The sequence below is a fragment of the Peptostreptococcus sp. MV1 genome (assembly GCF_000758885.1).
Classification (GTDB): Bacteria; Bacillota; Clostridia; order Peptostreptococcales; family Peptostreptococcaceae; genus Peptostreptococcus.
The window spans coordinates 1-49,203 of the sequence record NZ_JRNB01000048.1; the positions used below are offsets into that span (position 1 = coordinate 1).

Genomic DNA, 49,203 nt, shown 5'->3' on the forward strand with positions numbered 1-49,203 from the left:
GTTGTAATCTCTATTTTTTATTTCAAAAACTCCATACTTATTTTACACTATCATGGACTTTTCTTTAAATATATAGCTGAAAAATATTGTCTGCCCTTCTTGTGAAGTTATTTCTAACCATGGCTACATGGGACAAGAAATCTTCATCATCAAAATACTTGGCCCCCTGAGGGCACTTCCTAATGCAGGCCTGACACTTGATACAAATACCTGGCACGTCAGAGTAATTTTCCCTGCTGATACTGTCCATTGGACAGACCCTGTAACATATGCCACACTGGTCACACTTGGACTCATCAGTCTTTGGCTTGGCCTTTAAAAACTTGGCTGGAGTCATATCCTCTTTAAGAGGCTTGTAATAAGGCTCCGGCTCATAATCATCTGGCAGGGTAATCGGTTCTAGGTCATCTTCTTTCAATTTTTCACCCAAGTCAGCTACAAAAGACCTATACTCCTCAAAGTCAGCGGTATCTGGCCTAGCCCTACCTATATCATCAGAAAAGGCGTGCCTAGCTACTAGACATCCACCTGCCAAGACAGAAAAACCTGCCCCTTGACAGACTGACCTCAACTCATTAAGGGCATCTCCAGGACTCCTGTTGCCATATACCACCAGGGGAACAGCATAGCTACCTTGTCCCTTGAGACAGACAGCTAGATCTCCAACAATCTTGTTGGGTATCCTACTGGCATAGACTGGACTGACCACAAATACTAGATCACCCTTAGAAAACTCGTGTAGGGACTTTCTAGATGCCAAATTAGTCAAGTCCATTTCTTCAAGGTCTAGTCCCATCATTTCTGCAGCCGTAAATCCTATCTTTTGGGATATCTTCTTACATCCACCAGTAGGACTAAAGTACACTGCAAAAATTCTCTCGATTGGATTTTTCAATTTTATCCCTCCTAGTCAGTTACTAGTCTAGTAAGTGGCTTACCTGCTAGTAAATGATAGTGGATATGTGGAACTTCCTGACCACCATCCTTACCACAATTATTTATAATCCTATATCCATTTTCAGCAAAACCTTCCTGCTTGGCTATCTTCCTAATAGCCCTGTGCATATCTGCAATTATATCCATTTCATCCATAGGTATATCTTCTAGGCTAGCATAGTGCTTTTTTGGAACAACCAAAATATGCACTGGTGTAACTGGGTTCATGTCCTTAAATGCTGCCACCTTGTCATCTTCATAGACCATATTAGTTGGTATTTCACCATTTGCTAACTTACAAAAAATGCAATCCATTTCCTTACCTCCACATCTTACTAATAATTCAACCTTACTGCTGTTCCTGAGCAAGTCACCATCAGCATGCCATTATCAGCACCCAAAACCTCATAGTCCATCTTTACTCCTACTACTGCATCAGCCCCCATAGCCTGGGCCCTAGTTTCTAGTTCTCTCAGAGCATTTTCCCTAGCAGTCATCAACTCTTCTTCATAGCCCTGGCTTCTTCCACCAAAGATATTCCTTAGACCTGCACCAATATCCTTGAATATATTGATACCTGTGATTACCTCGCCGAAAACTATACCCAAGTATGCTTCAACATTTCTACCTTCTACACTTCCAGTCGTTGTAATTATCATACAAACACCCTCCTTAAATTAATTATACTCAATTAAATATATTGTAATCCATTAAATATATTACTCTCCTAGGCCAAGACTCCTATACAATAGTCATCACATACTTCAACTATCCTTACTGGCAATATCTTTCCTCTTATATCCCTATCTGCCTTCACTTTTATCCTGATATAGTTGTCAGTCAGGCCTTCATAGTAGCCCTCCTTGTCAACTTCCTCAAAAAGTACCTTGAGGTCGACATCCTTGAACTGGTCAGCAAAGTATTTGAAATTCTTTGTCGATAGGGCAAGCAATGAATCACTCCTCATCTGCTTCATCTGAGGGTCAACCTGACCATCCATGCTGGCTGCAGGCGTTCCCTTCCTAGGCGAATACTTAAAAACGTGCATATGCATCAGTTTTAAGTCTTTTAGGTAGGCAAGAGTCTGAGAAAATTCCTCATTTGTCTCACCTGGGAAACCTACTATTACATCTGTCGTCAAGGATACTCCTGGTATTTTTGCCCTTAACTTGTCAACTGTATTCTTATATTCTCCTGTAGTATACCTCCTATTCATCCTCTTTAGGGTAGCATCACAGCCACTCTGAAGTGATAGATGGTAGTGGGGAACTAACTTGTCTATCTTGCTAATCTGGTCTATAAAGTCTTCTGTAAATAGGACTGGCTCAACTGAACTCAACCTGATCCTCTCTATTCCTTCTATATCATTTACGTCTTTTATGATAGTCAATATGTCGATATCTTCAGTTAGGTCCCTACCATAAGAGGCTACATGTATACCGGTTAAAACTACCTCCTTGTAGCCATTGGCAGCCAGATTTTCTATTTCTTCTATGATGCCTTGCCTGTCCCTAGACCTGATCCTTCCCCTAGCATAGGGAATGATACAGTAGCTACAATACCTATCACAGCCGTCCTGTATCTTTATAAAGGCCCTTGTCTTGCCATTTGTCTGGCTAATTTCTATCTCTTCAAATTTCCTGACCTTCATTATGTCGTCAACTGTGCTGACCTTGGAATTAGAATCTATCTTTTCAACCTTGTCTACAATAGTCCTCCTGTCATTGGTCCCCATTACCAGGTTGACATCGTCTATATCCAGAATTTCTTCTGGTGAAACCTGTGAATAGCAACCTACAACAGCTATTATAGAGTCTGGATTTTTCTTTTTTACACGCCTAATATACTGTCTAGACTTCCTGTCAGACATATGGGTAACTGTACAGGTGTTGATTACATATACATCTGCAAAGTCCTCACTGCCTACATTTTCATAACCATTTTTCTCAAACATTTCAAGCATTGCTTCGGTCTCATACTGGTTGACCTTACAGCCTAATGTATAAAATGCCACTTTTTTCAAATTATATTCCTCCTATATCGCCCAGCTCATACAAGGTAATTGCTGTGGCCACAATGGATGCTGTCTCCGTCCTAAATATCCTAGGTCCCATGGTTACAGAAGCTATGCCAGCCTCCTTTACCTCTGCGTTTTCTTCCTCAGAAAAACCACCTTCAGGCCCTATAAAAATACCTAGGTTGACCACATCCTTGTCCCTTACTATATTCTTTACCTGGTTATCCTGCAAGGCTTCCTTGATACCCAGGCTCTTCTCTGCCTCATAGGGACAGATATTTATATCATTTTTTGCCATATCCTCAAGTGCCTCCTTAAAGGACATTAGGCCTCTTAGCTTGGGTAGTATCCCCCTCTTTGACTGTTTGGCAGCCTCATAAATTATCCTTTCCCAGCGGTCAAACTTCTTGTCAGCCTTAGCTTCCTTGATATTTACAACCGACCTCTTGGTATTTACTAGAATAATCTCGGCTACACCAGCCTCTGTCAGCTTTTGCAGTATTATCTCCATCTTGCTTGATTTTGGTAGGCCTTGGTAAAGCTTGACCCTGACCTTGGATTCCCTGTTTACATCCACTTCCTCCAAGATAGATAGGTCAATCCTAACCTTGTCCATTGACTCAATCTGACATATATACTCCTTATTATTGGAATCACATACCTCAATCTTGTCACCCTGGCCATACCTCAATACCTTGCTAATATGCTTGACATCATCGCCCCCTATATAGAGGCTCCTATTATTCAAGTCGATCTGACTTGGTTCAACAAAAAACCTATCCATAGTTTCTCCTACTTAGCAACTACACAGGCCCATTCGCCCTTCTTCTCAACATTGACTATTTCAAATCCATTTTCTTCAAGACTGGCAACGACCTCGTCTACCTTGGCCAAGATGATACCAGATGATATAAAGATACCGTCCTCTTTTAAGAAATCTTTGACGTCCTTGGCTAGAATCATAATTATATCGGCTATAATATTAGCTACAACTATATCAGCCTTCCTGTCCTTGTCCATATCATCTGCAAGGTTACCTTCCATGGCTACCATGGCATGACCTAGCCCATTTTTTTCTATATTTTCCTTGGCTACCTTGACAGCCACAGCATCTATATCTATACCTACTACGTCCTTGGCACCCAGCTTGGCAGCAGTGATACCAAGTATACCACTACCACAGCCTATATCAAATACAGTAGAATCTTTTCCCACATACTTTTCTAGGTTGGCTATACACATACTTGTAGTCTCGTGACTGCCTGTACCAAAGGCCATACCTGGGTCCATCCTGATAACTATATCATGGCCAAGGGCTTCATAATCCTCCCATTCTGGCTTGATAACTATATTCTTGCCTATCCTGCTAGGCTTGTAGTATTGCTTCCAATTGTTGGCCCAGTCCTCTTCCTTGACAGAGTCTGTATATACCTTGCCTTCACCTATATCTATACCGTAGTCAGTTAATTTTTTTACTTCCTCACTAATTGTCTTGATAAAACCTTCTACATCCTTTTCTTCGGAAATATAAGTCTTGATTCTGACAGAGTCATCTCCATCAGCCCTCTGAAATAGTTCTTCCTCGGCATAGTCCCAGTCGTATTCATGGGCCTTTTGAAAGAAAAAGTCCTTTGGATCATCTATCATGGCACCCTGGGCACCATGCTCGTATAATATATTTGTAATGGCCTCAACAGCCTCAGTTGTAGTCTTTACAGTTACTTCTATCCATGTATCACTCATCTTAAACCTCCTCATATCTTTACCTTTTTATTATATCATTTTTTTGTCTCAATTAAAAGGAAATCACCCTCTTCAAAATTTTTACAATAAAAAAGGAAAGGTTCAACATTTGTTTGCCTAAGCTTAAAATGTTAACCTTTCCTCTAGGGCCCCCAATTAAGTAACCCCTACTATTCAAATATTATTATGTCCAATTATAGAACTACTAATACTTCTACTTCTACTCTTGCTCCCTTTGGCAATTCAGCTACTGCTACGCAAGATCTAGCTGGCTTGTGGTCACCAAAGAAGTCTGCATATACTTCGTTTACTGGACCGAAATCAGCCATATCAACTATATATACTGTAGTCTTTACTACGTTTGTTACGTCAGCCCCTATTTCATCTAAAACAGCCTTTACGTTCTTTAGTGACTGAGCTGCCTGAGCCTTTATATCTCCTTCTACTAGTAGACCAGTCTCTGGCACTAGTGGCACCTGACCTGAGCAGTATACTACATTTCCTACCTTTATAGCCTGTGAATATGGTCCAACTGCTGCTGGAGCCTTATCTGTGAATATCACTTCTCCCATTTCTTTACCTCCACTTTCTTTTTAGCTTAACTTTTTTCTTTTTACCTTATTTTTAAACTTAAACCGCCTATAATTATACATTAATCATAGGTTTTTTTCAATATTTTTTATGCCTTGCTAGGATTATTAAAAATATATATTATCAAACTTTGCATAAACTCAGTCTTTATATAAACTCAGCCTTTTACAAATCCATCCTTATATAAATTCTACCTTTATTCCATTTTCTACAAAGGCAGACTTCATTGAATTTATCTGATCAAAGTCAACTGTTTCTATAGTTACTTCTACTGTCTGCTTCTTTATATATCTACCTGTAGCTAGCTTGTCCTGGTTGATTGTAAGGACATTACCACCATTCTTTGCTATGATTGTAACTAGTGTAGATAGGGCACCTGGCACGTCTGGCAATTCAGCAACTATACTGATTCTTCTACCCTGTCTCTTAAGTGCAACTGACATTATCCTGTAAAGTGTATTGATGTCTACATTACCACCTGATACTACGCATACTACTCTTTCACCTGCTGCTGGCTTGTACTTTTCAGATAGAAGGGCTGCTGTAGAAACTGCACCTGCACCTTCACTTACTAGCTTCTGATTTTCCATCATAAATAGGATAGCTTCAGCTATTTCTTCTTCTGTAACAGTGATTATATCATCTACATACTTAGATATTATATCGAATGTAAGGCTACCTGGAGTCTTAACTGCTATACCGTCAGCAATTGTGATGTCATTGAAGGCAGATGTTATCTTGCCATTTTCAAAAGACTTCTTCATTGAAGGTATATTACAAGTCTGCACACCTATTACCTTTATATTTGGATTTAATTCCTTTAGGGCAGTCGCTATACCAGCGATTATTCCACCACCACCGATTGGAACTAAAACTGTATCTACATTTCCATCTAACTGTTCAAATATTTCTAGACCTATTGTTCCCTGACCTGCTATTACATGCTTGTCATCAAAAGGATGTAGGAATGTTGCTCCAGTCTGAGCCTGTAATTCTACAGCTTTTGCATAGGCGTCATCATATACTGTTCCGTTTAAAACTACTTCCGCTCCGTAACTCTTAGTTGCAGCCACCTTTGATATTGGTGCATTGGCAGGCATGCATATAGTTGCCTTGATACCAGCATTTCTAGCACCTAGGGCTACACCCTGGGCATGGTTACCTGCACTTGATGCTATTACTCCACAAGCCTTTTCTTCATCAGTTAGGTGGGCTATCTTGTTGCAAGCACCCCTAATCTTGAATGATCCTGTCCTTTGTAAATTTTCACACTTATAGAAAACCTGTGCTCCTGTTTTTTCTGACAATCTTACATTTTCTAGTAGGTCAGTTCTCAAAACCACATCTTCAATTATACTTCTTGCTTCTTTTACATCTTCTAATGTTACTCTTTCCATCTTAATACTCCTTTTATTTTAGAGAGTTCTACAAACACCCTCCTTATTTTATAGTAACCAAAAAAAGTCCTACAGTTAGGATAATACTACTATAGGACTAAAATTTCAACACTTATTTTTAACTTTTTATATTTTTTTAACAAGCTTGCAAGTTATTTATTTTTTCTTGCTTATTGACCTAATAGTTGCCTGCTTTTTAGTGATTCTCTTGCTACTAGGTTCTCTCTTATCCTTTGGCTTTGCCTGCTCATGGCCAGGAAAAACAATTTTTGGATTTTCGTTATTTTTCTTATAAATAGTAAATTTGCTACCTATGGCCTGGACAAATTCAGCCCTTATGTCAGCACATATTGCATTAGCCGCTTCCTTGGCATCTATACCAGCATTGTCTAGTATTGTCACCTTTACTAGCTCTCTAGCCCTTAGCTGGTCTTCTAGCTGGTCCAAAAATTCATGTGTGATGCCCTCCTTACCAATCTGGTTGGTAGGTTTTATAGTATTGGCCAATGCCCTTAGATAGGCCCTCTTCTTGCCATTTAACATTTAGCTTCCTCCTTTTTAATATTAAGTCTAAAACCTAGTTATAGAATTCAAATTCTAATTCGTAAATCTTGACAGTATCTCCGTCTTCTATTCCTGCTTCTCTTAGCATATCAAAGACACCCTTACTTTCCATCTGAGCCTGGAAGAATTGTAGTGATTCCATATCATCAAAGTTTACTGAGTACATAATCCTTCTCAATTCCTTACCAGTAACTACGTAGATACCTTCTTCATCCACTTCAATCTTCAAGCCTTCTTCATCATCTGTATCAAGCTCTGGCCTATACATCTCTTCCTGACTAACTAGCTCTACTTCCTCTACTTCATTTAGGAGCTGGCTGACCCTATCGATTACCTGGTCTACACCATCCCTAGTTGCCGCTGACATCTTGAATACTTCATAGCCCTTGTCTTCCATGGCCTTTTTGAAGTTTTCATATATAGACTCATCAAATAAAAGGTCTGACTTATTTGCAACCACTAGCTGTGGTCTTGTAGCCAACTTTTCATTGTAAAGCCTCAATTCTTCATTTATCTTTTCAAAGTCATCGATAGGGTCTCTGCCCTCGATACCTGAAATATCTACAATATGAACTAAGACCTTAGTCCTCTCTACGTGCCTCAAGAAGTCATGACCAAGTCCAACTCCGTCTGCAGCGCCTTCAATGATACCTGGTATGTCTGCTATTACAAAGGACTCTCCATGACGTGTCTGTACTACACCTAGGTTTGGAGTAAGGGTCGTAAAGTGGTAGTTGGCTATCTTTGGCTTGGCTGATGTCACAACTGATAGGAAGGTAGACTTACCTACATTAGGGAAGCCCAACAATCCCACATCGGCTATCATCTTCAACTCTAGAGTAATCCATCTTTCCTGACCATCTGTACCCGATTTAGCGAAGGCTGGAGCCTGCCTTACCGCATTGGCAAAGTGCTGGTTACCCTTACCACCGTAGCCACCTCTAGCGACTACGGCCTGGTCTCCTGCCTTTTTAAGGTCAGCTATAATCAAGCCTGTCTTTTCGTCCCTGATGATAGTTCCTTCTGGTACGCTCAAAATTAGGTCTTCACCATTTTTTCCTGCTCGTCTCTTCTTGGATCCGTCTTCACCATGCTGGGCCGAATACTTCTTCTTATATTTAAAATCCATCAAGGTCCTTAGTCCAGTATCAGCTACCATGATAATGCTGGCACCTCTACCGCCATCACCACCATCTGGTCCACCAGCTGGTACGTATTTTTCCCTTCTAAAGGATACTGAACCGTTGCCGCCGTTACCTGCCTTGACAAATATTCTAGCCTTGTCTATAAACATTGTTACACCTCCTTCTTTTTCAAAAAATGGGCTATCGAAATTCGATAGCCCATCAACTGTATTATTCAGCGATTTCTACTGGATATATACTTACTTTCTTTCTCTTCTTGTCTAATCTTTCGAACTTAACTTTTCCATCAACAAGTGCGAATAGAGTATCATCTCCACCCTTTCCAACATTTGTTCCAGGATGAATCTTAGTTCCTCTCTGTCTAACTATGATAGAACCAGCAGTTACTGTCTGACCATCGAATCTCTTAACACCAAGTCTCTTAGAAATCGAATCTCTACCATTCTTAGAAGAACCAACTCCCTTCTTAGATGCAAGAAGCTGTAAATTCATTTTTAACATCTGGAGTCACCCCCTACTTTTCATATATTTTTATGTTTTTTGGATATTCTCTACTTATCTCTTCCAAGGTACGTTTTAGGTGGTTTAACAAGAGCTGGGATTTTTCCATATCATCATCCTTGACGACAGCTGATATAAAACCCTCCATGGCATCCTGGACCTCAAAACCTACACCTTGTAGCTCTTCAAGTGAATTGATAACCCCGACTGCATTAGACGTGGCAGACGCACAAACTATATCGTATCCAAATTCGCCATAATTTGCGTGACCCTTCAATTCAAAGCCCTTAATTTTAAATTCGTCATTATAATAAAATGTTACTTTAATCATGATGACTATGCGTTGATCTTTTCAACTACAATCTTAGTATATAGCTGACGATGACCGTTCTTTCTTCTGTAGTCTTTCTTTGGCTTGTACTTATAAACGATTATTTTCTTAGCCTTACCCTGTTCTACGACCTTAGCCTGAACAGATGCACCTTCAACTACAGGAGTACCTAACTTAAGTTCACCCTTGTTTACTGCTAATACTTCATCTAAAGTAACAACATCACCTTCGTTAGCCTCTAGCTTTTCCACGAATAGAACATCACCTTCAGAAACCTTATACTGCTTTCCTCCAGTCTTAACTATAGCGTACATGTATACACCTCCTTGTTCTCAAACTCGCCGGATCAGGTACCTACTCAAAAGTAGAATTTTTTGCCAAGCACTGCTAATGCGTGCAGCCACCTTTACCGTGCGGCAATTACTCATACAGTATACTAAATAAAATCTTTAATGTCAAGAAGTTTTTTCTATTTTTCTCTTTGGCAATTCTATCTGGGCCAATACTATGGCAATTACCATTACTAGACATCCCAGCATTTCCTTTGGAACCAATCTTTCACCCAAGATTAAAATTCCGGCAACAAGGGAGAATATGGCTTCCGTACTCATGATAAGTGACGCTATCGTCGGCGATATACTCTTCTGGCCAACAACCTGTAGGGTAAAGCCTACTCCACTTGATAGGATACCTGTGTAAAGTATGGCCACACCAGCTGCCTTGACTGCTTCTATAGTCACAGTTTCCTTAAATAGGACCACTATCAAGGACAAGATACCACAAGTTATAAACTGGGTCATATTCATCTTGATTGAGTCAACCTTAGGGGCAAATATATCTACCAACACTATCTGGAAACCAAATAATATGGCTGATATAAATACCAAAAAGTCACCCTTCTCTATTACAAAACCTTCCTTAATAGATATCAAGTATAGACCAACTGCAGCAATTAAAACACATATCCAGGTTTTTATAGAAGGTCTCCTGCCATAGAATACTCCCATTAAAGGCACTAGGACTATATACATAGTAGTTATAAATCCTGCCTTAGATGCACTTGTACTCACCATACCAACCTGTTGGAAACTCATTGCCAGGAATAGGGATACTCCAGCAAGTGTTCCTCCTACCAATAGGTTTTTTGTCACTAGCTTTGGCTTGAAGTTGGCTTCCTTGTAGTGTCTTGCATTCTTGTACCTAAAAAATAAACTAACCAATAAGAGGAAACTTGTACTCAACAAACATCTAAAGAAGTTGAAGGCAAAGGGTCCTATGTGCTCCATACCCGTCCTTTGGAATATGAAGGCCAAACCCCAAATGATAGCTGTTATGGTCAATAAAATTATCCCCTTAGTTTCTTTTCTCTTTTTTTCATTCATTTCTAACCTCTACTTTATAACTATATTCACTAGCTTAGAAGGTATAGCTATCACCTTGACTACATTCTTTCCTTCTATAAATTCTTTTATCTTTTCGTCATTTAGGGCTAGGTCCTTCATGGCGTCTTGGTCTATGCCTACTGGGGCATTAATCTTATTTCTAACCTTACCATTTACCTGTACGATTATCTCGACTTCATCCAACTGGATAGCTGATTCATCGTAGTCTGGCCACCCTATATCAAATATGCTGGCTTCCTTGCCTATCATAGCCCACAATTCTTCACCTAGATGTGGAGCAAATGGAGCAAGTATTACTACTACAACCTCTATAGCCTCCTTGATAACAGCATCATTTCTATCATCCAATTCCTTGTACTTGTAAAGGTCGTTTATTAGTTCCATTAGGGCTGCTATAGCAGTATTGAAACCAAACTTGTCACTTAGGTCTTCTGTAACCTTCTTCAAGGTGTTGTTAGTCTTGGCCCTCATATCCTTGTCAGCCTTAGTCAACTCACCAAATTCAGCATCTGTTTTTGTAATCTCTGCCAATTCATCAACCAACCTGTATACCCTGTTCAAGAACTTGAAGCAACCTTCAACCCCCTGTTCAGACCATTCTAGGTCTCTTTCTGGTGGGGCAGCAAATAGGATAAATAGTCTAGCTGTATCAGCACCATATTTTTCAATCAAGTCAACTGGTGATACAGTGTTGCCCTTGGACTTGGACATCTTTGCCCCATCCATCAATACCATACCCTGAGTTAATAGGTTCTTGAAAGGTTCATCATGGCTAGTCCAGCCTAGCTTCTTGAAGGCCTTAGTAAACCATCTCGCATACAATAGATGAAGGATAGCGTGCTCTACTCCACCTATGTACTGGTCAACTGGTAGCCAGTTATTTACCACATCAGTGTCGAATGGCATATCAGTATTCTGCTTGTCTGTATACCTCATATAGTACCATGAAGAGTCTACAAATGTGTCCATTGTATCTATCTCTCTTCTAGCTGGCTTGCCACACTTAGGGCAAGTGCACTGGCTAAAAGTCTTTGAGCTTGCTAGAGGAGACTCTCCCTTTCCAGTAAATTCTACGTCTGTAGGAAGTAGGACTGGTAGGTCCTTCTCATCTACTGGAACAATACCACAATCATCACAGTATACAACTGGAATAGGACATCCCCAGTACCTCTGTCTAGAGATTAGCCAGTCTCTTAGTCTATAGTTAGTCTTCTTGTTACCCCTACCCATAGCTTCTAGCTTTTCAACTATCTTATCAAAGGCTTCATTCTTGTCCATACCATCGAATTCGCCTGAGTTTATCATCTTGTCGTCTTCATCTATTACAGGTATTATCTCTAGTCCAAACTTCTTGGCAAAGTCATTATCCCTATCATCATGGGCAGCAACACCCATTACAGCACCTGTTCCGTAGTCAGCTAATACATAGTTGGCTATCCATATAGGCATCTTCTTGCCAGTAAGTGGGTTGATCACGTACTTACCTATAAACTTACCTTCCTTTTCTAGGTCAGCAGCTTCTCTCTCTATTTGAGTCATTGTGTGCATCTTGGCCAAGAATTCATCCAAAACTGGCTCGTATTCTGTACCAGCAACTAAGTCTCTGGCCAACTGGGCTTCTGGGGCAACTACCATAAATGTAGACCCAAATATTGTATCTGGCCTAGTTGTATAGACCATTATTTCCTGGTCACTTCCATCTATCTTGAATGTCACATTGGCACCATAGCTCTTACCTATCCAGTTTTTCTGCATCAACCTTACCTTTTCTGGCCATCCATCTAACTTGTCTAGGTCAGCCAAGAGCTCTTCTGAAAATTCAGTAGTCTTGAAGTACCACTGCTCTAACTCTTTCTTCTCAACAAGGCTACCGCATCTTTCACATTCTCCCTGAACTACCTGCTCATTGGCCAATACTGTCTCACATGAAGGACACCAGTTTACATATGACTTTTTCTTGTAGGCCAAACCAGCCTTCAAAAATTCTAAGAATATCTTCTGAGTCCATCTATAGTATTCAGGAGTCGAAGTCGCTACTTCCTTGTCCCAATCATAGCTAAGACCCAACATACTCAACTGTTCTTTCATTTCTTCTATGTTTGACATAGTCCATGGATGTGGATGGATATTATTCTTTATAGCTGCATTTTCAGCTGGTAGACCAAATGAGTCCCAACCCATTGGATGTAATACGTTATATCCTTCCATCTTCTTGAACCTCGCTACCACGTCACCTATCGAATAATTCCTAACGTGACCCATATGTATCTTGCCTGATGGATATGGAAACATCTCCAAGCAATAGTACTTCGGCTTTGACGTGTCTCTTGTATCCATCTTGTACTGGCCCTTTTCATCCCAGACCTTCTGCCATTTCTTTTCTATACTTTTAAAATCGTATACGCTCATACTTACCTCCTACACAAATATAAATTTTCTAATAATAAACAAGAAAAAAGCCCCTAAACTAAATGTTTAGGGACGATGATATTCTCGCGGTACCACCCTAATTTCCAAATAATATTTGGACTCTCGATGTCGTTAAACCAACTACGGTTATATAGCTTGACCGGCAAGTTCAAAGTTCACCATTACCAACTTCCACCCTACGTTGGTTCTCTGAGAATAGTTAGCCCCTACTACTCCGCCTATATTTATATATTAAATTTTGCTTTCTGACTAACAAATTTAACCAAAAAACTTATGACTTATATTAACATAAAGCCCTTGCCTTGTCAATATTTAAAAGATAAACAAGTAGTCTTTATATTAGAAAAGTCAAACTATCAAATATGTTCTTAAAGTTCTTATCCTCAGTATTGAATTATAAGGACTCAGGATCTACATAAGGAGCATCCTTCCACAACTTTTCTAGGTTGTAAAAGCCCCTGTTTTCTTCGTCGAATACGTGCACCATTACATCACCGTAATCTAGCAAGATCCAGCTCTGTGTATCTCTACCTTCCTTGCCCCTAGGCTCCATATCCAATTCTGTCATAGCATCTTCGACACTGTCAGCTATTGCCTTTACCTGTCTAGAAGATGATGCTGATGTTATTACAAAGTAATCACATAGACTTGACACCTTACCTATATTCAATATTGCTATATCCTGACCCAACTTGTCGTCTATAGCATCGTATATTGTTTTTACCATATTTTCTACTGTTATCATTATTTTCTCCTCTAATACCTTTCTCCTATTTACCCTTGACCTTGGCCAAGTAATAATTCCTAGCCTCTATAGTCCTTAAATGTAGCGGAGCCTTCTTTCTCATTACCGACATAATAGCATTTTCTAGTGCCATCAAGACCGCCCTATCCAAGTCACCACTTAAGGCCACCTCTCTTAGGTCATCAACACCAGGATAATCCCTACCTATTTCTATCACGTCTGCTACATATATGATTTCTTCTAACGTATTCATGGCTGGTTTTGCTGTAGTATGATACCTGATAGCACTTAGTATGTTTTCATCATCTATACCAAACTCATATTTAGCTATATATGATCCCAATATGCTGTGAGACAAGGCTGTACTCTTCTTTTCCATATCGTCTAATTTTATATTATACTTATCACAGTATGATCCTACATCTGCCAACTTTACATACTTGGCTGTATCGTGTAAAATCCCAGCAATTTCAGCTTTTTCTGAATCACAACCCATCAACTCTGCCAGCCTTACTGCTGCCCTGGCCACATTCAAAGAATGGGTCCATCTTTTTTCCGGTAGATAATCCTTTAACTTTTCTATCATATCTGATTTTTCCATCTACCTAATAACACCTCCATACAAATTGTGTACATATATATATTCCTCTACCCTGCTAGGTACCAGATACTTTATACTCTTACCATTTTTCAATAGGCTCCTGATATAGGTTGAAGATATCTCCAAAGAAGGAACGTATACCATATCTATATCGGCCCCATACATGTTCCTAAATGTTTCTACATTTTCCTGAGTTTCTAAAAGGTTTATACCTGGCCTAATAGCTGCTACAAACTTGGCTAGTTTAAAGTTTTCCTGGAAGTCCTTCCAAGACTCCATCTGGTTTATAGCATCTGAACCAGTTATAAAATACAATTCTTCATTTGGATAAGTCTCACTAATATGCCTTAGTGTATCTATTGTGTAGTCCCTTTCCTTGTCCGACAATATCTCGTAGTCAGAAACCAGAAAGTCATCATTCTTTAGGGTTGACAGGATAACCATGTCAAAACGCTTGAACTTATTCAAGACCCCCTTCTTATGAGGTGGGTCACCTGTAGGTATAAATATTACCTTGTCTAGATCATACTTGTCCCTAATAAACTCAGCTGTAGCTAGGTGTGCATTATGGATTGGGTTAAAGGTTCCTCCCATTATACCCACCTTGAGCTTGACTCCCTTACTTAACCTCATAGATTCTAATTTTTCTATATTTCTTTTTCTAGACAGTTTGAGTCTGTCCTGTAATTCCAACATTATTCTATTCCCTTCAAAATCATGATAATTCAATTTTATCACAGGCTGAATAATAAGTCTATTTGATTTTTACCTTCTGTCATTCATATACAGGCTGATAATGCTGTATATAGCGAGTAAAATGCTAACAATCAATATAATAATACTCTTCATTTTGACCTTCTCCAAAAAATATTGCCATCACTCATCCAATACTCGGCGTATGGCTGAATTTATAGTGTCATATCCAAAGCCCTTATATGATAGGTGCTGGTATAGCTTGGTCCTGACCACTCTTTTGTCGTCTGACTTTATCTTGGCCAGCCTTTTTTCTGCCAGGTATACGGCATTTTCTAACTCTTCATCACCGTCTATATTGGATATGGTTCTTTCAATCATATCCCTATCTATGCCCTTCATATATAGGTCTTGTTTTATCCTATTTTTTCCAAGTCTCTTGAATCTGAGAGAATTGTTTGCAATCCTTCCTGCAAACCTGTCATCATCTACAAAAGAATATTCCTTCAAAAAGTCCATGACCATATCTATTATCTCATGGTCAAATTCATCTTGCAGCTTTTCTTTAACCTTTTTTTCTGACTTTTCTACCCTGGAGATGTAGTTTAGGGCCTTATTCTTGGCCTTTTCATAATCATCAGCCTTTATTATTTGAGTCAATTTTTCTTGGTCAATTTCAGAATTCACACTGATATTATACTTGTAGACCATTTCTGCATACATTGACATCAGGTAGGTCCCATCAACATATAGGTTGACCCTATCCTTGTTCTTTTTTTGAAATTCAATTGATGTAACCCTAGCCAAAATACCACATCCTTCCGTATAGATTATACCATAAAAGTATATTTATATTTTATATTGATAGATTTTGTATTCAATTGTAACTTATTTTGCCTAATTTATGCTAAAATTGATATTAAGTTTATTAAATTTTTAGTCTCGATATTAAGTTTGTAATTATATTAAATTTATAACATAGAGATTGAATTGAAATATTTTATTAGGAGTAAAGATGATAAATACAATATTAGTCGGTCTCGGTGGTGGTCTCGGAGCCCTTGCTCGATATACTTCCGGCGCCTATATAGAGAAAAAAACTAAATCAAAAATCCCCCTTGGCACCCTTTTTGTAAATGTTTTGGGTTCATTTTTACTGGGCTATCTATCCGTCCATTTACATAATAGGGGGCTACTATTATTCCTAGGCACTGGTTTTTTAGGTGGCTTCACTACCTTTTCAACATTTATGTTGGAAAATCTGAACCTGGTATTGGATGGCAACAAATCTATCAGCTACATATATGTCGGACTTAGCCTAGTCTTATCAATTTGTGCCTGCTTTGTGGGGGTGCTAGTATGAAAAAATTAGATAAGAAAATCGACAGGGCAATTCCTTTTGTATTTGTAGGCGGTATCCTGGGTTCAATTTTACGATATGGAATATTTACTAGTCTTGATGTGATTAGGAATAATAGGGCAATTATGGAAGGAGAAAAAGGATACAGCAACTTGATCGACCTAATATACTACCTGCCCCTAGCTAGTATTTTTGTGAATCTAATCGGTTCCTTTATCCTAGCTTTTATTGCTCGCTGCCTGCTGGGCAGAATTAAACCCAATACCTACAAGCTACTTGCTACAGGCTTGATTGGCAGTTTTACTACCTTTTCGACCTTTAGTAGGGACTTCTGTCAACTAGCTTTAGATGGTCACACCATACTAGCCCTTATATACGCTTTTATTTCTATGGCAGGTGGCATCTCCATGGCCATGCTGGGAAATATATTAGGAAAGAAGGTGAATAAATGCTAAATCTTACAATGATAGGCACAGGAGGTAACGTCCCAACTCCCAATAGGTTTTGTTCCTCTGCCTTTATAAATTACAAGGGAAGAAAAATTTTGATAGACTGTGGTGAGGGATCTCAAATTTCTATGAAGAAAATAGGATGTGGATTCAAAGATATAGATTTGATATTAATTACCCACCTACATGGGGACCATATTAACGGTCTTTTGGGCCTACTAGCCACTATGGGTAATTCTGAAAAAAGGAGCCCCTTATATATAGTAGGACCTAGGGGGATCAAGAGGGCTATTTCAGCCATGATGGTCTTGTGGGAAGGCCTACCCTATAGGCTAGTAGTCATAGAAAAACCAGCTGGTAGCTTTTCTATAAATGCCCCCATCCTCAAGGAAGTAGAGATTTCAAGCCTTGACCTAGACCATTCAACTGAGTGCCTAGGCTATAGCCTTTACTTTAAAAGAAATCGTGAATTCGAACCAAAAAAGGCCCTGGAAAACCAGGTCCCAAAGCGTCTTTGGAGGCACCTACAAGCAGGCCAAACCTTCCATATAGATGATTTGACCTATATACCTGATATGGTCCTTGGCAAGCCTAGATCTGGCATAAAATTTTCATATATTACGGATACCAGACCTATAAACTCCATAATCCCCTTTATCCAGTCCAGCAACCTCTTCATATGTGAGGCAATGTACGGAGATGACCTGGATATAGGCAAGGCAGTCAAAAACAAGCACATGACCTTTAGAGAAGCTGCTAACCTAGCCTGCAAGGGCCAGGTAGACCAACTCCTTCTAACACATTTTTCACCATCACTGGACAGGCCTGATGATTATATTGAAAATGCAAGATCTATTTTCAAAAATACCAAACTAGCCTATGATGGCATCAACCTAAGTATTGGGTACCCTGAATAGGGTTACCCCATACTTGTCTTCTATCATTTCTAGAACATCTTTTTTCTTATCAAGCAAGAGCCTATACTTACTATCGTCCATATCTATTGTAAGCCTCGGCTTATCCTTCCCTGAGCTAATGGCATCGTGGAATATTGAGTGTATGACCCTTTCCTCTATCATATCCACCAACCTATTTGCCGAATAGTAGTCTCTAGACTCCGGATTGTAGTAGTAGGATTCAAAGGCGTCCTGACTCCTCCTCCTAGATATTTCTAAAAGACCTAATCTAGTAAAACCGTGAACCTTAGTGTTTTTACCATCCGCATCAAGGGCCTTGTTCATCCTAGAAATTAGGTCTTCCCTATCCTTGTCTGACTTCATATCTATAAAGTCGACTATAATTATTCCAGACAGGTCCCTCATCAGTATTTGCCTGCCTATTTCGTCTGCCAACCCCATATTGACATCAAGGACTGTGTTGGCATAATTGGCAGAACTAGTGTACCTTCCAGAATTTACATCTATTACCGTCATAGCCTCTGTCTTGTCTATAACGATATATGATCCGTTCTTCAACCAAACCTTGTTTGACAAATAGGCATTTAACTTGGCATTTATCCCATTGTTAGCGAAGGTAGCTGGATTTTTTTCCCTTATCAATCTTTCTAGGTAGGTCCTATCCAAAGACTTGACTAGGTCTCTCACATATAAATCACCTAAGGAGCTAAACTCTCCCTTGTCCATAGATTCCGGATAAACTATAGCTTCTAACTGGTCATCCAGGTTATTCTCAATAAGGCTTTCGATTTGACCCTTTGCCCTCTTAACAAGACTAGGCTTCAAGCTGGAATTAAATTCTTCAACGAGCTCTTCATACTGGTCCCTGAGGCTATCAAAATCCCTCTTCAAATCGTCTATACCTGCAAGCTTGGCCTCTGTCCTGACAATCAGCCCACAAGGTCCCTGACCCATTTCAAGAGATTTTATCTTATTTTTTAGGTCGGCTACTTCATCCTTGGTCAACTTGTTTGAATAGCTAATCCTGTCATTGGAAGGTATATAGACCATATACCGTCCCTGAAGGCTGACCTCTCTTGTCAGACTATCCCTCTTGTCACCCTTGCCAGACTTTGATACCTGGACCAATATTATATCTCCAACTGCTAGCTTTTGACCTTTTTTTATCTTCATATAGGCAGGTTTACCCTGGCCTATATCTACAAAGCAGGCCTCCATACCCTTTACTAGCTTGTGGACACGACCCCTGTAAATATTTCTCACTAGGTCTTGATTGAATTTTTCTTCTATAATCAATTTTGTCAACTTATTGTCTTCTAAAAGAGCTAGCTTTCTGGAGTTACAAAAGTCTTCTATGATTATCCTCTTCATAAAAATCCTCCTACCATCCTAAAATAGTCCTTCTCTCACCTCACCAGAACGATCCTTCTAAAGTGGACTGACCAAGACACCATCCTGCTTGAAATAGAGATCATTTCTCTTGATATCTACATCTAGGGGATCAATCCCTATTCCCAAAACTTCTAATAGCTTGGGTATAAATATATTGGTATTGAGGTTGTGCTTTGACCCCGTAGCCAAGATGGCTGATACCACAAGTCTATCCTCTGAATAATCCAGTAGAGACAAGGTTTTTATCAGCGGCTTGATGTCTATATCCACCAATTTTCCTTTTTTATTTTTCTTGGTCATCATGATGGATTCCATAGCCATAAGCTGGTCTAGTCTGTCAGACATATCCTGACTAGAAATCTTATCCACATTTTCAAGACTAAATTCATAGTCTCCATACTCTATTGATGAGGCCAGATTTCGCTCTCCACCCACTAATTCTACTAGCTTTACAAAGGCCATACCATCCGGAAGCTGGGCATTCACCCTTTCCTTGACTTCATCAGTTGACAGGTCTGCCTCTATTTCTATATCCACATATTCACCGTAGCTTTCCACACCTAGGGCAAGGGCATTACCATAAGTAATCTTTGGATGGGGATTGAATCCCTGAGAAAAAGATAATTCTATGCCGGCACGCCTAAAAACTCTCTGCAGGAGCCTCTGAACATCTAGGTGTGATATATATATCATATCCTTAGTTTTTATAAATTTAACCCTAATTTTCTTAGACATTAACACAAGCCCCTTCCTATATCGTTTGTATTTACTCCACAGCCCCTACAGCCATGTCTACAATCCTCAGTCACCTTGTCTTGCTTGGCCAGCTCATTCTCCCTAATCAAGAATTCCTTTGTTACACCAACATCTATGTGGTCCCAAGGGAAGATTTCATCATAAGACCTCTCCCTATGGGCATAGAAACTTGGATCCAAATCATTCTTGGCCATTGCATCCATCCACCTATCTAGGTCAAAGTATTCAGACCAACCGTCAAACTTGGCACCTGCCTTAAAGGCATCTAACAAGACCCTACCCAGTCTCCTATCTCCCCTAGCAAAAACTGCCTCCATCAAGCTCGTCTGTGAATCGTGGTAGTTGTACCTAATATTTCCATTTCTCAACTTGCCAACCAGGTATTTTTGCTTGTCTCTGATTTCATCGCCTGTATCCTGCCTATGCCACTGGAAAGGGGTGAATGGCTTGGGAACAAAGGTAGATGTACTCACTGTCACACCAAACTTGCCCCTAATCCTACCACCGTGTATATCCTTGTAGATGTCGACCACCTGGTAGGCTAGGTCCTTGATACCATCTAGGTCTTCATACCTCTCTGTTGGAAGGCCTATCATAAAGTAGAGCTTGACACTATTCCAACCCATTTTAAAGGCCTTGGAAACTGCATTTTGTAGGTCCTGCTCAGATACACCCTTGTTTATTACATCTCTCATCCTCTGGGTTCCTGCCTCTGGGGCAAATGTAAGTCCAGTCTTTCTGACCTGCTGGACCTTTTCAGCTATTTCCATGGAGAAATTATCCAGCCTTAGGGATGGTAGGGATACGCTGATATTTTGGTCTGCGTACTCGTCAACCAAAAAGTCAGTAATTTCCCTAATATGGCTATAGTCACTAGTACTCAAGGAAGAAAGTGATATTTCGTCATAGCCCGTATTTTTTATCATCTTATCTACAATTTCTTTTAACCTATCTATGGATTTTTCCCTTATAGGTCTATAAATCATACCAGCCTGGCAGAACCTACATCCCCTAGTACACCCCCTAAACAGTTCCAAAACTATCCTGTCGTGGACAGTCTCTATAAAGGGAACTATGTATTTTTCTGGATATATAGCTGAATTCATATCTGCTATAATCCTCTTTTTCGGCCTGTCAGGAGCCTCTTCTACAAGCTTTATTAGTTCCTTTATAGTACCATCCTCCTTATATTTAAATTCATAGAAGGAAGGTATGTAGACACCATCTATACCTATTATCTTCCTGAAAAAGTCAGTCTTGTCCTTGCCATTTTCATATGGGTTTGTCCTTATCCACTCCTTATAAGCCCTAACTACATCCAGGTTCATCTCTTCACCTTCACCTAGGACCACTATATCGACAAAGTATGCAAGCGGCTCCACATTGTAGGCACAAGAACCACCCACCATTATTAGTGGGTCTTCGTTTTTTCTATCCTTGGCCAAAAGAGGTATACCTGCTAGGTCCAGCATATTCAGTATATTTGTGTAGCACATCTCATACTGCAGGGTAAAGGCTACAAAGTCAAAGTATCGTATAGACTCTCTAGACTCTAGGCCAAACAAGGGAATATTATTCTCCCTCATCTTGGTCTCCATATCAACCCCGGGAGCATAGACTCTTTCACAATATACATCTTCTTCTAAATTTATACAATTATACAAGATATGACTTCCCAAATGACTCATACCCACTTCATATAAATCAGGAAAGCAATGAGCATACCTAATCAACTCATTGCTTTCTGTATCTTTATGAATGGAGTTTAATTCGTTGCCCAAATATCTTGCAGGCTTTTCAACCTTTTTTAATATCTTGCCAATATCAACTTTTTCCAAAACTTGCCTCCATTTCAGCTAGCCTAGCAGTTACAAATACATGTCCTACAAGCATCCAGCCTTATGTTTATAATTTACAATACTTTTTTAATAGATTCTCCTACGCCTTAAATACACATTCAAAACAATACCTATATTTGCCATCGATGTCAGCAAGGAGCTACCCCCATAACTGACAAAGGGCAGGGTAACACCCGTAACAGGCATTAGACCCACCGTCATACCAATATTCTGTATGATTTGGTAGGCAAACATACCCGTTATACCCGATACAATCAAGGTTCCATATACATTTTTTGACTTCTTAGCTATCATCAAAAGTCTCGTAATTAGTAGCATAAATAGCACTATAACTATCAGCATACCTACAAGACCAAACTCCTCACCAATTACTGCAAAGATAAAATCACTATCCCTAACTGGCAGGAAGTTTTCCTGGTTTTGCGAGCCCATGTAGAGTCCCTTGCCAAATATTCCACCTGATCCAATGGCTATCATGGATTGTAGCACCTGATAATTACTGCTGGACTCAGGCTTAAAGAAGTTGACTATCCTGACCCTCTGGTGGGGTGCCATAAACATATACATAAGTGGTGTAAAGAGTAGTAGGGCTATAAGAGTATTTCTGATTATCTTCTTATCTAGGCCTACCACATATAACATAAAGAATATTATGCACACAAATACTATAGCAGTACCAAGGTCTGGCTGGGCAAGTAGCAGACCTATAATAGGCATTGCGTATACAACCAACTTAAAGAGAACCCTTACATTGCTCATATTATCCTTGTGTTTCTCAACTATCTTTGCATAGCTAAGTATAAAGGTCATCTTTACTATTTCTGATGTCTGCAGGTTAAACTTGCCTATACGTATCCATGAAATTGCACCAAACTGCCTATCCCCTAGGCCTGGTATCCAAACCACCAAAAGCATTAGTATACTAAATATATACAATTCTTTGTAGTACTTGCCCAGACTGTCATAATCAAACAACATCATTAGCATTATTATTCCTATACCCAATAAAAACGCCAGTATCTGTTTGTATATCTGTGTATAATTTTTAGTTATATTCGCATGAGTTGCACTACTAAGTATCAGTATTCCTATTAAGAATATTATCAGAACTATGGATACTAATTTCCAGTCGACATTTTTAGCTATTTTAAAATTTTTCCTGTAATCAATTTTTTTCATCTGTCTGACCTTCTTTCATTAGCCCAAAATACTGGGCCATAGTCTCCCTAATTGGTAATACTGCATAGGAACTCGTCTCTCCTTGAGGTATCATACAGGCCACAGCTATCTTAGGATTATCTGCTGGTGCATAGGCTACACACCAGGCAAAAGACCCATAGTCTGCCTTGTATTTATCTATATCTTCATCCGTAACATTTGAATTTAACTGTTTGATTGCCTTTCTTAAATATTGGGCATTGACCTTATCAGTGTCATCCAACTTAACCTTAATACCAGTTTCTAATTCCTTTTCGTACTTTTTCCTGGTATCACGACTGATACTATGGTCATTTATCTTGGTCTTGAGATCTTTTATTTTCTCATTTGTAAGTTCTCTTTCCCTCTCTGCCTTAAGCTTGTTATACCTAGCTAGAAGCTTGTCCTTGTCTAGTGAGTATGATTTTAAATGACTCATCAAGTAGTCAAATTCCCTTTCTGTAGGTATTTTACCACTCTTTTCAGCCGTACCGGTCTTTGATGCAACCTTTATTGGAAAAGATCCAAAGGCATCCTTGGCAAGTCCCTGCGTAGAAACATTAACCATACCGATCTTTATATCATTCAAATTTGAATTATCCTTAAATTCTATTTTTTCCAATTTCCTGTTGGCAACTTCTGCTATCTTACCCTTTGAAGCTTCTACCTTGTTTACCACATTTAAGTTTACTAGATAACCACCATTGGCAATGGCTGCCACATACCTGGCAACTTGGGCAGGATTGTAGGCATTTTCTCCCTGACCTATGGCCAAGTTAAATGTATCACCTACACCCCATTTGGCAAAATTGAAGTAACTATATACCATATAGTCAGCATCACTCTCTATATAGGTCTCCTTGACACCTAACCTTGCAAGTCTCTTCATTGTCTCTCCCCTACCTGGGGTCTTGTCTTCATCTATCCAACTGACAATCTCATCTATCTTTTTTTCGAAATCATCCCTGTTTTCTTCGTAATCAATACCTTCAAAGTGGGTTCTCATGGTCCTCTCAAGTGCATACTTCAGTTGAACTTTTGTATTTTCTACCTTTTGTTCTTCACTAGGTACTCTACCGTTTCTCTCCTCTAACTGTCCTTCTAGACCTGTATCACTGTCCAAACCAAACTTTTTAGCATATTCAAGTATCTTATTGGCATTCATACCTAAGTTTAATGACTGACCTGTCATCCAGTTTCGATTACTTCCTAAAACATAGAAATATATATTACAAGACTCTTGTATAGCCTTGTACAAATTTACCATACCATCATTTTTTCTACCATGGTGCCAAATATAATCCGCAAAATTCCTATTGCCTAACTTTATCACACCTGGATCCTTGATAGTATAATTTGGATCCAAGCCTGATTCTAGGGCTGCCATAGCTGTTACCATCTTAAATGTAGAGCCCGGCTGAAAGACACCCTGAGTAGCTAGATTTAAAAGTGGATTTGGTGCCAACATATCATTCTGATTTTTTGGCAAGTAGTTATTGTAGTCTTCATTGCTGATACCATTGGCGAATTTATTTGGATCATAATTTGGATAACTAGCCATAGCCAATACATCTCCACTGGTAACATCAAGAGCTACTATAGCACCTGACTTGGCATTTGGTGCTCTTTCCTTGACCTTAATATCCCCAAACTGACTCTTAAAACTTCCGCCTGACCTAGCAGATTCAATAGCTTTTTTCAAAGATTCCTCTGCAGCTTTTTGAACCTTACTATCTATAGTCAAGTATACACTCTTACCGCTGGTAGGATCTACAGACTTCATCTGGTCAATAACCCTACCTACACTGTCTACTTTTACTTCCTTATAGCCATCCTTCCCTCTCAATCTGGTCTCATAACTATTTTCTATTCCAGATAGACCTACCATATCTTGGGGGCTATATCCATTCTTTACTAGGTCCTCAGACTTTGAAGATGGTATTTTACCAACATAGCCTAAGACATGAGATGCAAGATTTCCCAAAGGATATATCCTTTTTTGTTCAATAGCAACTGAAACACCTGATAATTTCATAGAATTTTCTTCTATTTGTACAACTGTTTCTTTTTTTATACCCTTAGCTAGGGTTACAGGATTATACTGGGTATATATTTTAGATTTTAATAAATCCCTCACCAACATTATTTTCCTGGCCTCTTTATCACTCAAACTAGAATCTATATTATAATAGTTATTTTTAATGTGTTTAAAGGCTTGGAAGGCATTCACTCCATCTTTAAGGCCATACCCTTCTAACCAGTCAACCTTGTTTTTTTGCTGGGTAAAGGTCCAAGAATTTACCAAGATTGGGGGATAGTATCCCAACTTATTTATCTTGGCCTGAAGTTTCACTGGATCCATATTCCTATCAGAAAGAATCAATAGTCCATTTTGTATCATGCTATCTACAACAAAGTAAAAGGAATCTTTAGCATTATAATTGCTCGGTATTCCATTTTTATTTTTAAATTCATTTATTTTTTCATCAAAACTATAACTATAATTTCCATTAACTATACTAATTGGAAACTCATCGGTATAGGTTTCGTTATTCTTTTCTAGTATATTTATTATTGAATAGGCTATCTTATTAGCCCCTTCCTTATTGTCTTTTCCAGCTTTATTAAAAGAATCTGCAACAATTTGAACGGTGAACTGAGGCTCATTGCCGGCCAAAAGTACGCCCTTCCTATCCCTTATCTCACCCCTGGGTGCCTGTACCATAATCTGCTTATAGGCCTTTTGGTCAGCCATCTCAGAATAGTGAGAATTCTTTATAGTTGTCATATATACTATTTTTACCAAAACCACACTGAGAACAACTAGTATAATCTTATTTAATATTTTTAGTCTTGGTTTTATTAACATATTTTTACTCAATTTAATACACCACTATTCTTCCCTTAATTTCATCAATAAATCTCCGAACAAAACATAAGCCAGAAATGCTACTACTACATTTAGAAAAGGTATCAATATTAGGCCCTTTATCAAAACAAGGACAAGTGGTACCGGCACAAAAAAGATGGCTGAAACCACTGCATTTATTACAGAATAAACTAAGCTAATAACAAATACCAAAAATGATACTATCACTTTCTTGTCCTTAAATATAGACTTTTCAACTGTAGATATAAAGTATGATGATCCCATAAATAATACTGCTGTAATTCCTATTACTCCACCTACTACTAGGTCACTAATCAGTCCCAAAAGACCAACTACTACAATAGCATAATTCTTATCTAAATAAAGAGATATCAATACTATATATACTAAAAGTAAATCTATGCTAACAAAAGAACTTATGTGATTTGTAAAAAAAGCCTCCAAAAAAATCAGAAAGAGGCCAATCAAAAATACTAATATATTTTTCATCACTTGCCACCTATTGAACCTTTCTTGGAGGAATTATACTGACATTGTCAATATTTTTAAAGTCTACACTTGGCCTAATCCTTATAGTTTTCATAGACTTGTTCTTATCATATGTAACTCTGCTAACATTACCTATTGGTATATTTTCAGGATATAAACCCAAGCCTGATGTAACTAGAAGATCGCCCTTTTTCACATCTGCCTTTGGATCAAATAGGTAACCTTGGAGCAACTTGTTCATATCGGTAAAGTCTGCACTACCAACTATAGATGAAGTCGTAATAACTCCCTTGTAGTCATTCTTCTTGGCTAGTTTAAAACTCACTGAAGCCCTTGAATCTATCAGGGATATGGCCTTAGAATAGTGATTACTAACACTGTAAATAATGCCTACTACACCTTGACCATTAATTACTATACTGTCAGTTTTGACACCATCACCAGCACCTGCATCTACTATAAATGACTTGTACCAGTCTCCGTTGTTCTTACCTATTATGCTGGCTGATACCATATTATTACGCTGATTAGTAGATACATAATTCAATGATTTTTTGAGCCTCTCCAGTGAATCTAGTTTATCTACATCGCTCTCCATGTCTATAATCTTTTGTTTTAACTTGTCATTTTCACTCTTTAGTTCCTGGACCTTCTTAGAATTAGACCTAAAACTAACCAAATCTCCAAAGAAATTACCTAGACCCACAACTACATTATTAAAATGCTTGCCTACACTATAGAATCCAGATACGATTCCTTGGCTTTCCACAACTTCTAGTCTACCTGCATTTGACAGAGAATTTGCAGTTATAGCTACTATTAAAACTACGACAATAGTTGCCAGTATAGTCTTTATACTTAACCTTTTTCTATTATCTTTATCTAATTTCAAGCTTACCACCAACTATCCTTCATGATTCATCATAACTATGCTATGAAATATATCTGAGTTTTCTATAGACTTGCCTGCTCCGATTGCCACACATTGAAGTGGTTTCTCTGCCACCGTTACATTCAATGATGTTTCTGCCTGAATTAACTTGTCCATACCCCTTAGTAGTGAACCGCCTCCAGTCAGGAATATTCCCTTTTCCATTATGTCTGATGCTAGCTCTGGAGGAGTATCTTCCAAAGTAGTCCTTATAGCCTCTACTATTTCGTTTATTGGCTCTCTCAAGGCCTCTCTGACCTCTGTAGACCCTATAGTTATGGTTCTAGGTAGGCCTGACATTATATCTCTACCACTTATTGTCATCTCAATTTCCTTATCACCTGGGAAGGCAGAACCTATAGCCAATTTGATATTTTCTGATGTCCTTGCACCTATGATTATATTGTAGTCCTTTCTCACAAAATTCTCAATGGCTAGGTCAAACTCATCTCCACCTATCCTTATTGAATTGGCAACTACAACACCACCTAGAGATATAACAGCTATTTCAGATGTTCCACCACCTATATCTACTATCATATTTCCTTCTGGGTCATTTACATTTAGGCCTGCTCCTATAGCGGCAGCCATTGGCTCTTCAAGTATAAAGACTTCTCTTCCACCTGCCTGGATTGCAGCCTCTTCTATGGCCTTTTTTTCAACCTTGGTAATACCATAAGGTACACAGATTACTATTCTAGGGCTGACAACCCCCTTTGAACCCTTCTGGATAAAGTAGCTCATCATGGCCTGAGTAGCCTCAAAGTCAGCTATTACCCCTTCCTTCACTGGTTGGATGGCAATTATATTTTCTGGTGTCCTACCCACCATATCCCTGGCCTTTTGACCTACAGCCAAAATCTCATTATTGTCATCTCTTATTGCCACAACTGATGGCTCATCAACTACTATTCCTTGTCCCTTTATGTAAACCAAAGTATTAGCAGTACCCAAATCGATACCCATATCATTGGTAATTATATTATTTATATTCGATCCAAAAATCTTACTAAAAAGTCCCATATCGTCCTCCATGTTTTCACTAATTTTGCAGATAAAATTAAATACCTGTAACTTATAGTATATCATGAAACGGGATTCTTGTTTATATCTTTTACTTAAAATATATTATTTTCCTTTAGGCTATAATAGGTTCCGTCACCAATTACTATATGGTCCAGAACATTAATACCAAGCAAGTTCCCACACTCATACAGTCTCTTAGTAATCATTATATCTTCCTTTGAAGGCTCTGGATTACCTGATGGATGATTATGCATAAGTATAATGGCATTTGACCTCCTCTTTATAGCTTCTATAAAGACCTCTCTAGGGTGTACTATAGATGAGTTTAGGCTACCTATAGATACATCAACATCACATATTATCTCATTTTTAGTATTTAGTAATATTACCTTAAATACTTCCTTCTTCAAGTATCTTAATTCTTCCATATAGTAGGAATATACATCCCATGGATTTCCTATCTTAAATTTCCTAGGTAGATACTGGGATACTCTAACACCCAACTCCAAGGCAGCCTTGATTATAGTAGCCTTGGAAGGGCCTATACCATCAATACTACAAAGCTCATCCAAGGTCATATCTGTAAGTCCTCTCACCCCATGCTTGGATTGGGCCAATACCTTAGATGACAGGGTTACTGCATTGTTATTTTTGTTTCCTGTCCTAATCATTACGGCCAATAGCTCTGCATCTGATAGGGATTTTACCCCCTTTTTCATCATCTTTTCTCTCGGCTTTTCATCATCACACATTTCTCTAATTCTCAAAACATCACTCATAATACCACCCATATACTCTAAAATTTTTCATATTTTGATTTCTAGCAAATACAATAAGCAGCCCACTATTATCCATTAGCCACCAGTGTAAAAATCTCACATTTATCCTCATACCTATATAGGCATAATTATAAATAAAAAAATCTATGGAAAGTAGTATTAACGTGAATTAGATATTTGCCAAAACATATATACAAACACGCAAAAAATCACCGTATATAATTAATATACGGTGACTCTTAATATTAGTTAAGCTATAAAGCTAATTAGTTATTTTCTTCTGGCTTAACGTCAGCCTTAGCTTCTTCAACCTTAGGTTTAGCCTTAACTGCTGGTTTCTTTCTTTCCTTTGGCTTTATAACCTTTGTAGGACACTTAGTAGCACACTTATTACACTGCTTACACTTGTCATAATCGACACGTGCTAGTTTGTCTTCAAATATGATTGCATCGAATGGACATTCCTTAAAACAAAGTCCACAACCTATACAACCTACACTACAGTTATCCTTTACAGACTTACCAAAGTCATTTGACTTACACTGAACTGTAACAGCCTTATTAGCTGGCTTACGCTCAATAAGTCCCTTTGGACATATATCTATACACTTACCACAGTTAACACACTTTTCTTCGTCAACTACGGCAACGCCATCTACTACGTGAATAGCATCGAACTTACAAACCTGTACACAAGTACCTAGACCTAAACATCCGTAAGAACAAGACTTGGCACCACCGATTAATGATGCAGCTGCTCTACAATCCTGTATACCGCTGTATTCGTATTTTTCCTTAGTAGCTTCACATGTACCCTTACATCTTACATTAGCTACAATCTTTTCACCTACACCGGCATCAACACCCATTATTCCAGCAACCTTTTCTGCAACTGCAGCTCCACCTACTGGACAACCATTTACTGGTGCTTCTCCCTTTGCTATTGCAGCTGCTAGACCACCACAACCTGGGAATCCACAACCACCACAATTGGCTCCTGGTAAAACTTCTAGTACTGCTGCTTCCTTAGGGTCTACTTCAACAGCAAACTTCTTAGAAGCGAAATCAAGGATCATACCAAAGATTAAACCAAGTATACCAAGTACTACTACCGCATAAACAATAAGCATTCTCTAGTACCTCCCTTATAATTTAATTAATCCTGTGAATCCTAGAAAAGCTATTGACATTAAGCTGGCTGATATTAGTGTTATAGGGAATCCCTTAAACGCATCCTGAACGTCAGCTAATTCTAACCTTTCTCTGATACCTGCAAATATAACTATTGCAAGTGTAAATCCTATACCAGCACCTACACCATTTACTAGAGTTTCAATAATATTGTAACCCTTAGTAATATTAACTATAGCTATACCCAAAACTGCACAGTTAGTAGTTATAAGAGGTAAGAACACACCAAGTGCCTGATATAATGATGGTGATGTCTTCTTTATAACCATTTCAACGAACTGAACGATAGATGCAATAACAAGTATAAATGCTATTGTCTGCAAGTATCCCAACTGGAAGTTATCCAATATCATCTGAATGAAATAAGTTATTATAGATGCTAAAGCTATAACGAATGTTACGGCAACACCCATACCTATTGCTGTATCTGTTTTCTTAGAAACACCCAAGAATGGACAAATACCAAGGAACTGAGAAGTTATAACATTATTTACTAGAACTATGTATAAAAATAATAATATTAATTTCAATCTCTACACCCCTTTACGCTTTTTTATTTGTTAACTTGTTAAATACAGCCATCAAGCATCCTAAAGTAAGGAAGGCTCCTGGAGGCAATATGAACAACAATGTATTAAATGTTGCTGGTAAGAATGTAAATCCAAACACGCTACCTGCACCTAGGATTTCTCTTACAGCACCTAGTATTGTAAGTGCTATTGTGAATCCAAGACCCATAGCGAAACCATCAACTAATGATGGGAACGGCTTGTTCTTACATGCAAAAGACTCTGCTCTTGCTAGTATCAAACAGTTAACAACTATAAGAGGTATATAAAGCCCAAGTGCCTTGTCAAGAGCTGGCACATAAGCCTTTAACAACATCTGAACAATTGTAACGAATGTAGCGATTACAACTACGAAACATGGTATTCTTATCTTATCTGGAACAATCTTTCTAAGTAATGATATTGCTAAGTTTGAACAAGCAAGAACCACTGCTGTAGAAAGGCCCATACCTATACCGTTTATTGCTGAACTTGTAACGGCAAGTGTTGGACACATACCTATTACCTGGACAAAGGTAGGGTTCTCATCGATTATACCATTTTTAAATATTTTTCCTATATTACTCATCTTTGACCCCCCTATTTATTTACTGCATCGAATATCGCAATAGCTTCATTTACACCGCCAGTTACTGCCTTTGATGTAATTGTAGCACCAGATATCGCCTTTATCTGATTTTCACCAGGTGCACCACTCTTGATAACTTCTAGAGGTTTTGCAGCCTTGCCCTTGTACTGTCCATTGAAGGCAGGATCTGTTGACTTAGCACCTAGACCTGGAGTTTCACTGTTGTTACCAACATTTACACCAGTAATTTTACCATCTTTACTGATACCGATTGTTAGTTCTACAGGGCCACCGTAACCAACTGGAGCAGTCTTTATAGTATATCCAACAGTGTCAGCACCGTTAGTACCTTCAAAAACTTCTATAGTAGTCTTGGCACCTGCACTTGCATATGCAGACTTGTCAACTGGCTTGAATTCCTTTGCGTCTGGTAAAACAGCTATTCTAGCCTCGTTACTAGCCTTGATATTCAACTGCTCTATAACTGGAGATGTAACCTGGTTAGTACCAGCCAATAATAATGCAGCTATAGCAGAGAAACCAAAAAGAGTTCCTCCTATTTTAACCATACTATTCATTATTTACGCACCTCCCCGAATACTCTATTGTGTACGTACTTGTCGATTAGTGGAACTAAACAGTTGGCGAACAGGATTGAATACGATACACCTTCTGGATATCCACCGAAAAGTCTGATACAAGTAGCTATCACAGCCGCAATCGCTGCGTATATAATCTGACCCTTCTTAGTCATTGGTGAAGTTGTATAGTCAGTCAACATGAAGATACCACCTAGTAGTAGTCCACCTGCGAATGCCTGATATACTGCAAATTCTGCATTAAATCCACCAAATAAAAATGTTAATATGAATACCAAACATATATAAGTTACTGGCATCACATAAGATATAATTCCCTTGTAAATCAAATATATTCCACCAAGTATTAGTAGTAATGAGCAAGTTTCACCAACTGTACCGCCGATGTTACCCATAAACATACTACCAATTGAGATACCTGCATCGTGTAGCTTAGCTACTGCATCTGCAGAAGTTCCCATACCTTCAGCTCCCATTAACTTCATGTAGCTAAGTGGAGTTGCTATTGTTGTTGCGTCTGCGTTAGCTCCTGGCTTCAACCAAGTTGTCATTGCAACTGGGAAAGAAGCTAGTAGGAATGCTCTACCTGCTAGTGCTGGATTCAAGAAGTTGAAACCAATACCACCGAATACCATCTTTACGATTATGATAGAGAATATTGAACCAACTACACACATCCAAATTGGTAAACCTGCTGGCACGTTGAATGCCAATAGTAAACCAGTTACTACTGCTGATAAGTCATTTATTGTTGACTTTTTCTTTGTAATCTTGCAATATACCCATTCTGAACATACTGCACCGATAACACAAGCTAAGATTGTAATCAATCCCTGAACCCTGAAGTAATACAATCCAGCCAATGTTGCTGGCATAAGTGCCAAAATGACTTGCTTCATAATATATGAAGTATCTTCTTTAGTCCTAATATGTGGAGAAGAAGACACTATCCATTGCTTATCCATTTCTTTTCCCCCTAACTATTATTTCTTCTGAGCTGCTGCAGCTTTTCTTCTCTTAGCACCGATTTCTCTCTTAGCCTGTCTGATTGATGGCAATAAAAGTCTTCTAGCTGGGCATATGAATGAACATGAACCACATTCTATACAGTCCATAGCTCTGTGCTGCTCTGCCGCATCAAAATCATTTTTCAACGAATATGCGCTTATAAATAATGGTTGAAGGAATGCTGGACATACGTCAGTACACCTACCACACTTAATACAATTCATTGGTTCTGGTGCTACAGCTATATCTTCGTCTAAAATCAATATACCTGAAGATCCCTTGTTAGTTGATATGTCATCAGTAAACTGAGCAAATCCCATCATTGGACCACCAGCTATAAGTTTTCTAGCTACAACATCTTCCTTAAGACCTCCACACTGTTCAATTATTTCACTGAACTTTGTACCGATCTTTGTAACTAAGTTCTTAGGCTCCTTGATACAAGGTCCTGTAACTGTAGTTATTCTTTCAACTAGAGGCATACCAGTCTTGATAGCTGTTGCTATTGCTGCTGCTGTAGCAACGTTGTCAACAACTGCTCCTACTGCTATTGGAAGCGCTCCTGGAGGAACCTCTCTTCCTGTACATGCATAAATTAACTGTTTTTCAGCACCTTCTGGATACTTAACCTGTAAGCTTACTACCTCAACCTCTGGATATGGCTCTGCAGCCTTTGTTACGTTTGCAATGGCTTCTGGCTTATTTACTTCTATACCTATGAAACCTTTGTTTACGTCTAGAGCCTTCATAAGGGCCCTGATACCGTATACGACATCTTCTGGATGTTCTACCATCAATCTGTCGTCAGCTGTTAGATATGGCTCACACTCAGCACCATTTAAGATAACGTATTCCGCCTTTGAGTCTGGTGGAGGAGATATCTTTACATGGTTAGGAAATGTTGCACCACCCATACCAACTATACCTGCTTCTTTGACTATTCCAACAATTTCTTCCTTGCTCAAGTCAGCTATATCGCCATGAGGCTTTACACTTTCATGAAGTTCTTCTTTGAAGTCGTTTTCAATGACAACACACATAGCAGTACCATTAGGAACACCGCATGGCTTTATAGCCTTTACGACACCTGATACTGACGAATGGATGTTAGAAGATACAAATCCCTGAGCTTCACCAATCTTTTGACCTAGTTTAACTTCATCACCTACAGCAACAATACATTTTGCTGGAGCACCTATGTGCTGCTGAAGTGGGATATAAACCATAGCAGGCGCTGCTGCTTTCTCAATTGGTTTCTTGTTAGCATACTCTTTTCCATACGGAGGATGTATTCCTCCCTTAAAAGTTAAGAGTTTCATTTTGTTACCCCCTATTCTTAACTAATATTAAAATTTTCTCACTACTAGTATACCACTATCGCTATAATTAAGGCAAATAAAATTTATATATTATTTGTTATTCATATTTAATAAGGAAATACGCCTAAAAAGTTTATTTTATGCAACCATATATCATTAACTTAATTTATTCTTAAGCAGAATGACTGTTTTACATGCATTTTATATCCTTGCAGACCGAGTAAATGCAAGTTATTTTTCAGAAAAGGCCAAAAAAGTGATCCTTAAAAAATAAAAATCAAGTTTTTACAAGTTAGGAATTTTATTTAGGACATACTGTTTGATAAAATATATGCAATTTAATCCAACCGCTTATATTTCTCAATTAAAAAAAGACCACGAAAATTTTCCTTCTTCATGGTCTTTAAGATATCATATTTATAAGCTCTACAATAAAAAACTAGAACCTTCTAGCACCTAGACACTTAACCCAACCTTCTGACATATTAGATACCTTAACACGTTCTGGGTTAGTAGCTGTACCACTGGCATGTATAAACTTACCATTACCCATGTAGATACCAACGTGACTAGTAGTTCCTGAACCATTTGTATCAAAGTATAATAGGTCTCCCGGCTTTATATTTGATAGAGATACTGGACTACCTGCACTTGCCTGCGCCCTAGAAACTCTTGGTATATTTATACCCATCTTCTTATATACGTACTGAGTAAATCCTGAACAGTCAAATCCCTGAGTACTAGTACCACCCCATACATACTTAGTTCCAAGTAATTTCTGAGCATAGTCCACGACTTTGTTACCTGTTACAGTAGGCTTGGCTGTATTAGTCTTATTATTTTCTGCCTCTGTTTCAGGATTTGTTGTCTCCTTAACATTACTATTAGATGTATTGTCAACGATATTAGAACCGCCTGAAAGCTTAGATATATAATTAGCACCAACATATCCTGTTCTACCATTATCCAACTTTATCTTATACCATCCGTTTTCTTCACCAATTATATTGATTGTTGCATTATTTGCAAGAGTACCTATAACAGAGTTACCAGTACCTGCTCCTGACCTAATATTTAGGCCAACAGAACTGTTTACCCTACCCTGTGATGCTGAACCTGCATTCTGTTTTGTATTTTTCTGTGTATAGTCAGTTATATTAGTCTTGTCCTGTTCCGCTGTCAAACTAATATACTTACCACTAGCCCAACCAGTTGTACCATCTTTTAATAAAACCTTGTACCATCCATTAGAGGACTTAGAAACAACCTTGAATATCTCGCCCTTGTATATTACGCCTGATATTCCATTTGATACAGACGGACCTATTCTGATATTTAAAGATGCTGTAGATTCAATCTTAGCATTTGAATTGACAGCAACATCAGAACTACTTTCCTTGATATTAGTTGTTGACTTTGCTTTATTTCCCTGATTGTAATCAGCTGAGTCTGTTATCTTAGTATCTTTATTATTTACAACTTCCTTACCTGCCTTGTTTGCAGGAGTGCTATCTGTATTGTTCACAGCATTGTTGGCTATAATTGGATTACCATCCTTATCAGATACATAGTAACCACTTACCCAACCGCTCTGACCATCATCAGTCTGAACGTTGACCCAACCATTATTTCTCTCTTTAACCGTTATTTTTGAACCCGCTTGAAGCTCTGAGACCTTATTTGAAGTTGCACCTGGCTGTTCTCTAAGGTTAATTCCTGTAGTTGTTTGAGCATCCTGTTGTTCCACTGCACTAGTATTCTGTTGTTCCATAGCACTAGCATTTGAAACCGATATAGCAACAGCTGCAGCACCTAACCCTAACACTGTTATTGCTTTTTTCATCTAAATTCTCACCTCTCATTATTTTTTATCTTTATAAAATCCAGCTATTTTACATCATAAATTAAACTGATTTTAAAGAAATTACATCCGAAATTAATTGTTACATTTTTTTAACTTTATATTTTTCTAAAGTTTTATTTCGTTTTTCAATTCTTGCACAAGACTATAATACAACATTTTGTTACGACTTGTAAAGTATTTTTTCAAAAAAAGGTGACTTTTTTGCAATTTTTATGATTTTTTGTAACTTTTTTGTTTCTTTTGACCCCCTTGCCAGCATCTTTAGACCAGGTTTTTTGTAACTTTTTTGTTTCTTTTTTTGGTGAGAAAAGAAAAAATCTTTAATTTTTAATTCCTTACACACAAATAACGACTGACCCTATAGGATCAGCCGCTGAATATACACTTACTTATTTAATTTCCTTTAACTCAAATCCCAGTTCTTCAACTGCAGATTTAAGTTGGTCATCAGTTACACTGTCTGCCACGTCTACATCAGCATACTTACCTTCTAGACTTATTTCTACTACATCTACACCTTCTAAATCTTCTGTAAGTACGTCTCTTAGACCCTTAACGCAATTCATACAGTGCATACCTTCAACCATCAATCTCTTTTTCATTCTTATCCTCCTATCATCATATGCATTTATTCATACAAGTACTTATATTTTTCGTAATTGTCTAGTACCTTCTGGGAATACTTAGAAGTTTCATTAAATGGTATTTTGGCCAAGTTCTTTCCATCTTTACTGTAATCTCTTGTTCTCAACCATTTTCTTACATTACCTGAACCCCCGTTATAGGCAGCTATGACAAGTTTGTATTCACCACGAAACTCTTTTTGCAATTTTCCCAAGTACCAAATTCCAATCCTTATATTTGTCTCAGGGTCATATATATCAGCATCCCCAAGACCAAGCTCTTGTCGTCCCCAGGCAGCAGTCTTATCTGTAATCTGCATGAGACCCTTGGCTTTTTTAGAGGAAATAGCTCTTGTATGAAACTTACTCTCAGTTTTTATTATACTATAAACTAGGTATTTATCAACACCATACTCTGAAGAATATTTTTCTACATACTCTGAAAATTTGGTAGGATACAGGGCATATCCTATCTTTTTGTAATTTAAAGCCATAAAAAGTGCTATAAATACAAGTATCAGGGCCAGTATAAGCCTACTAGCCTTTAACTTCCTTACCTTCACCTTCACACATCCACTTTCTAATTTTTTTAATTAATTTTTCAACCTCACATTCAAGAGATTCCATATCACCAGAATTATCTACTAGGTAATCGGCCATTTTTTTCTTTTCTTCCTGGCTCATCTGGCTCTCTATTCTCTTTAGGGCATCCTCCCTAGAAATCGAATCTCTGTTGATCAAGCGTACTACTTGTTTTTCTTCATCACAATATACAAGAACCACTTTATCAACCAAGGAGTCGAATTTTGCCTCTAGCAAAAGGGCCGCATCGACGACTACCAAGTCTTCGTCTTTGTTATTTTCCAAGGCTTGACATACCAGTTCATGTATCTTTTTGTGGGAGATTCTGTTGAGGTCGCTCAACCTAGTCTTATCTGAGAAGACTATACTTCCCAAGATTTTTCTATCTATTTTGCCATCTATTATAGATTCCGGAAAGCTAGACCTCATTTCACCTAGTACATCCTCGTAATCATATATTTCTCTGGATAGGAGGTCTGCATCTATTATCACAGCTCCTCTTGATGCAAGTATCTTTGATATGCTGCTCTTTCCACAGCTAATATTACCAGTCAATCCTATTGTAAACATACTATCACCTACTTTGTTTCGTACCATGACTTGCCAGTATTTAGGTCTACCTTTAAGTCAACTTTTAAATTTACTGCGCTCTCCATTTCTTCTCTCAGGAGCTTTTCAACTTCAGCCAACTCATCAGCACTAGTCTCAACTATCAACTCATCGTGTACTTGGAGAATCAGCCTAGATTTTAGACCATTTTCCTTTAGTCTATTGTAGACATTTACCATGGCTATCTTGATAATATCGGCTGCACTACCCTGGATTGGGGCATTCATAGCTGCCCTCTTGCCCCTATTCTTTTCTATAAAGTTGCTAGACTTAATTTCAGGTATATACCTACGCCTATTGAACATAGTGGTAGAATATCCCTTGTCTTCTGCATCTGCAACTATATGGTCCATAAAGGCTTTGATAGTTTCATATTTGTTAAAGTAACTTTGAATATATTCCTTGGCCTTTTTCTGACTTATGTCTAGGTCTTGAGCCAAACCAAAGTCACTCTTACCATATATTATACCAAAGTTAACAGCCTTAGCAGCACTCCTAAGCTCGGGTGTTACCTGTTCTAATTCTACATTAAAGACCTGGGATGCAGTCTTTCTATGTATATCCTCACCACTGTTAAAGGCCTCTATCATATGTGGGTCATGACTCATGTGGGCTAGGACTCTTAGCTCTACCTGGGAATAGTCGGCATCTACAAGACTCATTGAATCATCAGCTATAAATACCTTCCTGATCTGCCTTCCCATATCCGTCTTTACAGGTATATTTTGCATATTTGGATCAGTCGATGAAATTCTACCGGTAGTGGTAATAGTTTGGTTAAAAGAGGAGTGTATCCTTCCGTCCTTTTCATTGACTAAGGACTCTATTCCATCCACATATGTGGACTTTAACTTTACAACTGACCTGTACTCTGTGATTAGATCTATAATTTCATGCTTGTCTTTTAGCTTTTCTAGTACCTCTGCATTTGTAGAATAACCTGTCTTTGTCTTTTTTATTACAGGTAGATCCAACTTTTCAAACAGGATTACTCCCAGCTGCTTTGGTGAATTTACATTAAATTTTTCACCGGCAAGCTCGTGTATATTTTTTTCTGTTTTTTCTATTATATTATTAAATTCTCCGGCCAAGCTAGATAGAATATCCCTATCGACACATATACCAACATACTCCATTTCTGCTAGAACCTCTACTAGGGGCATCTCTACATCATAGAATAGCATTGTCATATCGTCCTCTTCTATGATTTTCTTCATCTTTGGATATACTCCTTCGATAGTCGACACTAGGCCAGTTGCATACCTGTCTAGCTTGTCTAGGTCCACCTCTTCGTAAGTCAAGGCCTTGGCCCCCTTGCCTAAAAGATCTTCTTTAGACATTATAGTCTTGTAAATATACTTACTAGATAGGCTATCTATCTCATAGGATGTAGATGTCTTAGAATCTATCATATATTCAGCTATAGCTATATCGAAGGCCATGTTTTTAAGGTCTATTCCGTATGGCTTGAGAGCTACATAATCAGACTTCATTTCATAACCTATCTTTTCTATATCCTCATCCTCCAGTAAAGCCCTTATATCTGAGATTTTATCTCCTTCAACCCTATATACTTTGCCATCTCCCATACTCAAATACGTCATGTATATAGCCTGGTCAAGTATATTTGCTTGACGTCTAAGCACCTTTATAAAGACTCGCCCCTTATCTTTTGCCTTATTTATAAGGTCTTCATAGTCTGACAGTTGACAAATATCTACATCAACTGCCTCTTCATCCATGTCAAGCCCAACTATATCATTTAGTCTGGCGATTAGACTCGTAAACCTAAGTTCTTGAAATGCCTTTATTAGCTCTTCAAGAGAAAAATCTCCAAAAACCATTTGGTCTAAGGAATATTCAATTGGAACTTCCCTAAATATCCTTGCAAGCTCCTTACTCATTAGGGCTGATTCCATATTTTCTTCTACCTTCTTCTTTTGGGCTCCCTTTAGCTTGTCGACATTATCCAAAACACCCTGGACACTTCCGTACTCTAGGAGCAACTTGATGCCTGTTTTTTCCCCTATTCCTGGTATACCTGGTATATTGTCGGACTTATCGCCCATTAAGCCCTTAAGGTCTATAAACTGGTCTGGTGTCAATGAATACCTGTCCAATACAGCCTGCGTATCATACTCTTCGACCTCTCCAACACCCTTTTTGGTAATCAATACCCTTGTAGTGTCTGAAGCCAACTGAATGGCATCCTTGTCTCCAGTAACAATATATACCTCATAACCATTTTTTTCGGCATCCAGTGATAGGGTTCCAAGTATATCATCCGCCTCATAGCCCTCTATTTCCTGCCTATCTATATTCATCTTGTCTAGGATATCTTTCAATGGTTGTAGCTGCATAGCCAACTCATTTGGCATCTTCTTTCTACCTGCCTTGTATTCTGTATATGACTTGTGCCTAAATGTAGGTGCCTTCATATCAAAGGCCACAGATATATGACTAGGCTCATAGCTTTTTATCATTTTGAACAACATTGTCAAAAATCCGTATATAGCATTTGTCTGTAAGCCTTGACCGTTGTCCATCGGTGGTAGGGCAAAAAACGCCCTATTTATTATTGAATTACCATCAATCAAAAGTAATCTATTCTTTTCCATAATATTAATCGCTCCTCTCCTTGCGCATTAAACAACTAAATTAGATTATACCACAAATGCCTTATATATTTTTTTATAATTTTCTTTTTTATTCTTGTTTTTATTCCTATCCTATGGTAAAATACTTTATGTACTCATGTCGATACTGCTTGACACGGTAAGCCGCTGTGGCGGAATTGGCAGACGCACAGGACTCAAAATCCTGCGGTAGCAATATCGTGCCGGTTCGACCCCGGCCAGCGGCACTAAAAGACACAAGACAATGTTTTGTGTCTTTTTTTCTGTTTAAATACAAAAAAAGACCCCCAAAAAGCAAAAAACCTATAGATGAGATACAAGACCTCATCCATAGGAAAAAAATAGCCCTGATGACGAATATCGAGGATGTGAGGGAGTTTCGTCACCAGTTATAGGGTAATTATATTTTATAAAAATGACCTTGTCATTTCTACATCTTTATGATATCAAGTAAATATGAATTAAAAATATATTTAATTTGAATTTTGTATGATATATCATAGTTTTTTTATATATATCAAATGTATTTCATCTATGCATTATTGAAATAAGCATAGAGCTGTAGTATACTATTTTTATAAAACAATTCCAATTCGAATCTATAGTCGTGGTTTGAGCATAATAAACTTTTACAGAAAGGTAATCAAGCAATGGATATAAAACAACTAGAGGCCTTTGTCGCCGTAGCAAAAAACCAGAGCTTCTCTAAGGCTGCCAAGGAACTTTTTTTGACTCAGCCAACAATAAGCTCCCATATACAAAACCTAGAAAATGAGATGCAGACCTCTCTATTCAATAGAAATAACAAGTCTATCACCCTTACAGATTCCGGCTACATTCTTTTTAACCATGCCCTAACCATTCTTAACGACTGCAAGAGGGCGGTTAATGACATCAAGGACTACCAAGGAAAGATAGAAGGAAATGTAGACCTAATCTATACCTGTGTACCTGGTGAAGCCATCCTTCCACCTATGGTAAAAAAATTCTCAAGCAAGTACCCCGATGCCAGCTTTACCCTTAAAAATATGACCCATGACCAGGCCATTTCCGAACTGGTAAATGACAACGCTAGTCTCTGTCTTACATCTACAATTACTGAATCAGACAAGCTAGTATATACCCTATTTTCAAAAAATGATCTAGTTCTTTTGTGTCCACCAGACTTGGACATTAAGAATAAAGATGGCTACGTCAGCCTAGAAAGTTTTAAAAAATTACCTCTTATATTGAAGAGTGACGAAAGTTTAGATGGCGATTACTTGTCTAGAAAACTTAGTTCAGTAGGAATCAACCCCAAGGACCTCCATATAAGGGCCTATATAGATTCCGACAACCTTGTCATGTCTATGGTCAGCGCTGGTATAGGTTCCACCCTAGTCACTAATGCACTGGCTCAATACGGAAAAAGATACAATAACTTTAATATATACCGTATCGAAAACCTAAGTATGATTTCAGACCATTATTTGGTATATTCAGACAAAAAATTCCTGTCTCCTACCGAAAAGGCCTTCTTAAACTACGTATTTGAGCTATACAACCTAGACAAGCCCTTTTAAGCTAATAAAATACCGACCCAGCAAGCCAGCTAGTTTTCACTGGAACTTGTCAGGTCGGTATTATTTTTCAAATATTATCCCATCTAATTAAATTTTTCTTAATTTTGGTCCTCAGGTCTAACTACCTTAATACCACTCAACTGCTGGCTAAAACCTGCCCTGAAGTTTGCCAAGAATTCCTTTCTCAGGATATCCCTCTCTTTTAACTCATCATCAGTTAATTCTCTAGTCTTAGCTATTCTAGCAAGTTCATTAATCCTCGCCAACTTATCTTTGTCAAATTCATTGATTAAATCCATATCAACAACTCCTTTCCAAAATTATATTTTTCCCAAACATATCATACTTACCAATTATTTAAACTACTATAAACTTTTACCCTCAATACGACTCAATGTGTAGAACTCGTCCAGACTATCACTGATAATATCCACAGCTTCTTTTATTCTATCCACGCTCTCTCTGGATATATTTATCCTAAAAAACCTATCCTCAATATCCAGGTCATAATAAATATAACCTGGTTGGAGGGCTACCTTTTTATTATACATGAAATTCACAAAATTTCTAGATGAAAAACCCCTATTTAAGCCAAGAAAGAAATTTATTCCACCCTTATTCTTAATAATTGTAAGACGACCACCTAATTTTTTATTAATATACTTATAGGTTTCCAAAAATTTATCTGTATATATTTTTTCCATATCCAAGGTATGTTTATCCCAATCAAACTTGGACATATAATAGTATAGAGATTTTTGAATCAATGGTGATGTAGATATATCCGAACTATGTTTTGATAAAATAGTCCTCTCCACTAGTTCAGTAGGCACCACCATAATTCCCATCCTCAGGCCCGGCATCAGAATCTTGGAAAAACTTTTTATATATATAACCCTATTGTGACTATCATAGGACTTCAAAGTCCTGTTATTTTCAGACATGAACTTAAAATCACTTATAAAATCGTCCTCTAATATGTAAAAATTATATTCTTCCGCCAACTCTATTAACTTTTTCTTCTTATATTCTGAATATGATATACCTGTTGGATTGTGAAAATTTGGCATAACATACAAGAGTTTTGGTCTTATCTTTTCTAATTTCATTTTTAAAAGACCTATATCTATACCATCTTCTAAAATAGGAATAGATACTAGCTTTGTATTCCTCATCTTGAGAACCTCTATAGCACCTGAATATGTCGGCTCTTCAATGAATACCAGGTCTGAATAGCTAAGTAAACTCTTTGATATAATATCTATACCCTGCTGACCGCCAGATGTGATTATTATGTTATCAATACTAGTCTCAATCCTGTGTTTAGCTAAATAGTATACCATAACTTGTTTTAACTCATATATGCCATTCCCATCATCGTAGTTAAACAAACTAGCCAAATCATCATCCAAGGCCATATTAACAGCCTTCTTAAAATCATCAATCGGAAATATATCAGCAGATGGATTGCCTGTATCTAACCTATATAGTCCATTCTTTTCAGGTACAGACCCAGTACTTTTCATCTTAGAAACATAACATCCACTACCAGGCCTCTTGATCAAATAACCCTCATTTTCTAAGAGTTCATATGCCTTTACAACCGTAACACTATTTATACCTAGTAGGTCTGCCAACTTTCTTATTGGAGGCAGCTTTTCATCTCTGACCAGGCTTCCTTCCAAGATAAGATTCTTTATTACATTATAAACTTGTATATACTTTTTACCGTTTTTATCAAATTCAAATTTATACATGTCCAGAGTCATAGTATACCCCCAAATTAAAATAATTATATATAAAATAAAAGTGCTGCCAAAGCAACACTTTTATCTCCCAAAACACCGTAGACCAATTAAATTCACACCCGAGAATCACCCAGGTGGGTGACCAGTCTCATACTTTCTGAAATCCTAGATAAATCCAAGCATATCATACTAGTATATGAACACAGTCTCCCGTATAATATATGTAGGTTGAACTTACATATAGCCTTGTCGCATGTTCTAGATTTAAATATATTATACCACTTTAAATAGTAGCTAGCAAGATTTAATAGATCATTATTCCAAAGTATCTAACTTCAAACCTAGCAATCATTATATATTTAAAGCTCATTTACAACTAGTAGCTACATCCTAGCAACGCTATCCCTATCTGATATTGTATAAGGTAGTTCAACTTTTTTCTCGTCAATTTCTATACCCTTAATCATCTTTATTATCATCCTTATAGCGACTGCACCCATATCATATAGTGGTTGCTTGACAGTAGTCAGCTTAGGCCTGCACATCTTTGAAAATTTGGTGTCATAAAAACCTACTACTGAAATATCCTCCGGTATCTTATAACCCAAATCAAAACAGGCGTTCATAGCTCCTATTGCAGCTTCGTCACTTGTCGCAAATATAGCATCAACATCTACCTTTGATTCTAGCATATCCTTGACAGTCATATAGCCATCGTCAAATGATGGTCCACATGACTTTATTATATCAACATTGATTTCAAGCCCCTTTTCTACTATTGCTTCCTTGTAACCAGTCAACCTCTCATCTGCCAAGTTTGATATCTGATATGTTGTATTTAAAAGAGCTATATTTTTATGCCCCCTATCCAACAAGAAGTTAGTCATATCCTTGACTGCTGACTTGTTGTTTATAGATACATTATATATATCATAGTCCCTAGTAGTCTTGCTGATATATACCGCCGGTATGCCTGAATCCTCCAACATATCAACTACATCCTTGTCAATGTCCCAACTTATCATAACTATACCTTCAACTTGCTTGGCCCTAAGAATGTTTATATTTTTAATTTCTATATCCTTTTCAGAATAAGTGTTTGCCAATAGTATATCATAGTCATACATTTTTGATATTTCTTCAATACCATTGAGTACCTCTGCTGAAAAAGTATCCGTAACCTCAGGTACTATTACACCTATCAACTGGCTCCTTTTTGTTACCAAGCTTCTAGCCAAAGGATTCGGTACATAACCTGTCTCCTTTATCACGTCTAGAACTCTCTGCTTTACCTCATTTGTGACTGGTTTGGAATCATTAATTACTCTAGATACAGTAGATATTGATACACCAGCCTTCTTTGCCACATCTTTTATTGTAGTCGGTCTTTTTACTACCATTTTTCATTCTCCTTCCTCGAAAATTAAGAAGTCACCCTAGAAAAGGCCTATAGGTATAACCTTTTCCCAGGACTCAAATAATTTTACGCAGGTTTTTAAAAATAAGACATAAGTCTATAAAATTCAATTCTCTATCTAAATATTATATAACAAACCCCAAAATAAATATAGTTTTTTTGTATAATTTATGGTATTTTGTTGAATTTTTCCAAATAATATATTAATATACTCTATATACGATAAAGGTCGTAGCCAGAATATAGGGTCAATACTTACCCATATAATTTTTTAGGAGGACAATCATGTTTGATAAAATTAAAGAAATTATAGTTGAACAGCTAAATATCGATGATAGTGATTTCATAAGTATGGATACTAATCTTCAAGAAGACCTAGACGCAGACTCTCTAGATGCTGTAGAAATTATAATGAACATCGAAGAAGAATTTGATATTAAGGTTGATGACGATGAGTTAGAAAACATAAAGACTGTTGGAGACATAGTCAAGTATATTGAAAACAACAAGTAGGCTACCTTTTAAATAAAGCGCAGGCTACCACAAGGAGCATATATTTTGCCATAAATAATGAGACCTCAAATACCAAGTCCAGGGTATAAATATGAGGTCTCTTTTTATAACTTTTATGTATTTCTCATGTCAGGCTATTTTACTGCCAGACTATTATACTTATGCTAGACAATTTCACTTACGCTAGACTATTTTTACTTACGCTCTTCTATTCTATTCTATTCTAGCCTAACCAAACTATTTTTACTTATGCCGGATATACAGGACTATTTTTCCTCGTAAAAGTCAATATTCTTGATGGTGATGTCAAAGCTACCGTCCTCATTCTGCTTAAATGAGTACTTCATAGGGTCTTCAAAGTCGTCCAGTAGGCCCTTTATATCAAAACCTGTATTAGTCTTGATGCTCCTTCTCTTCAACTTCTTTTCTACCCAAGTCTTGTCTATATTGAAGCCCTCTACAATCCCCTTTTCAACCATCAATTCCTTGTAGGATTCCTTCCTGTCATCATCCCTAATAGACTCCTCTATAAATTTATCTAGATCAACGTCATTGGCCTCTTTTAGGTTATAGTTCAGAATACTTCTTACACTCTCTGCTTCTTTGACATCATTGGCATAGGCATTTGTAATCCAATTTTCCGTAGTATTCTTAAAGACCTTAGTCAGGTACTTCTCATCCCTGACCTTTTCAGCCTTCAAAAATTCTGTCACAAAACTGGAGTCAGTTTCTTGCTTTTCTGCTAATTTGTCCAAGACTTGAAGCTGCCACTCATCATTCAGACCACTTGGTCCTATCAAGGCCGCATGGATAATCTTCTGTGAATCCTGGATACCTATTTCATTAGTTACCATCTTGATGGCCACTAGGCTCTCGTTCTCATCGTAGACTATTTCGTGAGTGTATAGCTTCTTGTAGTCTAATTTTATGATAGCCACTCCCTTTTGGTCCTTGTGGGTATATAGGACAAGAGCTAGGTCACAGGAGTCCAACTCTGCATTAATCTTCATGGCATCAAACATAAACCTAGCTATTCCCTGAGAGCTGACTACAAAAGATGCCTCATCATATAGGATATGATCTGCGCATACCCTGATTTCATTTTCACCGTAGTCCTTAAACTTTGCCTTTCTAAGGTCCTCATCCCTAAGTATACGTCTAATGACCTTCTGATAAAAGGCATCCGTCTCTGGCGATATAGAGTTCTCCACATCATTTAAGACTGGAAAATCTGCATTTTTGTCCAAAACGTGTATAATAAATTTATTTATAATCATCTACTCTTCCTCCTAATTTTTCTAATAATTCCACCATATCTTGAGGTAGGTCAGCTGTCAATTCAATCCTATCTCCAAACCTAGGCTGGTCAAATCCTATCCTATATGCATGTAGGGCCTGCCTACTTATTAAGGGGCTATCAGGCTTTCCATAGAGGTCGTCACCTATAATCGGATGTCCAGTATGAGATAGGTGGACCCTTATCTGGTGGGTCCTACCAGTTTCCAAACGCAGGCTAAGTAGACTGGCCCCATCTAGCCTCTGTAGGGTCCTGAAATGTGTGATAGACCTCTGCCCCCTTGGGTCTACTACCCTACTTATAGAATCCTCTGTCTCCCTGTATATAGGAAAGTCCAAAACTCCACTATCTTCACTTATTATACCTTCGACTATGGCCAGGTATTCCTTGTAGACATTGTCCTGCCCCATGTCAAGTGATAGCTTGTGGTGGGCATATGAATTTTTTGCCACCACCACCAAACCTGAAGTATTCATATCTAGCCTATTTACGAACCTAATCCTAGGCCCTTCTCCTCTTCTATCTATGTGGTAGCTGATTGCATTGGCTAAGGTACCATCAAAATGGCTCTTTGTCGGGTGGACAACCATATACGGGGGCTTGTCTGCCACTATTAGGTCCTGGTCTTCATAGACGATAGCTACCCCCAGGTCCTGCCCAATAAAACCTGCCTTTTCTTCATTTATCTGTATTTCTATTATATCACCCTGCTTAACCATGCTAGTAGGTTTAGCTGGCCTGCCATTTATATATATATTATTTGCCCTCTTCATCTTGGATATGGACCTAACCGAAAAATTAAGGTCATCTATCAAGAGGTCCTTTATTTTCACTTCTCTATCAACTCTTATAAAAAAACTATTCCATTTTTGCCTATCTCTTATAAACAATTTCTTCACCCTTACCTTATTTTATAAGTCACTATGACCTCATTTTATCTTACAATATTGTACCATATATTTTACGCCTATGATATAATGAATTATAGGAGGGCACCCCAAACTTGGGTGTATAGAAAGCATGACTAGAAACGTTGTAATAAAATCCAATGAACTAGAAATTTCTAGAAAGATAAAAAAAATATTAATAGACAAGTTCCTATCTATCGGTTTTACTACCAGTGAAAATATCAGGGACAATAGCGAATTGGTCATATCAGTTGGCGGAGACGGATCTTTTTTAAGAAATGTAAGAGACCTGGACTTCCCTGATATACCTTTTTTCTGTGTAAACACTGGTCATCTGGGATTTTTTGCAGAAATACTTCCCACAGAGAAGGAAATTGATTTATTTATAGATGCTTACCTAAATTCAACCTATGATATAAAGGAATTGTATTTATTGGATGTAGATATCAAGAGCAAGGATGAAATATACCACACCTATGCAATAAATGAATTAGTGGTAAGGGGAAACCAATCTAGGACAGCCCACCTGGGTCTACACGTAAACGGCAACTATATGGAGACCTTCAGTGGTGACGGATTGATTATGTCTACATCTACGGGTTCCACTGCCTACAACTACTCTGCTGGTGGTAGTATAGTCGACAATAGGCTAAATATCATCCAAATAACGCCTATATCACCTATCAGTACCAATGCCTTCAGGAGCTTTACATCCAGTATTATCCTGCCAGGTATAGACAGTGAAATAGCCATAAAGCCAGAATACAAGGCTGAACACACTATAATCACAGTGGTGGATGGTCAGGAACACAAGTACAATGATGTGTATGAAATAAATGCTAGAAATGCCAATAAGACAGTCAAGTTACTTAGACTGTCTGACTATGAGTTTTGGGATAGGGTTTATATGAAGTTTTTGAAGACCTACGACTACAAGGTGAATGAGGCAAGGTTCTAATTTGTTATAATTCTTCAATACCTGTTAATACCATATAAAACGGTTCTATAATATATAGCGTTGATGGTAACAAAAATGCTTTCAAAGTCG

At 38.0% G+C, this 49,203-nt stretch carries 50 protein-coding genes, 1 tRNA gene and 1 other RNA gene; 7 read left to right on the top strand and 45 right to left on the bottom strand.

Annotation, left to right across the window (positions count from 1 at the left end; translation table 11 throughout):
- Window positions 1–64: 64 nt before the first annotated feature.
- From HMPREF1639_RS03570 to recX, 19 genes are all read right to left on the bottom strand, one after another.
- Window positions 65–895 (bottom strand): EFR1 family ferrodoxin, encoded by an 831-nt coding sequence (locus tag HMPREF1639_RS03570; protein WP_052045404.1) that lies wholly within the window; start codon window positions 893–895, stop codon window positions 65–67.
- 11 nt (window positions 896–906) lie between these two features.
- Window positions 907–1,251 carry a histidine triad nucleotide-binding protein gene (locus tag HMPREF1639_RS03575; RefSeq protein WP_036763330.1) on the bottom strand — a complete coding sequence of 115 codons (345 nt, stop codon included), beginning with the start codon at window positions 1,249–1,251 and terminating at the stop codon, window positions 907–909.
- A 20-nt stretch (window positions 1,252–1,271) separates the two neighbouring features.
- Complete coding sequence (locus tag HMPREF1639_RS03580; protein ID WP_036763333.1) at window positions 1,272–1,595, bottom strand: putative heavy metal-binding protein; 324 nt, start codon at window positions 1,593–1,595, stop codon at window positions 1,272–1,274.
- A gap of 68 nt (window positions 1,596–1,663) precedes the next feature.
- A complete protein-coding gene (gene mtaB / locus HMPREF1639_RS03585) occupies window positions 1,664–2,959 on the bottom strand; it encodes a tRNA (N(6)-L-threonylcarbamoyladenosine(37)-C(2))-methylthiotransferase MtaB (RefSeq protein ID WP_036763335.1) in 1,296 nt (431 codons plus the stop codon).
- 1 nt (window position 2,960) lies between these two features.
- Window positions 2,961–3,737: an RsmE family RNA methyltransferase gene (locus HMPREF1639_RS03590; protein ID WP_036763337.1), complete on the bottom strand. Its 777-nt coding sequence runs from the start codon at window positions 3,735–3,737 to the stop codon at window positions 2,961–2,963.
- Between the two features lie 8 nt (window positions 3,738–3,745).
- Complete coding sequence (gene prmA, locus HMPREF1639_RS03595) at window positions 3,746–4,696, bottom strand: 50S ribosomal protein L11 methyltransferase (protein ID WP_036763342.1); 951 nt, start codon at window positions 4,694–4,696, stop codon at window positions 3,746–3,748.
- A 194-nt stretch (window positions 4,697–4,890) separates the two neighbouring features.
- The gene (locus HMPREF1639_RS03600) at window positions 4,891–5,268 is read right to left on the bottom strand and encodes a RidA family protein (protein ID WP_036763343.1); all 378 of its coding nucleotides are present in this window, start codon (window positions 5,266–5,268) and stop codon (window positions 4,891–4,893) included.
- Window positions 5,269–5,466: 198 nt separating this feature from the next.
- On the bottom strand, window positions 5,467–6,684 hold the full coding sequence (ilvA, locus tag HMPREF1639_RS03605; RefSeq protein WP_036763344.1) for a threonine ammonia-lyase: 1,218 nt from the start codon (window positions 6,682–6,684) through the stop codon (window positions 5,467–5,469).
- A 156-nt stretch (window positions 6,685–6,840) separates the two neighbouring features.
- Window positions 6,841–7,227 carry a YhbY family RNA-binding protein gene (locus tag HMPREF1639_RS03610; protein ID WP_036763348.1) on the bottom strand — a complete coding sequence of 129 codons (387 nt, stop codon included), beginning with the start codon at window positions 7,225–7,227 and terminating at the stop codon, window positions 6,841–6,843.
- 34 nt (window positions 7,228–7,261) lie between these two features.
- Window positions 7,262–8,542 (bottom strand): GTPase ObgE, encoded by a 1,281-nt coding sequence (obgE, locus tag HMPREF1639_RS03615; RefSeq protein WP_036763350.1) that lies wholly within the window; start codon window positions 8,540–8,542, stop codon window positions 7,262–7,264.
- 61 nt (window positions 8,543–8,603) lie between these two features.
- On the bottom strand, window positions 8,604–8,894 hold the full coding sequence (gene rpmA / locus HMPREF1639_RS03620; RefSeq protein ID WP_036763352.1) for a 50S ribosomal protein L27: 291 nt from the start codon (window positions 8,892–8,894) through the stop codon (window positions 8,604–8,606).
- A gap of 13 nt (window positions 8,895–8,907) precedes the next feature.
- Window positions 8,908–9,225 (bottom strand): ribosomal-processing cysteine protease Prp, encoded by a 318-nt coding sequence (locus tag HMPREF1639_RS03625; protein WP_036763354.1) that lies wholly within the window; start codon window positions 9,223–9,225, stop codon window positions 8,908–8,910.
- A gap of 5 nt (window positions 9,226–9,230) precedes the next feature.
- Window positions 9,231–9,539 carry a 50S ribosomal protein L21 gene (gene rplU / locus HMPREF1639_RS03630; protein ID WP_036763357.1) on the bottom strand — a complete coding sequence of 103 codons (309 nt, stop codon included), beginning with the start codon at window positions 9,537–9,539 and terminating at the stop codon, window positions 9,231–9,233.
- A 141-nt stretch (window positions 9,540–9,680) separates the two neighbouring features.
- Window positions 9,681–10,607, bottom strand: a complete 927-nt coding sequence (locus tag HMPREF1639_RS03635) for a DMT family transporter (protein WP_036763360.1) — start codon at window positions 10,605–10,607, stop codon at window positions 9,681–9,683.
- 9 nt (window positions 10,608–10,616) lie between these two features.
- Window positions 10,617–13,037 carry a leucine--tRNA ligase gene (gene leuS / locus HMPREF1639_RS03640; RefSeq protein ID WP_036763361.1) on the bottom strand — a complete coding sequence of 807 codons (2,421 nt, stop codon included), beginning with the start codon at window positions 13,035–13,037 and terminating at the stop codon, window positions 10,617–10,619.
- 415 nt (window positions 13,038–13,452) lie between these two features.
- Complete coding sequence (gene rsfS / locus HMPREF1639_RS03645; RefSeq protein WP_156955940.1) at window positions 13,453–13,800, bottom strand: ribosome silencing factor; 348 nt, start codon at window positions 13,798–13,800, stop codon at window positions 13,453–13,455.
- Window positions 13,801–13,828: 28 nt separating this feature from the next.
- The gene (gene yqeK / locus HMPREF1639_RS03650) at window positions 13,829–14,404 is read right to left on the bottom strand and encodes a bis(5'-nucleosyl)-tetraphosphatase (symmetrical) YqeK (protein ID WP_036763366.1); all 576 of its coding nucleotides are present in this window, start codon (window positions 14,402–14,404) and stop codon (window positions 13,829–13,831) included.
- Window positions 14,405–15,100 carry a nicotinate-nucleotide adenylyltransferase gene (gene nadD / locus HMPREF1639_RS03655; protein ID WP_036763369.1) on the bottom strand — a complete coding sequence of 232 codons (696 nt, stop codon included), beginning with the start codon at window positions 15,098–15,100 and terminating at the stop codon, window positions 14,405–14,407.
- A 180-nt stretch (window positions 15,101–15,280) separates the two neighbouring features.
- Window positions 15,281–15,904 (bottom strand): recombination regulator RecX, encoded by a 624-nt coding sequence (gene recX, locus HMPREF1639_RS03660; RefSeq protein WP_036763371.1) that lies wholly within the window; start codon window positions 15,902–15,904, stop codon window positions 15,281–15,283.
- Window positions 15,905–16,112: 208 nt separating this feature from the next.
- Between recX and HMPREF1639_RS03665 the strand changes: the two genes are divergently transcribed.
- Genes HMPREF1639_RS03665 through HMPREF1639_RS03675 form a run of 3 tightly spaced genes read left to right on the top strand, consistent with a single transcriptional unit; the run spans window position 16,113 to window position 17,823 of the window.
- Window positions 16,113–16,460: a fluoride efflux transporter FluC gene (locus tag HMPREF1639_RS03665; RefSeq protein ID WP_036763373.1), complete on the top strand. Its 348-nt coding sequence runs from the start codon at window positions 16,113–16,115 to the stop codon at window positions 16,458–16,460.
- A complete protein-coding gene (locus HMPREF1639_RS08930; RefSeq protein ID WP_052045405.1) occupies window positions 16,457–16,912 on the top strand; it encodes a fluoride efflux transporter FluC in 456 nt (151 codons plus the stop codon). Before HMPREF1639_RS03665 ends, HMPREF1639_RS08930 begins: the two co-directional genes overlap by 4 nt.
- Complete coding sequence (locus HMPREF1639_RS03675) at window positions 16,906–17,823, top strand: ribonuclease Z (protein ID WP_036763376.1); 918 nt, start codon at window positions 16,906–16,908, stop codon at window positions 17,821–17,823. Before HMPREF1639_RS08930 ends, HMPREF1639_RS03675 begins: the two co-directional genes overlap by 7 nt.
- On the opposite strand, the gene HMPREF1639_RS03680 is transcribed toward HMPREF1639_RS03675, so the two are convergent.
- The 20 genes from HMPREF1639_RS03680 to polA form a co-directional block, all read right to left on the bottom strand.
- Window positions 17,800–19,194, bottom strand: a complete 1,395-nt coding sequence (locus HMPREF1639_RS03680) for a ribonuclease E/G (RefSeq protein ID WP_052045406.1) — start codon at window positions 19,192–19,194, stop codon at window positions 17,800–17,802. The two genes, HMPREF1639_RS03675 and HMPREF1639_RS03680, sit on opposite strands and share 24 nt — an antisense overlap.
- 57 nt (window positions 19,195–19,251) lie before the next feature.
- Complete coding sequence (locus tag HMPREF1639_RS03685; protein WP_036763379.1) at window positions 19,252–19,950, bottom strand: TIGR03936 family radical SAM-associated protein; 699 nt, start codon at window positions 19,948–19,950, stop codon at window positions 19,252–19,254.
- Window positions 19,950–21,809: a TIGR03960 family B12-binding radical SAM protein gene (locus HMPREF1639_RS03690; RefSeq protein WP_036763381.1), complete on the bottom strand. Its 1,860-nt coding sequence runs from the start codon at window positions 21,807–21,809 to the stop codon at window positions 19,950–19,952. The genes HMPREF1639_RS03685 and HMPREF1639_RS03690 overlap by 1 nt, the downstream gene beginning before the upstream one ends.
- An 87-nt stretch (window positions 21,810–21,896) precedes the next feature.
- Window positions 21,897–23,009: a rod shape-determining protein RodA gene (gene rodA, locus HMPREF1639_RS03695; protein WP_036763383.1), complete on the bottom strand. Its 1,113-nt coding sequence runs from the start codon at window positions 23,007–23,009 to the stop codon at window positions 21,897–21,899.
- Window positions 22,996–25,896 (bottom strand): penicillin-binding transpeptidase domain-containing protein, encoded by a 2,901-nt coding sequence (locus HMPREF1639_RS03700; protein WP_198021056.1) that lies wholly within the window; start codon window positions 25,894–25,896, stop codon window positions 22,996–22,998. Before HMPREF1639_RS03700 ends, rodA begins: the two co-directional genes overlap by 14 nt.
- Window positions 25,897–25,920: 24 nt before the next feature.
- Window positions 25,921–26,406 (bottom strand): rod shape-determining protein MreD, encoded by a 486-nt coding sequence (gene mreD, locus HMPREF1639_RS03705; RefSeq protein WP_036763388.1) that lies wholly within the window; start codon window positions 26,404–26,406, stop codon window positions 25,921–25,923.
- Between the two features lie 10 nt (window positions 26,407–26,416).
- The gene (gene mreC, locus HMPREF1639_RS03710; RefSeq protein WP_036763390.1) at window positions 26,417–27,298 is read right to left on the bottom strand and encodes a rod shape-determining protein MreC; all 882 of its coding nucleotides are present in this window, start codon (window positions 27,296–27,298) and stop codon (window positions 26,417–26,419) included.
- A 12-nt stretch (window positions 27,299–27,310) separates the two neighbouring features.
- A complete protein-coding gene (locus tag HMPREF1639_RS03715; protein WP_036763393.1) occupies window positions 27,311–28,360 on the bottom strand; it encodes a rod shape-determining protein in 1,050 nt (349 codons plus the stop codon).
- A 95-nt stretch (window positions 28,361–28,455) separates the two neighbouring features.
- Window positions 28,456–29,142, bottom strand: a complete 687-nt coding sequence (gene radC / locus HMPREF1639_RS03720) for a RadC family protein (protein ID WP_036763395.1) — start codon at window positions 29,140–29,142, stop codon at window positions 28,456–28,458.
- A 266-nt stretch (window positions 29,143–29,408) separates the two neighbouring features.
- Window positions 29,409–30,272 (bottom strand): RnfABCDGE type electron transport complex subunit B, encoded by an 864-nt coding sequence (rnfB, locus tag HMPREF1639_RS03725; protein WP_036763398.1) that lies wholly within the window; start codon window positions 30,270–30,272, stop codon window positions 29,409–29,411.
- Window positions 30,273–30,287: 15 nt separating this feature from the next.
- On the bottom strand, window positions 30,288–30,863 hold the full coding sequence (gene rsxA / locus HMPREF1639_RS03730; RefSeq protein ID WP_036763400.1) for an electron transport complex subunit RsxA: 576 nt from the start codon (window positions 30,861–30,863) through the stop codon (window positions 30,288–30,290).
- A 13-nt stretch (window positions 30,864–30,876) separates the two neighbouring features.
- Window positions 30,877–31,470 carry an electron transport complex subunit RsxE gene (rsxE, locus tag HMPREF1639_RS03735; protein ID WP_036763402.1) on the bottom strand — a complete coding sequence of 198 codons (594 nt, stop codon included), beginning with the start codon at window positions 31,468–31,470 and terminating at the stop codon, window positions 30,877–30,879.
- A gap of 11 nt (window positions 31,471–31,481) precedes the next feature.
- Window positions 31,482–32,048, bottom strand: coding sequence for an RnfABCDGE type electron transport complex subunit G (locus HMPREF1639_RS03740; RefSeq protein WP_036763403.1), 567 nt, complete (start codon window positions 32,046–32,048; stop codon window positions 31,482–31,484).
- Window positions 32,048–33,034, bottom strand: coding sequence for an RnfABCDGE type electron transport complex subunit D (locus HMPREF1639_RS03745; RefSeq protein WP_036763406.1), 987 nt, complete (start codon window positions 33,032–33,034; stop codon window positions 32,048–32,050). The genes HMPREF1639_RS03740 and HMPREF1639_RS03745 overlap by 1 nt, the downstream gene beginning before the upstream one ends.
- Before the next feature lie 18 nt (window positions 33,035–33,052).
- Window positions 33,053–34,396 (bottom strand): electron transport complex subunit RsxC, encoded by a 1,344-nt coding sequence (rsxC, locus tag HMPREF1639_RS03750; protein WP_036763408.1) that lies wholly within the window; start codon window positions 34,394–34,396, stop codon window positions 33,053–33,055.
- Between the two features lie 439 nt (window positions 34,397–34,835).
- The gene (locus HMPREF1639_RS03755; RefSeq protein ID WP_052045407.1) at window positions 34,836–36,239 is read right to left on the bottom strand and encodes a C40 family peptidase; all 1,404 of its coding nucleotides are present in this window, start codon (window positions 36,237–36,239) and stop codon (window positions 34,836–34,838) included.
- A 410-nt stretch (window positions 36,240–36,649) separates the two neighbouring features.
- Window positions 36,650–36,862, bottom strand: coding sequence for a heavy-metal-associated domain-containing protein (locus tag HMPREF1639_RS03760; RefSeq protein ID WP_036763413.1), 213 nt, complete (start codon window positions 36,860–36,862; stop codon window positions 36,650–36,652).
- Window positions 36,863–36,888: 26 nt separating this feature from the next.
- Window positions 36,889–37,452, bottom strand: a complete 564-nt coding sequence (locus HMPREF1639_RS03765; RefSeq protein WP_330371691.1) for a lytic transglycosylase domain-containing protein — start codon at window positions 37,450–37,452, stop codon at window positions 36,889–36,891.
- Complete coding sequence (gene coaE / locus HMPREF1639_RS03770; protein WP_036763419.1) at window positions 37,421–38,035, bottom strand: dephospho-CoA kinase; 615 nt, start codon at window positions 38,033–38,035, stop codon at window positions 37,421–37,423. Before coaE ends, HMPREF1639_RS03765 begins: the two co-directional genes overlap by 32 nt.
- A gap of 8 nt (window positions 38,036–38,043) precedes the next feature.
- On the bottom strand, window positions 38,044–40,692 hold the full coding sequence (polA, locus tag HMPREF1639_RS03775; RefSeq protein WP_036763421.1) for a DNA polymerase I: 2,649 nt from the start codon (window positions 40,690–40,692) through the stop codon (window positions 38,044–38,046).
- Window positions 40,693–40,853: 161 nt separating this feature from the next.
- On the opposite strand from polA, the gene HMPREF1639_RS03780 reads away from it, so the two are divergent.
- A tRNA-Leu gene (locus tag HMPREF1639_RS03780) sits at window positions 40,854–40,937 on the top strand.
- A 423-nt stretch (window positions 40,938–41,360) separates the two neighbouring features.
- Complete coding sequence (locus HMPREF1639_RS03785; RefSeq protein WP_036763423.1) at window positions 41,361–42,272, top strand: LysR family transcriptional regulator; 912 nt, start codon at window positions 41,361–41,363, stop codon at window positions 42,270–42,272.
- Window positions 42,273–42,370: 98 nt separating this feature from the next.
- On the opposite strand, the gene HMPREF1639_RS03790 is transcribed toward HMPREF1639_RS03785, so the two are convergent.
- The 4 genes from HMPREF1639_RS03790 to HMPREF1639_RS03800 all read right to left on the bottom strand — a co-directional run bounded on the left by HMPREF1639_RS03790 (window position 42,371) and on the right by HMPREF1639_RS03800 (window position 45,420).
- A complete protein-coding gene (locus tag HMPREF1639_RS03790) occupies window positions 42,371–42,571 on the bottom strand; it encodes a DUF896 domain-containing protein (protein ID WP_036763426.1) in 201 nt (66 codons plus the stop codon).
- A 66-nt stretch (window positions 42,572–42,637) separates the two neighbouring features.
- Window positions 42,638–44,029, bottom strand: a complete 1,392-nt coding sequence (gene pdxR, locus HMPREF1639_RS03795) for a MocR-like pyridoxine biosynthesis transcription factor PdxR (RefSeq protein ID WP_242847273.1) — start codon at window positions 44,027–44,029, stop codon at window positions 42,638–42,640.
- A gap of 71 nt (window positions 44,030–44,100) precedes the next feature.
- Window positions 44,101–44,288, bottom strand: a non-coding RNA gene (ssrS, locus tag HMPREF1639_RS09060) — 6S RNA.
- Between the two features lie 115 nt (window positions 44,289–44,403).
- Window positions 44,404–45,420, bottom strand: a complete 1,017-nt coding sequence (locus HMPREF1639_RS03800) for a LacI family DNA-binding transcriptional regulator (RefSeq protein ID WP_036763430.1) — start codon at window positions 45,418–45,420, stop codon at window positions 44,404–44,406.
- A 302-nt stretch (window positions 45,421–45,722) separates the two neighbouring features.
- Here HMPREF1639_RS03800 and acpP point away from each other — a divergent pair, with 302 nt between their 5' ends.
- Complete coding sequence (gene acpP / locus HMPREF1639_RS03805) at window positions 45,723–45,950, top strand: acyl carrier protein (protein ID WP_036763432.1); 228 nt, start codon at window positions 45,723–45,725, stop codon at window positions 45,948–45,950.
- Window positions 45,951–46,216: 266 nt separating this feature from the next.
- On the opposite strand, the gene HMPREF1639_RS03810 is transcribed toward acpP, so the two are convergent.
- Window positions 46,217–47,227 (bottom strand): nucleoid-associated protein, encoded by a 1,011-nt coding sequence (locus HMPREF1639_RS03810; protein WP_036763434.1) that lies wholly within the window; start codon window positions 47,225–47,227, stop codon window positions 46,217–46,219.
- Window positions 47,214–48,146, bottom strand: a complete 933-nt coding sequence (locus HMPREF1639_RS03815; protein WP_242847274.1) for an RluA family pseudouridine synthase — start codon at window positions 48,144–48,146, stop codon at window positions 47,214–47,216. Before HMPREF1639_RS03815 ends, HMPREF1639_RS03810 begins: the two co-directional genes overlap by 14 nt.
- Before the next feature lie 121 nt (window positions 48,147–48,267).
- On the opposite strand from HMPREF1639_RS03815, the gene HMPREF1639_RS03820 reads away from it, so the two are divergent.
- Window positions 48,268–49,113, top strand: a complete 846-nt coding sequence (locus HMPREF1639_RS03820; RefSeq protein WP_036763435.1) for an NAD(+)/NADH kinase — start codon at window positions 48,268–48,270, stop codon at window positions 49,111–49,113.
- Window positions 49,114–49,203: the final 90 nt, after the last annotated feature.

What these genes read in the sequence shown, in the direction of transcription:
- HMPREF1639_RS03575 (WP_036763330.1), bottom strand. Translation starts at nt 1,251, where the DNA reads ATGGATTGCATTTTTTGTAAGTTAGCAAATGGTGAAATACCAACTAAT.
- HMPREF1639_RS03580 (WP_036763333.1), bottom strand. Translation starts at nt 1,595, where the DNA reads ATGATAATTACAACGACTGGAAGTGTAGAAGGTAGAAATGTTGAAGCA.
- HMPREF1639_RS03590 (WP_036763337.1), bottom strand. Translation starts at nt 3,737, where the DNA reads ATGGATAGGTTTTTTGTTGAACCAAGTCAGATCGACTTGAATAATAGG.
- prmA (WP_036763342.1), bottom strand. Translation starts at nt 4,696, where the DNA reads ATGAGTGATACATGGATAGAAGTAACTGTAAAGACTACAACTGAGGCT.
- HMPREF1639_RS03600 (WP_036763343.1), bottom strand. Translation starts at nt 5,268, where the DNA reads ATGGGAGAAGTGATATTCACAGATAAGGCTCCAGCAGCAGTTGGACCA.
- ilvA (WP_036763344.1), bottom strand. Translation starts at nt 6,684, where the DNA reads ATGGAAAGAGTAACATTAGAAGATGTAAAAGAAGCAAGAAGTATAATT.
- HMPREF1639_RS03610 (WP_036763348.1), bottom strand. Translation starts at nt 7,227, where the DNA reads ATGTTAAATGGCAAGAAGAGGGCCTATCTAAGGGCATTGGCCAATACT.
- obgE (WP_036763350.1), bottom strand. Translation starts at nt 8,542, where the DNA reads ATGTTTATAGACAAGGCTAGAATATTTGTCAAGGCAGGTAACGGCGGC.
- rpmA (WP_036763352.1), bottom strand. Translation starts at nt 8,894, where the DNA reads ATGTTAAAAATGAATTTACAGCTTCTTGCATCTAAGAAGGGAGTTGGT.
- HMPREF1639_RS03625 (WP_036763354.1), bottom strand. Translation starts at nt 9,225, where the DNA reads ATGATTAAAGTAACATTTTATTATAATGACGAATTTAAAATTAAGGGC.
- rplU (WP_036763357.1), bottom strand. Translation starts at nt 9,539, where the DNA reads ATGTACGCTATAGTTAAGACTGGAGGAAAGCAGTATAAGGTTTCTGAA.
- HMPREF1639_RS03635 (WP_036763360.1), bottom strand. Translation starts at nt 10,607, where the DNA reads ATGAATGAAAAAAAGAGAAAAGAAACTAAGGGGATAATTTTATTGACC.
- leuS (WP_036763361.1), bottom strand. Translation starts at nt 13,037, where the DNA reads ATGAGCGTATACGATTTTAAAAGTATAGAAAAGAAATGGCAGAAGGTC.
- yqeK (WP_036763366.1), bottom strand. Translation starts at nt 14,404, where the DNA reads ATGGAAAAATCAGATATGATAGAAAAGTTAAAGGATTATCTACCGGAA.
- nadD (WP_036763369.1), bottom strand. Translation starts at nt 15,100, where the DNA reads ATGTTGGAATTACAGGACAGACTCAAACTGTCTAGAAAAAGAAATATA.
- HMPREF1639_RS03665 (WP_036763373.1), top strand. Translation starts at nt 16,113, where the DNA reads ATGATAAATACAATATTAGTCGGTCTCGGTGGTGGTCTCGGAGCCCTT.
- HMPREF1639_RS08930 (WP_052045405.1), top strand. Translation starts at nt 16,457, where the DNA reads ATGAAAAAATTAGATAAGAAAATCGACAGGGCAATTCCTTTTGTATTT.
- HMPREF1639_RS03675 (WP_036763376.1), top strand. Translation starts at nt 16,906, where the DNA reads ATGCTAAATCTTACAATGATAGGCACAGGAGGTAACGTCCCAACTCCC.
- HMPREF1639_RS03680 (WP_052045406.1), bottom strand. Translation starts at nt 19,194, where the DNA reads ATGAAGAGGATAATCATAGAAGACTTTTGTAACTCCAGAAAGCTAGCT.
- HMPREF1639_RS03685 (WP_036763379.1), bottom strand. Translation starts at nt 19,950, where the DNA reads ATGTCTAAGAAAATTAGGGTTAAATTTATAAAAACTAAGGATATGATA.
- rodA (WP_036763383.1), bottom strand. Translation starts at nt 23,009, where the DNA reads ATGAAAAAAATTGATTACAGGAAAAATTTTAAAATAGCTAAAAATGTC.
- HMPREF1639_RS03700 (WP_198021056.1), bottom strand. Translation starts at nt 25,896, where the DNA reads ATGTTAATAAAACCAAGACTAAAAATATTAAATAAGATTATACTAGTT.
- mreD (WP_036763388.1), bottom strand. Translation starts at nt 26,406, where the DNA reads ATGAAAAATATATTAGTATTTTTGATTGGCCTCTTTCTGATTTTTTTG.
- HMPREF1639_RS03715 (WP_036763393.1), bottom strand. Translation starts at nt 28,360, where the DNA reads ATGGGACTTTTTAGTAAGATTTTTGGATCGAATATAAATAATATAATT.
- radC (WP_036763395.1), bottom strand. Translation starts at nt 29,142, where the DNA reads ATGAGTGATGTTTTGAGAATTAGAGAAATGTGTGATGATGAAAAGCCG.
- rnfB (WP_036763398.1), bottom strand. Translation starts at nt 30,272, where the DNA reads ATGCTTATTGTTTATGCGGTAGTAGTACTTGGTATACTTGGTTTAATC.
- rsxE (WP_036763402.1), bottom strand. Translation starts at nt 31,470, where the DNA reads ATGAGTAATATAGGAAAAATATTTAAAAATGGTATAATCGATGAGAAC.
- HMPREF1639_RS03740 (WP_036763403.1), bottom strand. Translation starts at nt 32,048, where the DNA reads ATGAATAGTATGGTTAAAATAGGAGGAACTCTTTTTGGTTTCTCTGCT.
- HMPREF1639_RS03745 (WP_036763406.1), bottom strand. Translation starts at nt 33,034, where the DNA reads ATGGATAAGCAATGGATAGTGTCTTCTTCTCCACATATTAGGACTAAA.
- rsxC (WP_036763408.1), bottom strand. Translation starts at nt 34,396, where the DNA reads ATGAAACTCTTAACTTTTAAGGGAGGAATACATCCTCCGTATGGAAAA.
- HMPREF1639_RS03755 (WP_052045407.1), bottom strand. Translation starts at nt 36,239, where the DNA reads ATGAAAAAAGCAATAACAGTGTTAGGGTTAGGTGCTGCAGCTGTTGCT.
- HMPREF1639_RS03760 (WP_036763413.1), bottom strand. Translation starts at nt 36,862, where the DNA reads ATGAAAAAGAGATTGATGGTTGAAGGTATGCACTGTATGAATTGCGTT.
- coaE (WP_036763419.1), bottom strand. Translation starts at nt 38,035, where the DNA reads ATGTTTACAATAGGATTGACTGGTAATATTAGCTGTGGAAAGAGCAGC.
- polA (WP_036763421.1), bottom strand. Translation starts at nt 40,692, where the DNA reads ATGGAAAAGAATAGATTACTTTTGATTGATGGTAATTCAATAATAAAT.
- HMPREF1639_RS03785 (WP_036763423.1), top strand. Translation starts at nt 41,361, where the DNA reads ATGGATATAAAACAACTAGAGGCCTTTGTCGCCGTAGCAAAAAACCAG.
- HMPREF1639_RS03790 (WP_036763426.1), bottom strand. Translation starts at nt 42,571, where the DNA reads ATGGATTTAATCAATGAATTTGACAAAGATAAGTTGGCGAGGATTAAT.
- pdxR (WP_242847273.1), bottom strand. Translation starts at nt 44,029, where the DNA reads ATGTATAAATTTGAATTTGATAAAAACGGTAAAAAGTATATACAAGTT.
- HMPREF1639_RS03800 (WP_036763430.1), bottom strand. Translation starts at nt 45,420, where the DNA reads ATGGTAGTAAAAAGACCGACTACAATAAAAGATGTGGCAAAGAAGGCT.
- acpP (WP_036763432.1), top strand. Translation starts at nt 45,723, where the DNA reads ATGTTTGATAAAATTAAAGAAATTATAGTTGAACAGCTAAATATCGAT.
- HMPREF1639_RS03810 (WP_036763434.1), bottom strand. Translation starts at nt 47,227, where the DNA reads ATGATTATAAATAAATTTATTATACACGTTTTGGACAAAAATGCAGAT.
- HMPREF1639_RS03820 (WP_036763435.1), top strand. Translation starts at nt 48,268, where the DNA reads ATGACTAGAAACGTTGTAATAAAATCCAATGAACTAGAAATTTCTAGA.